The organism is Rhodococcoides kyotonense, assembly GCF_001645385.1.
In the GTDB taxonomy this organism is placed as follows: Bacteria; Actinomycetota; Actinomycetes; order Mycobacteriales; family Mycobacteriaceae; genus Rhodococcoides; species Rhodococcoides kyotonensis_B.
Window position 1 is genome coordinate 57,672 of the sequence record NZ_LVHI01000002.1, and the last position, 56,841, is coordinate 114,512.

The 56,841-nt window shown below is 64.0% G+C and carries 57 protein-coding genes (2 of these 57 running past the window's edge); 29 read left to right on the top strand and 28 right to left on the bottom strand.

What is annotated here, in order from left to right:
* The 5 genes from A3K89_RS01940 to A3K89_RS01960 all read left to right on the top strand — a co-directional run.
* Positions 1–661, top strand: partial view of an SDR family oxidoreductase gene (locus A3K89_RS01940; RefSeq protein ID WP_068421061.1) — the 3' portion only. The gene continues 170 nt to the left of window position 1, outside the view; only the last 661 of its 831 coding nucleotides appear in the window; the start codon falls outside the window, past its left edge; it ends in the stop codon at positions 659–661.
* A gap of 106 nt (positions 662–767) precedes the next feature.
* Positions 768–1,529, top strand: a complete 762-nt coding sequence (locus A3K89_RS01945) for a 3-hydroxyacyl-CoA dehydrogenase (RefSeq protein ID WP_068421063.1) — start codon at positions 768–770, stop codon at positions 1,527–1,529.
* The gene (locus tag A3K89_RS01950; RefSeq protein ID WP_068421065.1) at positions 1,526–2,296 is read left to right on the top strand and encodes an enoyl-CoA hydratase/isomerase family protein; all 771 of its coding nucleotides are present in this window, start codon (positions 1,526–1,528) and stop codon (positions 2,294–2,296) included. The genes A3K89_RS01945 and A3K89_RS01950 overlap by 4 nt, the downstream gene beginning before the upstream one ends.
* A 23-nt stretch (positions 2,297–2,319) precedes the next feature.
* A complete protein-coding gene (locus A3K89_RS01955; protein ID WP_068421067.1) occupies positions 2,320–3,117 on the top strand; it encodes a crotonase/enoyl-CoA hydratase family protein in 798 nt (265 codons plus the stop codon).
* A gap of 330 nt (positions 3,118–3,447) precedes the next feature.
* Positions 3,448–4,113: a GAF and ANTAR domain-containing protein gene (locus tag A3K89_RS01960; RefSeq protein WP_068421069.1), complete on the top strand. Its 666-nt coding sequence runs from the start codon at positions 3,448–3,450 to the stop codon at positions 4,111–4,113.
* A gap of 85 nt (positions 4,114–4,198) precedes the next feature.
* On the opposite strand, the gene A3K89_RS01965 is transcribed toward A3K89_RS01960, so the two are convergent.
* From A3K89_RS01965 to A3K89_RS01975, 3 genes are all read right to left on the bottom strand, one after another.
* Positions 4,199–4,378 carry a hypothetical protein gene (locus tag A3K89_RS01965; protein WP_068421073.1) on the bottom strand — a complete coding sequence of 60 codons (180 nt, stop codon included), beginning with the start codon at positions 4,376–4,378 and terminating at the stop codon, positions 4,199–4,201.
* 51 nt (positions 4,379–4,429) lie between these two features.
* Positions 4,430–4,873 (bottom strand): Hsp20/alpha crystallin family protein, encoded by a 444-nt coding sequence (locus A3K89_RS01970; RefSeq protein ID WP_068421075.1) that lies wholly within the window; start codon positions 4,871–4,873, stop codon positions 4,430–4,432.
* 197 nt (positions 4,874–5,070) lie between these two features.
* Entirely contained in the window at positions 5,071–6,591 is a 1,521-nt protein-coding gene (locus tag A3K89_RS01975; protein ID WP_084423524.1) for a Mur ligase family protein, read from the bottom strand.
* Positions 6,592–6,812: 221 nt separating this feature from the next.
* Here A3K89_RS01975 and A3K89_RS01980 point away from each other — a divergent pair, with 221 nt between their 5' ends.
* Both A3K89_RS01980 and A3K89_RS01985 read left to right on the top strand, forming a co-directional pair.
* Positions 6,813–7,724: a manganese catalase family protein gene (locus tag A3K89_RS01980; protein ID WP_068421079.1), complete on the top strand. Its 912-nt coding sequence runs from the start codon at positions 6,813–6,815 to the stop codon at positions 7,722–7,724.
* An 88-nt stretch (positions 7,725–7,812) separates the two neighbouring features.
* Complete coding sequence (locus A3K89_RS01985) at positions 7,813–8,529, top strand: hemerythrin domain-containing protein (protein WP_068421081.1); 717 nt, start codon at positions 7,813–7,815, stop codon at positions 8,527–8,529.
* 14 nt (positions 8,530–8,543) lie between these two features.
* Here the strand turns inward: A3K89_RS01985 and A3K89_RS01990 are convergent, their stop codons facing one another.
* Positions 8,544–9,935 (bottom strand): serine/threonine-protein kinase, encoded by a 1,392-nt coding sequence (locus tag A3K89_RS01990; protein WP_068421083.1) that lies wholly within the window; start codon positions 9,933–9,935, stop codon positions 8,544–8,546.
* 161 nt (positions 9,936–10,096) lie between these two features.
* Here A3K89_RS01990 and A3K89_RS01995 point away from each other — a divergent pair, with 161 nt between their 5' ends.
* Complete coding sequence (locus A3K89_RS01995; RefSeq protein WP_254303377.1) at positions 10,097–11,356, top strand: EAL domain-containing protein; 1,260 nt, start codon at positions 10,097–10,099, stop codon at positions 11,354–11,356.
* Positions 11,357–11,370: 14 nt separating this feature from the next.
* Here the strand turns inward: A3K89_RS01995 and A3K89_RS02000 are convergent, their stop codons facing one another.
* The 5 genes from A3K89_RS02000 to A3K89_RS02020 form a co-directional block, all read right to left on the bottom strand.
* Positions 11,371–12,381 (bottom strand): NAD-dependent epimerase/dehydratase family protein, encoded by a 1,011-nt coding sequence (locus tag A3K89_RS02000; RefSeq protein WP_068421085.1) that lies wholly within the window; start codon positions 12,379–12,381, stop codon positions 11,371–11,373.
* Between the two features lie 149 nt (positions 12,382–12,530).
* Positions 12,531–13,151 (bottom strand): TetR/AcrR family transcriptional regulator, encoded by a 621-nt coding sequence (locus tag A3K89_RS02005; RefSeq protein ID WP_068421088.1) that lies wholly within the window; start codon positions 13,149–13,151, stop codon positions 12,531–12,533.
* A gap of 137 nt (positions 13,152–13,288) precedes the next feature.
* Positions 13,289–13,534, bottom strand: a complete 246-nt coding sequence (locus tag A3K89_RS25655; RefSeq protein ID WP_157105202.1) for a hypothetical protein — start codon at positions 13,532–13,534, stop codon at positions 13,289–13,291.
* Positions 13,535–13,597: 63 nt separating this feature from the next.
* Positions 13,598–14,809: an acetyl-CoA C-acetyltransferase gene (locus A3K89_RS02015; RefSeq protein WP_068421092.1), complete on the bottom strand. Its 1,212-nt coding sequence runs from the start codon at positions 14,807–14,809 to the stop codon at positions 13,598–13,600.
* A complete protein-coding gene (locus tag A3K89_RS02020; protein WP_068421253.1) occupies positions 14,802–15,617 on the bottom strand; it encodes an IclR family transcriptional regulator domain-containing protein in 816 nt (271 codons plus the stop codon). The genes A3K89_RS02015 and A3K89_RS02020 overlap by 8 nt, the downstream gene beginning before the upstream one ends.
* A gap of 93 nt (positions 15,618–15,710) precedes the next feature.
* On the opposite strand from A3K89_RS02020, the gene A3K89_RS02025 reads away from it, so the two are divergent.
* Both A3K89_RS02025 and A3K89_RS02030 read left to right on the top strand, forming a co-directional pair.
* The gene (locus A3K89_RS02025; RefSeq protein ID WP_068421255.1) at positions 15,711–16,457 is read left to right on the top strand and encodes a CoA transferase subunit A; all 747 of its coding nucleotides are present in this window, start codon (positions 15,711–15,713) and stop codon (positions 16,455–16,457) included.
* Complete coding sequence (locus A3K89_RS02030; RefSeq protein ID WP_068421093.1) at positions 16,454–17,098, top strand: CoA transferase subunit B; 645 nt, start codon at positions 16,454–16,456, stop codon at positions 17,096–17,098. Before A3K89_RS02025 ends, A3K89_RS02030 begins: the two co-directional genes overlap by 4 nt.
* Positions 17,099–17,118: 20 nt before the next feature.
* Here the strand turns inward: A3K89_RS02030 and A3K89_RS02035 are convergent, their stop codons facing one another.
* Together A3K89_RS02035 and A3K89_RS02040 are read right to left on the bottom strand one after the other, a co-directional pair.
* Positions 17,119–18,537, bottom strand: a complete 1,419-nt coding sequence (locus A3K89_RS02035) for a fatty acid desaturase family protein (RefSeq protein ID WP_157105205.1) — start codon at positions 18,535–18,537, stop codon at positions 17,119–17,121.
* A 34-nt stretch (positions 18,538–18,571) separates the two neighbouring features.
* Positions 18,572–19,669: a ferredoxin reductase gene (locus tag A3K89_RS02040; RefSeq protein WP_068421095.1), complete on the bottom strand. Its 1,098-nt coding sequence runs from the start codon at positions 19,667–19,669 to the stop codon at positions 18,572–18,574.
* A 168-nt stretch (positions 19,670–19,837) separates the two neighbouring features.
* On the opposite strand from A3K89_RS02040, the gene A3K89_RS02045 reads away from it, so the two are divergent.
* The 3 genes from A3K89_RS02045 (at position 19,838) to A3K89_RS02055 (ending at position 23,065) form a co-directional block, all read left to right on the top strand.
* On the top strand, positions 19,838–20,953 hold the full coding sequence (locus A3K89_RS02045; RefSeq protein WP_068421099.1) for an Rv2629 family ribosome hibernation factor: 1,116 nt from the start codon (positions 19,838–19,840) through the stop codon (positions 20,951–20,953).
* 360 nt (positions 20,954–21,313) lie between these two features.
* On the top strand, positions 21,314–21,454 hold the full coding sequence (locus tag A3K89_RS25925) for a hypothetical protein (RefSeq protein WP_167674217.1): 141 nt from the start codon (positions 21,314–21,316) through the stop codon (positions 21,452–21,454).
* A 582-nt stretch (positions 21,455–22,036) separates the two neighbouring features.
* Positions 22,037–23,065 carry a DMT family transporter gene (locus A3K89_RS02055; protein WP_068421101.1) on the top strand — a complete coding sequence of 343 codons (1,029 nt, stop codon included), beginning with the start codon at positions 22,037–22,039 and terminating at the stop codon, positions 23,063–23,065.
* A gap of 92 nt (positions 23,066–23,157) precedes the next feature.
* Here A3K89_RS02055 and A3K89_RS02060 read toward each other — a convergent pair whose 3' ends face one another.
* Positions 23,158–24,183, bottom strand: a complete 1,026-nt coding sequence (locus A3K89_RS02060) for an NADP-dependent oxidoreductase (protein ID WP_068421258.1) — start codon at positions 24,181–24,183, stop codon at positions 23,158–23,160.
* Between the two features lie 134 nt (positions 24,184–24,317).
* On the opposite strand from A3K89_RS02060, the gene A3K89_RS02065 reads away from it, so the two are divergent.
* From A3K89_RS02065 to A3K89_RS02095, 7 genes are all read left to right on the top strand, one after another.
* The gene (locus tag A3K89_RS02065) at positions 24,318–25,898 is read left to right on the top strand and encodes an MFS transporter (RefSeq protein WP_167674219.1); all 1,581 of its coding nucleotides are present in this window, start codon (positions 24,318–24,320) and stop codon (positions 25,896–25,898) included.
* A gap of 34 nt (positions 25,899–25,932) precedes the next feature.
* Positions 25,933–27,279: an FAD-binding protein gene (locus A3K89_RS02070; RefSeq protein ID WP_084423527.1), complete on the top strand. Its 1,347-nt coding sequence runs from the start codon at positions 25,933–25,935 to the stop codon at positions 27,277–27,279.
* A gap of 219 nt (positions 27,280–27,498) precedes the next feature.
* Positions 27,499–28,536: an ABC transporter substrate-binding protein gene (locus A3K89_RS02075; RefSeq protein WP_084423534.1), complete on the top strand. Its 1,038-nt coding sequence runs from the start codon at positions 27,499–27,501 to the stop codon at positions 28,534–28,536.
* 34 nt (positions 28,537–28,570) lie between these two features.
* A complete protein-coding gene (locus A3K89_RS02080) occupies positions 28,571–29,353 on the top strand; it encodes an SDR family NAD(P)-dependent oxidoreductase (protein WP_068421104.1) in 783 nt (260 codons plus the stop codon).
* On the top strand, positions 29,354–30,517 hold the full coding sequence (locus A3K89_RS02085) for an ABC transporter ATP-binding protein (RefSeq protein ID WP_068421107.1): 1,164 nt from the start codon (positions 29,354–29,356) through the stop codon (positions 30,515–30,517).
* Positions 30,517–32,244 carry an ABC transporter permease gene (locus tag A3K89_RS02090; protein ID WP_068421110.1) on the top strand — a complete coding sequence of 576 codons (1,728 nt, stop codon included), beginning with the start codon at positions 30,517–30,519 and terminating at the stop codon, positions 32,242–32,244. The genes A3K89_RS02085 and A3K89_RS02090 overlap by 1 nt, the downstream gene beginning before the upstream one ends.
* Positions 32,245–32,261: 17 nt before the next feature.
* Positions 32,262–33,017, top strand: coding sequence for an SDR family NAD(P)-dependent oxidoreductase (locus A3K89_RS02095; protein ID WP_068421115.1), 756 nt, complete (start codon positions 32,262–32,264; stop codon positions 33,015–33,017).
* A 62-nt stretch (positions 33,018–33,079) separates the two neighbouring features.
* Here A3K89_RS02095 and A3K89_RS02100 read toward each other — a convergent pair whose 3' ends face one another.
* The 14 genes from A3K89_RS02100 to A3K89_RS02165 all read right to left on the bottom strand — a co-directional run bounded on the left by A3K89_RS02100 (position 33,080) and on the right by A3K89_RS02165 (position 46,313).
* Positions 33,080–34,093, bottom strand: coding sequence for an MBL fold metallo-hydrolase (locus A3K89_RS02100; RefSeq protein ID WP_254303378.1), 1,014 nt, complete (start codon positions 34,091–34,093; stop codon positions 33,080–33,082).
* Positions 34,090–34,431 carry an EthD domain-containing protein gene (locus tag A3K89_RS02105; protein ID WP_068421118.1) on the bottom strand — a complete coding sequence of 114 codons (342 nt, stop codon included), beginning with the start codon at positions 34,429–34,431 and terminating at the stop codon, positions 34,090–34,092. The genes A3K89_RS02100 and A3K89_RS02105 overlap by 4 nt, the downstream gene beginning before the upstream one ends.
* Before the next feature lie 70 nt (positions 34,432–34,501).
* Positions 34,502–35,125 (bottom strand): TetR/AcrR family transcriptional regulator, encoded by a 624-nt coding sequence (locus A3K89_RS02110; protein ID WP_068421119.1) that lies wholly within the window; start codon positions 35,123–35,125, stop codon positions 34,502–34,504.
* A gap of 41 nt (positions 35,126–35,166) precedes the next feature.
* A complete protein-coding gene (locus tag A3K89_RS02115; protein ID WP_068421270.1) occupies positions 35,167–36,663 on the bottom strand; it encodes a class I adenylate-forming enzyme family protein in 1,497 nt (498 codons plus the stop codon).
* 17 nt (positions 36,664–36,680) lie between these two features.
* Complete coding sequence (locus A3K89_RS02120) at positions 36,681–37,757, bottom strand: alcohol dehydrogenase catalytic domain-containing protein (protein ID WP_068421120.1); 1,077 nt, start codon at positions 37,755–37,757, stop codon at positions 36,681–36,683.
* A complete protein-coding gene (locus A3K89_RS02125) occupies positions 37,757–38,512 on the bottom strand; it encodes an SDR family NAD(P)-dependent oxidoreductase (protein ID WP_068421123.1) in 756 nt (251 codons plus the stop codon). Before A3K89_RS02125 ends, A3K89_RS02120 begins: the two co-directional genes overlap by 1 nt.
* Positions 38,513–38,538: 26 nt before the next feature.
* Positions 38,539–39,297, bottom strand: coding sequence for an SDR family NAD(P)-dependent oxidoreductase (locus A3K89_RS02130; protein WP_068421126.1), 759 nt, complete (start codon positions 39,295–39,297; stop codon positions 38,539–38,541).
* A complete protein-coding gene (locus A3K89_RS02135; RefSeq protein ID WP_068421129.1) occupies positions 39,294–40,496 on the bottom strand; it encodes an acyl-CoA dehydrogenase family protein in 1,203 nt (400 codons plus the stop codon). The genes A3K89_RS02130 and A3K89_RS02135 overlap by 4 nt, the downstream gene beginning before the upstream one ends.
* A gap of 30 nt (positions 40,497–40,526) precedes the next feature.
* The gene (locus A3K89_RS02140) at positions 40,527–41,483 is read right to left on the bottom strand and encodes a phosphotransferase family protein (RefSeq protein ID WP_068421132.1); all 957 of its coding nucleotides are present in this window, start codon (positions 41,481–41,483) and stop codon (positions 40,527–40,529) included.
* Positions 41,480–42,688, bottom strand: a complete 1,209-nt coding sequence (locus tag A3K89_RS02145; RefSeq protein WP_068421135.1) for an acyl-CoA dehydrogenase family protein — start codon at positions 42,686–42,688, stop codon at positions 41,480–41,482. Before A3K89_RS02145 ends, A3K89_RS02140 begins: the two co-directional genes overlap by 4 nt.
* Positions 42,689–42,720: 32 nt before the next feature.
* A complete protein-coding gene (locus A3K89_RS02150) occupies positions 42,721–43,872 on the bottom strand; it encodes a thiolase family protein (RefSeq protein ID WP_068421137.1) in 1,152 nt (383 codons plus the stop codon).
* Positions 43,869–44,246: a Zn-ribbon domain-containing OB-fold protein gene (locus tag A3K89_RS02155; protein WP_068421273.1), complete on the bottom strand. Its 378-nt coding sequence runs from the start codon at positions 44,244–44,246 to the stop codon at positions 43,869–43,871. The genes A3K89_RS02150 and A3K89_RS02155 overlap by 4 nt, the downstream gene beginning before the upstream one ends.
* A 36-nt stretch (positions 44,247–44,282) precedes the next feature.
* The gene (locus tag A3K89_RS02160) at positions 44,283–45,071 is read right to left on the bottom strand and encodes an enoyl-CoA hydratase/isomerase family protein (protein ID WP_068421139.1); all 789 of its coding nucleotides are present in this window, start codon (positions 45,069–45,071) and stop codon (positions 44,283–44,285) included.
* A 99-nt stretch (positions 45,072–45,170) separates the two neighbouring features.
* On the bottom strand, positions 45,171–46,313 hold the full coding sequence (locus A3K89_RS02165; protein ID WP_167674221.1) for an acyl-CoA dehydrogenase family protein: 1,143 nt from the start codon (positions 46,311–46,313) through the stop codon (positions 45,171–45,173).
* A gap of 89 nt (positions 46,314–46,402) precedes the next feature.
* Between A3K89_RS02165 and A3K89_RS02170 the strand changes: the two genes are divergently transcribed.
* Genes A3K89_RS02170 through A3K89_RS02205 form a run of 8 tightly spaced genes read left to right on the top strand, consistent with a single transcriptional unit; the run spans position 46,403 to position 54,547 of the window.
* The gene (locus A3K89_RS02170; RefSeq protein WP_068421141.1) at positions 46,403–46,777 is read left to right on the top strand and encodes a nuclear transport factor 2 family protein; all 375 of its coding nucleotides are present in this window, start codon (positions 46,403–46,405) and stop codon (positions 46,775–46,777) included.
* Between the two features lie 51 nt (positions 46,778–46,828).
* Positions 46,829–47,155: a hypothetical protein gene (locus tag A3K89_RS02175; RefSeq protein ID WP_206031051.1), complete on the top strand. Its 327-nt coding sequence runs from the start codon at positions 46,829–46,831 to the stop codon at positions 47,153–47,155.
* Between the two features lie 37 nt (positions 47,156–47,192).
* Positions 47,193–48,404, top strand: coding sequence for an acetyl-CoA C-acetyltransferase (locus A3K89_RS02180; protein WP_068421143.1), 1,212 nt, complete (start codon positions 47,193–47,195; stop codon positions 48,402–48,404).
* A gap of 10 nt (positions 48,405–48,414) precedes the next feature.
* The gene (locus A3K89_RS02185; RefSeq protein ID WP_068421144.1) at positions 48,415–50,616 is read left to right on the top strand and encodes a 3-hydroxyacyl-CoA dehydrogenase NAD-binding domain-containing protein; all 2,202 of its coding nucleotides are present in this window, start codon (positions 48,415–48,417) and stop codon (positions 50,614–50,616) included.
* 6 nt (positions 50,617–50,622) lie between these two features.
* Entirely contained in the window at positions 50,623–52,554 is a 1,932-nt protein-coding gene (locus A3K89_RS02190; RefSeq protein ID WP_068421146.1) for an oxidoreductase, read from the top strand.
* A gap of 49 nt (positions 52,555–52,603) precedes the next feature.
* Positions 52,604–53,641 (top strand): ABC transporter substrate-binding protein, encoded by a 1,038-nt coding sequence (locus A3K89_RS02195; RefSeq protein ID WP_068421147.1) that lies wholly within the window; start codon positions 52,604–52,606, stop codon positions 53,639–53,641.
* Between the two features lie 40 nt (positions 53,642–53,681).
* Entirely contained in the window at positions 53,682–54,155 is a 474-nt protein-coding gene (locus A3K89_RS02200; RefSeq protein WP_068421148.1) for a MarR family winged helix-turn-helix transcriptional regulator, read from the top strand.
* Positions 54,152–54,547 carry a DUF5313 family protein gene (locus A3K89_RS02205; protein ID WP_068421149.1) on the top strand — a complete coding sequence of 132 codons (396 nt, stop codon included), beginning with the start codon at positions 54,152–54,154 and terminating at the stop codon, positions 54,545–54,547. The genes A3K89_RS02200 and A3K89_RS02205 overlap by 4 nt, the downstream gene beginning before the upstream one ends.
* A gap of 67 nt (positions 54,548–54,614) precedes the next feature.
* On the opposite strand, the gene A3K89_RS02210 is transcribed toward A3K89_RS02205, so the two are convergent.
* The gene (locus A3K89_RS02210) at positions 54,615–55,634 is read right to left on the bottom strand and encodes an LLM class flavin-dependent oxidoreductase (protein ID WP_068421279.1); all 1,020 of its coding nucleotides are present in this window, start codon (positions 55,632–55,634) and stop codon (positions 54,615–54,617) included.
* A 43-nt stretch (positions 55,635–55,677) separates the two neighbouring features.
* Positions 55,678–55,887: a hypothetical protein gene (locus tag A3K89_RS02215; RefSeq protein ID WP_068421151.1), complete on the bottom strand. Its 210-nt coding sequence runs from the start codon at positions 55,885–55,887 to the stop codon at positions 55,678–55,680.
* 357 nt (positions 55,888–56,244) lie between these two features.
* Between A3K89_RS02215 and A3K89_RS02220 the strand changes: the two genes are divergently transcribed.
* Positions 56,245–56,841, top strand: partial view of an alpha/beta fold hydrolase gene (locus A3K89_RS02220; protein WP_068421152.1) — the 5' portion only. It continues 204 nt past the right edge of the window; the window shows 597 of its 801 coding nt (coding positions 1–597); its start codon is at positions 56,245–56,247; its stop codon lies off the right edge, out of view.

Genomic DNA, 56,841 nt, shown 5'->3' on the forward strand with positions numbered 1-56,841 from the left:
GCAGATCGAAGCTGCCGGTGGCAAGGCTGTCGGAGTCGTCGGCGACGTGCGAAACGACGACGACGTCCAGCGCGCGGCGTCGACCGCAGCGGACACCTTCGGGGGCGTGGACATCTGCATCAACAATGCAAGCGTCCTCAATCTGGCCGGGACCGAGGACCTACCGCTCAAGCGTTTCGATCTCATTCAACAGGTCAACGTGCGCGGAACGTTCGCTCTCACGCAGGCGTGCCTGCCATTCCTGAAGAAGTCGGAATCGGCGAGCGTGTTGACGCTGTCACCGCCGCTGAACATGTCCGACGAGTGGCTGGGAAAGCACCCGGGCTATATGCTCGGCAAGTACGGAATGACGTTGCTGGCCAAAGGCTTTGCCGCAGAATTCGCGGACGACGGTATCGCCAGCAACTGCCTGTGGCCGGAGACCACCATCGCAACTGCTGCGGTGAAGAACCTCCTCGGCGGCGAGGAGGGGACGTCGCACGCACGTGACCCACAGGTGATGGCCGACGCGGCCGCCCTGCTGCTGTCGCACACCCCGCGTCACCGAACGGGTGAGACGCTGATCGATGTCGATGTGTTGGCCGAAGCCGGCATCACCGATCTCGCGGTGTACGGAGGGCAGGAACCGCTCGACTACGACATCTTCGTCGACCCGCGCTGAGGCTTCGGTTCGCACTGCCGGCCGTGACGACAGCGGGCACCGCCCGCGACACATCACTTTCACCAGCGGCACATGAGGTGTCGCTCGGACAGACAAGGAATTCGAGATGAAGACGACTGATATCACCGCTCTGGTGACCGGTGGGGCATCCGGTCTCGGCCTGGCGACCACCGAAGCGCTCGTGCGGGCAGGCGCGCACGTCGGCATCCTGGATCTGCCGGGCTCACCGGGTAAGTCCGTCGCCGAGCAGCATGCAGGATCGGTGACCTTCCTGCCCGGTGACGTCACGTCCTCCGACGACGTCTCGCAGGCGCTGGACGTGCTGTCCGAGCAGGGCCCGCTTCGCGTCGTGGTCAACTGCGCAGGCGTCGGTCCTCCGGGGAAGGTGCTCGGAAAGAACGGACCCCTTCCGATGGAGGACTTCGAGCGCATCGTCCGCATCAATCTGTTCGGTACGTTCAACGTGATTCGACTCGCTGCCGAGCGCATCGCGTCGACCGAGAGCGTGGATGGAGAACGCGGCGTCATCGTGAACACGGCATCGGTTGCTGCGTTCGACGGCCAGATCGGTCAGCCCGCGTACGCCGCGTCCAAGGGCGCAATCGTGTCCATGGCTCTGCCGATCGCTCGCGAGCTGGCTCGCCACCAGATTCGCGTCGCGACCATCGCACCAGGGATCTTCGACACCCCGTTGCTCAAGACGTTGCCCGACGACGCGCGCGCATCGCTCGGCGCCCAGGTGCCTCACCCCTCGCGGCTCGGTGACCCCGACGAATTCGGAGCTCTGGTACGCCACATCGTCGAGAATCCGATGCTGAACGGCGAGGTCATTCGCCTCGACGGTGCGATCCGCATGGCCCCCCGATGAACGGTATCGAAAACGCGAGCGTGCGATTCTCGATCGAGCAGGGGATCGCTCGCATCGTGCTTACTCGTGGCGCGTCGTCGAACGCGTTGAACACCGATCTGGCCGCCGGCTTCAAGGCTGCGATCGAGGCAGTGGCAGCCGATCCCGGCGTCCGCGTGCTCGTGCTGACCGGCGAGGGCAAGAACTTCTGTGCCGGTGGTGATGTGCGCGAAATGGCCTCTGCCGCCGAGATTCCCGCGTTCCTCACCGATCTGGCCGGTACGGTCCACGATGCGTTGAAGATTCTCGACACGCTCCCCGTCGTGGTCATCGCTGGAGTTCAGGGCTCGGCGGCAGGCGCGGGCTTGGGATTCGTGCTTGGCGCGGATTTCGTCGTGGCAGGACGGTCCAGCAAATTCGCCGCAGCCTATTCGGCGGTCGGATTGTCGCCGGATTGTGGCGTGTCGACGCTATTGCCCAGAGTCGTAGGTCCGCGCGCGGCGGCGCGGATGTTGTTGGCTGCAGAGGTCATCGGTGGTCAGGAAGCGCTCGACAACGGACTGGTCACCGACCTGGTCGACGACGCCGAGATTTCCTCTCGTGTGGAGGAGTTGGCACGCAAGGTCTGTGCGAGTGCCTTCCCTGCCGTGGGGCAGACGCGGAGGCTCATGCGGGTGGCGTCGAACGGTTCGCTGTCCGACCGTCTCGATGACGAGGCCCGCACGATTGCCGACGTCGGCGCCTGCGGAAGTGCACGTGAGCGGATCGACCGATTCGCAGGTAGATAGACAACACCGAGAGAGAGATTTCGATGAGTTCGACGACGATCGACGAACCGGCGGCGCTGGTCGAGCGACGCGGGAACGTCGCAGTGGTGTCGCTCAACCGCCCGAGGGCGCTGAATGCGGTCGATTCGACATTGTCCACGGCGGTGGGAAATGCGGTGCACGCAGCCAACGTCGATCCCGACGTGCGAGCGATCGTTCTCACCGGTTCCGGTCGTGCCTTCTGCGCAGGCGCAGATCTGAAGGAGATCGCAGCGGGCAGATCTCTCGACGCCGACGGGCATCCGGAGTGGGGCTTTGCGGGCTTCGTTCGCCAGTGGGTCGACAAGCCGACCATCGCGGCGGTCAACGGTTTCGCCCTCGGTGGTGGAACGGAGCTGTTGCTCGCATGTGATCTGGCCGTCGTGGACGAGACCGCAGCTCTGGGTTTGCCGGAAGTCAAACGCGGCCTCTTCGCCGGTGCAGGCGGCGTTCTGCGCATGAGTCAACAGATTCCGCGCAAGATCGCTTTGGAGATCGCGCTGACCGGTGAGCCGATCACGGCAGCGCGAGCGTACGAGCTCGGCTTGATCAACAGGGTTGCGCCGCAAGGCGCGTCGCTCGACGTGGCACTCGAACTCGCGGAATCGATCGCGGTCAACGCACCGCTGTCGGTGGTGACGAGCAAACAACTCGTCCACGAGAGTGCCAACGGTGACACGTGGGGCGACGGCCTGTGGGCGCGCAATCAGGAAGCCATGAACGTGGTCTTCTCGAGCGCCGACGCGCACGAGGGTGCAACGGCGTTCGGCGAGAAGAGGCAACCGGTGTGGACCGGGAAGTAACGCGTCGAACCGCTCCACGTGGAGGTTGATTCCCGCCCCCTCGTCGGGAATCAACCTGACCACTGCGATCGACCCGACCGCAGGAGTAATAGCACCACATCGGATGAGCAACTGCACCGTTAATCGAGAACGATTTCGTGCGACGAGTGTAAAGCCCAGGGCGCCCGGGTAACGCACCCGAATGGATGTTCGTTGCCTCTGTCAGCTCACCCTCGGCGCCATGGCGGCCGACCAGCATCGTGCCCTGTCGCCCGAGGACGTGCCGATCGGAGGTCGGGAAAATTGACCGCCGACTCGCGACGTAGCGACCTCAGTCGACAAATTGCCGACATGACGAGGTCCTTCTTCGCTCCCAGAAGTCTGGAGGACACCCTCCGCGGGGTGACCGAGAGCGCGACGGAGCTGATCGACGCGGTCGACTGCGCTGACATTCTCGTTGCGGAGGGTCCGAGAAAGTATCGATCGCACGCCGCAACGAGCGAGCTGCCCGTTCGGCTGGACGCCCTTCAAGAGCAGCTCGACGAAGGACCGTGCGTCGATGCAGCCCGTAGCGAATTCTTCGTCCGATGCGACGACTTCCGCACCGATCCGCGGTGGCCCGAGTTTGCTCCGAAAGCCGTGGAAGCCGGTGTTCTCGGCAGCATGTCGTTTCGGTTGTACACGAAAGAAGACACGATCGGCGCCTTGAACCTGTTCGCCTTGACTGCGAACGCGTTCGACGACGCCGACGAGGAACTCGGCGCGGTCCTCGCGACTCACGCTGCCGTAGCGCTGTACACGGCGAACAAGACGGAACAATTCGCCTCTGGCTTGGCGTCCCGAGATGTGATCGGCCAAGCAAAGGGCATGCTGATGGAGCGTTACGGTATCGACGCGGTCCAGGCGTTCGAATTGATCCGCCAGCTCTCACAGAACGAGAACATCCCTGTCGCTACGCTCGCCGCGGACCTCGTCCGGCTGGGATCGGAGTCTGCGTCGCCACCCGCGGCGAGGTGAAGCGCACCCCGGAACGCTCCTGGAGCGGAGGGAGCGTGGGCTCGGCACGCGTGTGTCGAGCCCACGACAGACGGTCCTCCGGCAGTTACACCATCACGGAATCGCGCGGGGTGGGCGGAAACGGATCCTCCTCGAACGGGACAGCCAAAGCCTGTTCGAGTGCGTCGGTTTCGGGGCATTCACGTACCTCGCCGCCGAGCCCGAGGACCTGCCGCCACCAGGAATCGCGATCCGATTCCTCCCGCCAGATCACTTCGTCGTCCATGCGCGACACTCCTTTCCGATTCGACCGTGAAACATGTTGTCTGACAGCGTTTCAGGTCGCGTGCGGTTCGATCGAACGTTGCTCGGCACCCGATCGCGAAATGTCGATCTTCCGAGGCTTCGCTCTTTCTGCAAGCGGAATCGTCACCGACAACACGCCGTTGTCGTACGAGGCCGTGATGCGTTCGGTATCGATACCGTCGCCCAGTGCGATCTGACGGCGGTAGGTTCCGGCGAACCGCTCGGATGAAATCCACTGCACGCCACCATCGCTCGGCGCAGTCCGATGGGCGGTGAGGGTGAGGGTGCCCCGGTCCACGTCGACGTCGATCGAGCCTGGGTCGACGCCGGGGAGGTCGGCGGAGAGCACGTAGTGGTCGTCGACCTTGTACAGGTCCATGGGCATGAAGCGAGGGACACGGTCCGAACCACTCGACGAGCCGAACATGCCGGCGGCGATGGAATCCAACTCACGGAACGGATCGAATCGAAGCACAGCAATCACCTCCTGATGCAGACGATGCGCCCGCCCCTGTAGCGGGCTGCCGTTTCACTGTGCTGAGGAAGAATTTAGCACTCTCGATCGGAGAGTGCCAAGAGGGTGGAGAAATTTTTTCGGATCGATCGGTACCTCAATGGTGTTGCGGGACAGCAGCGCCGAGCATTGTCGGCCTGGACCGCGCGTGTTCGCGGTCAGCTTGTCGACGCACTGTTCTCCAGGACTGCACGTAGTTCCACCCTGTCGTCGAATGGCGCAGACCTGTTGCCGTGGACCACGTGGTCGTCGCATCCCCGTCCGGCGACCACGAGCACGTCACCGTGCCGTGCGTGCTCGACCGCGAGTTCGAAGGCATCGCGCCGGTCCGGTTCGACGAGTACCGTCGCCGAACCGGCTGCAACAGCGCCATCGACGACCGCATCTCGGATGGTGTCGGCGTCTTCGGAGAAGGGGCTCTCGTCGGTGACGATGACGATGTCGGCGTACTCGGCTGCAGTGGCTCCGAGCGGGAAGCGCTTCCCGATGTCACGGTCGCCGGTCGCGCCGATGACCACGATCAATTTCCCGGTACTCAGCGACCGTAGATAGGGGAGCAGCCGGTGCTGGCCGTCGGTGTTGTGCATGTAGTCGACGAGCGCCACGACGCCGCTCCGGCCGTCGTCGACGCGTTCCAAACGGCCGGGTACATGGGTCAACTGCTCGAATCCGGCGACAGCCGCGTCGAGCTCGACTCCCGTCGCGGCGAGCATGGCGAGCGCGGTCAACGCGTTGTCGACCTGATGAGGACCCAGCAGCCGGAGGCGGACGTCCAGGGGGCCGTCGGGTGTGTGTGCGGTGAAGGATGTGCCCGTGGGGCCCGAGCGGATTCGATCTGCGTGGATGTCTGCCCCGGGATCCGACGCCGACCACGTCCAACACGGCACACCGACCGACGACGCGAGCCGACGACCGTAGTCCCCGTCGATTCCGATCGCCGCCACCTCGGTTCGGTGTGATTCGAACAGGCGTGACTTGACGGCGAAGTACTCGTCCATCGATCGGTGGTAGTCGAGGTGGTCGCGGGTGAGATTCGTGAACCCGACGGCGGCGAAGTGCGTCGCGTCGACTCGGCCCTGGTCCAGCCCGTGCGAGGACACTTCGAGAGCAACCGACGTGGCGCCTTCGTCACGCATCGCCGCGAGGGATTGCTGCAGTACGGCGGCTTCCGGGGTGGTCCGGGCAGCCGGTCGGGTGGTTCTCGGTCCTGCGATGGAGATGCCGGTGATGGTGCCGACGGTCTCGCCCGCGGCGGACAGTGCGGCCCCGAGCAGGTAGGTCGTACTTGTCTTTCCGTTGGTACCCGTCGTTCCGTATACCCTCAAACCCTTCGAGGGGTGACGGTGGACGAGTGCGCTGGCCGGACCCGCACAGCTGCGGGGGTTGGTCACGACGACCGAAGGCAGTGACACCGCGGGACGGTCCGACAGGATCGCGACTGCTCCGCGGGCGAGCGCTTCGAGTTCGAAGTCGAGGCCGTGCGCATGGCGTCCGGGAAACGCGAGGTAGAGGTCGCCTGGTTCGACCGTGCGCGAATCGTCGCTGACGCCCGTTACCACCGCGTCCCCGTATACGGCGGATGCCGAGGGCACCGCGTCGGCGATGTCGGCGAGGTCGTGACCACCGATCTCGGTCGACGCGTCAGCGGTCGGAGGAATGGACGCGCTGTTGCAGGTCATCGCTTCTCCTACCCATACGAAGAGACGATCGAACGGGCAGCGGCGGTTCTCGCGAACCTGTTGTCGCTGCCGTCTGGAGATACGTTGTCCGGGATCGCAAAAGTAGGCGAGTGTCAGCGGGGATTTCGCCAAAACTTGTGCAGCAGAGGAGGTTTGACCGATTCGGTCTTCCGGTATCCGAAGGGCGAACGGTTGTCTTCCACTGCCAGAATGGAGTTTACATGTTTCGCCATACCGATTACCTGCAGTTCGACGTCAAGCCCGAGAAGGCGGACCCCGTGTACGCCCGCAAGCTCCAGGAGTTGATCGGCGGCGCGTACGGCGAGATGACCGTGACCATGCAGTACCTGTTCCAGGGCTGGAACTGTCGCATGGAAGGTAAGTACAAGGACCTGATCATGGACATCGCCACCGAGGAGATCGGGCACGTGGAGATGCTGGCGACGATGGTCGCACGCCTTCTCGAAGGCGCGCCTGCGACGGAGTCGACCAAAGCGGCGGCGGCTGATCCGGTGGTCGCGGCGGTGATGGGCGGGATGGATCCGCAGCAGGCCATCGTCGCCGGGGGAGGTGCGATGCCTCAGGATTCGAACGGTGTCCCGTGGAACGGCCGCTACATCGTTGCGTCCGGAAACCTGTTGGCCGACTTCCGTGCGAACGTCGCCGCGGAAGCTCAGGGACGGTTGCAGACCGCGCGGCTGTACAACATGACCGACGACCCGGGAGTGAAAGCGATGTTGAAGTTCAACCTCGCCCGCGACACCCACCATCAAAATTTGTGGCTCGCTGCGATCGAAGAGTTGCAAGCCGACGGACTCGAAGGCGTCGTCGCGCCCAACGCTCTGCTGGACGAAGAAGCCACCGAGCATGCCACCGACCTGTGGCATCTGTCCGACGGGGAATTCTCGTCCTCCGGCGGGTGGGCGAATCGTCTCGCGCCCGACGGCGCCCGCCAGATGGGCTTCCTCGCGGACCCGCAACCGTTGGGCAACAAGGCATCCGCCCCCGCACCGGATCCGAAACTGTACGCGACCTACGACGGCGCCAAGGGCGATCCAGCGTCGGCGGCCCTCGGCACCGAGAAGGGGATGATGGGCAAGATCAAGGACGCCCTCGACCCCGACGAGACGTAACGGGCGTCGACACAATCCATCTGGCGAGGCGCGGTTCGGGGGCTGTGTCCGGACCGCGCCGCCGGACAATCAGTTCTGTGGGGTAAGCATGCCGAAATCCATTTCCGATCTTTCGGTCGACGAGTTGGGTGGGCCGGGAAGCGTTCTGGTCCGTCAGCGGGACGACCATGTCGAACTCGATCGTCTTCTTCGGGGAATCGAGGCCGCGGAAGGCGTCGAGCAGAACGATCTTCTGCGCGCGCTGTGCCGGCTCGTCTTTCCGCACGCGTTTGCCGAAGAGGCAGTCTTGTGGCCGATCATTCGCAAACATGTGCCCGAGGGCGAGAAGTTGACGCTCGACATCGAGCAGGAACACCAGCAGATAAACGAGTTGTTCTCGGATCTCGAGGCCATGCCACCGCAGGATCCGGATCGTGAGCCCCTGCTGCAGAGAATATTCCAGCTTCTGAGGCAGGACGTGCGCGACGAAGAGGACCAATTGCTGCCGATGTTGCGGGCTGCGATGACGGATCGGCAGTTGCACCGCACAGGCATGATGTGGTCGATCGTTCGACGGGCCGCACCCACCAGGCCTCACCCTGTTGTTGCACGTCGGCCACCAGGCAACGTGGTGGCTGCTGCACCGTTGACCGTGGTCGACCGTGCTCGCGACCGCCTCGACCGCCTGTCCGACCACGCGTCACCCATTGTCGCGCGGCCCAGCCACATCGGTAGTCGCGGACTCGCCGCCGTGGCCGGTGTTATCGAACATATCCCGCCGCTGACACGCGGTGAGCATCCCTCGACCAGGACGACCCGGCGCTAGGCGCGGGCGAACCGTCAGTTGCCTCTGCCGTTCCCGTTCCCGTTCCCGTTCCCGTTAGCGTTTCCGTTGCCGTTGTTGCCGCCACTTTTGTTGTTGCCGTTGCCGTTGTTCCCGCTGCCGTTGCCGTTGTTCCCGTTGCTATTGCCGTTGTTGCCCGACTCTGCCGGCGGAGTGTCCGCAGGCAGTCGAGGAGCCGGAATCGCGGCTGTCTCGGGCAGGTACGTCTCCGGTGCCACCGGTTCGACGATGACGGAATCGGTGGTCGGCGACGAGATGGGTTCTGCTGCTTCGGGTGTCGAGGTGATCGGTGTCGACGGGACTGGACTCGACGTTTCGGCTCGGGGGTCGCTTGTCGGGGGTTGTGGTGAAGTCTGGGAACTCCACGCCACCGCGACGGCGACCAGTCCGGCGACCGCCGTTGCGACGCCCGCGGTCATCCGACCGACTCGTCGTCGAGGCGGAGGTTCCATCTGATTCAACTCGTGCACAGGGACTTCGGTGATCGCAGGGTAGACCCAGGTGCCCAGGTCGCCTGTCGGAACCGATGGGCGATCCAGTGTGTCCACCGTGGCAAGTCGTTCGGCTACCTCGTCTGCCGTGGGACGATCCTCGGGTCGGCGAGCAGTCATCTCGGACAACAGCCTCGCCCACTCCGGGGGCAGCCCGGCAGGCACCTCGGGATCACGATGCAGACGTGCGACGGCCGCGGCGATGGCGCTACCCTCGAAAACCACGCGGCCACCGATACATTCGATCAAGACGAGACCGAGTGAATACACGTCGGTGGGTGGGCCCGTCGTACTTCCGAGAGCTTGTTCGGGACTCAGATAGTGTGCGGTTCCCACGGCAGTGCCGTGTTCGGTCAATCTGGCCGCATCGACGACGCGTGCAATGCCGAAATCGGTGAGCTTGAACGATCGGTGGGCGTGCACGGTCGGCGGTGTGACGAGAATGTTCGCCGGCTTCACGTCGCGATGAACCACGCCTGCGGAGTGGATGTAAGCGAGCGCAGTGGCCACGTCGCGGCCGAGGCCGGCGACATCGGGAAGAGGCAGACATGCTCCGGCCCGTAGCTGATTCAGGGTGGGACCGTCGACGAACTCCATGACGAGGTAAGGCGTCTCGAAGCCCTGATCGTCCAGAGCGGTCCCGCCGTCGAACAGAGTCACCAGGCCGGGATGAGACAGGGCAGCGAGTGTCTGCATCTCGGCTTCGATGCGTCGGCGATCCGGCAGGTCGCCCCGGTCGCGACGAAAAATCTTGAGTGCAACCGTCCGGCCCAGTCGTACATCCTCGGCTCGGACGACATCTGCTGCTCCGCCCCTGCCGATGACCTCTCGAACCACGTACCTGTCGGCGAACAACGCGTGGTGCGGGTTCGACAGGTTATGTCCTCGGCCTGCCATGTGATCGTGCCCCAGTTCGGTCGGTTCATCGGTCTCGACCGACTGTATATCTTGTCCGCCTCGTATCCGGTCTTCTGTGTGCCCGAGGTGAAGAATGCAGAAGTGAAGGCACAATGGATTCCGGTCGAGGGACGCTGGGACGATGTCAGGAGAGACGCACAGTGCAGAGCCCGCAGGACGACCGTTCGACCGGTGGCGCCCCGTTGCCGGACATTCGTCCGGTCTATCAGCCAGTGGTCGCGCTCGACACCCGCACGGTGGTCGGGTTCGAAGCGCTGGTGCGTCCGTCGGCGAACAGTCCCTCCACGTCCCCCGAGCAGTTGTTCACAGACGCCGAGGACCGAAATTGCATGGTCGAGTTCGACTGGCACTGCCGGCTCACCGCAGTACAGGGGGCTCTTGCGGCCCGCTTTCCCCGTCATCTTCAGCTGTTCGTGAATACCGAGCCCGCTGCGCTCGGCGCGCCGCCACCGCCGGAGTCGCGCCGAGTGCTCGCCGAGGCCCGATCGTTGTCGGTGATCGTGGAGATAACGGAACGCCAATTGATGTCGGACGTCGCCGGGCTTCTGGGCGCCGTGGCACAGGCTCGTGACAACGGCTGGCGTGTGGCTGTCGACGACGTCGGCGCGGACGCATCCAGTTTGGCGCTGCTGGCGCTGGTGCGACCCGACGTCATCAAGCTCGACATGCGATTGACTCATGGTCGCTCGACTCGGGAGACCGCCGCGATCCTCACCGCGGTCGGCGCGGAAGCAGACCGCACAGGCGCCGTCGTTCTGGCCGAGGGAATCGAGTCCGAGGCCCACGAGCGGTGGGCACACGACATCGGTGCGGTGTGGGGCCAAGGCTGGTTGTACGGTCCGCCCGACGCACTGCCCGTGTTCGACGCCCATGCCCGCGTCGTCGATCGATGGACGACGCAACCAGCGGTGACGGTGCGAGCGCCGGTTGCGGTGACGCCGGGCGGTCTCGCTCGGCAACACTCTCGCCTCCGGCACGGCGGTGAAGAACTCGTCGAGTACTGCGAGTACGAGCTTCTGCGCCGTGCCGAATCGGCGGGATCCACGGGGATCGTGCTGGTCACCGCGTCGACCTCGACCGAAATGTCCGACGCGTACCGCTCGCGGCTCGATGACCTGGCGTCACGAACGGCGTTGACCGCGGTGTTCGATTCTCGCCCCGCGCCTGCGGGTCACCGCTACCGTGCCGTCGGCATCGGCTCCGACGAACCACTGGCGCTCGAACGGTCGATGATCGTCGTCGATCCGTTGTTCAACGGCGCGTTGATCGCCGTGCACGACGGGCGCGCGCACGACGGAAGTCCCCGTTACAAGTATCTGTTCACGCTCGACAGAGAATTCGTTCTCGACGCGGCCACCGTGCTGATGCATCGAATTCCAGGTCCGGGCACTGTCGACTGAATATCGACCAGCGTTCATTCGGACAGCGGGGGAGTAGGCGCGTCTCGCACTTCGTGGACACCTCGAACGAACTCCGACAACGCTTCCGCCGAGGTGTGACGCGGTTGCCACCCGAGTTCGGTGCGGGCGCGTGAAGTGTCCATCAGTGGCAACCGCAGAACCGCGTCGAGCAGGTCGGGGCTGGTGGGCACGATTCGGAGCTTCCACAGAAGAAGTACCAATGCGCGAACCGGCATGACCGGAACCGGTACGACCCGGGCGCCGAGTACGTCCGCCAGCACCGCGGCAGTCACGGGTGGTTCAGCGGCGATGTTGAAGGCTCCGTGCGCGTGGTTGGTGGCAGCGCGCGAAAATGCGTCACCGACGTCGGCGGAATGCACTGCCTGGAACACGAGGCCCGGTAGTTTCGGGACGAACGGGATCAGCTCGGGTCGGACCAACTGCGGCGGCAGGAACGGACCCGCGAACAAACGACGTTGTTCGGTCGAGGCTTCGGGTTTGAACACGAACGCGGGACGAATGCGGACGATGCGCATCGAGGGATGTTCGAGTTCGAACGCGTCGAGTGCGCGTTCGAGGTACGACTTCTCGCGCGTGTAGGCGGCGCCCGGCCACCCGTGCGTGGGCCAATCTTCCTTCACTGCAGTATCTTTGGGTCCGGGTGCGTAAGCGCCGACCGACGACGAGTAGATCAGCGACGGCACGTGCGCGCGTGCGGCCGCGTCGAACACTGCAAGTGCGCCCAATACATTTGCGCTCCAGGTGTGCGCAGGATCGCGGGTGGGCTGAAATTGCCACGCCAGATGAACGACCACATCGACGTTCGAGAAGAACGGCAGCAGATCGTCTTTCGCAATGTCGGCCTCGACGAACGTCGTCCTGTCCGGCTGCGACGTCGGCGCCCGTCGCGCCAGTCCGATGATTCTGCCGACGCGGGGATTACGGGTCAGGGCGTCGACGACGCTGGTGCCGAGGTTGCCGGTCGCCCCGGTGACCAGCACGGTGAGCTGTGATGCGTCGTTCACGGTGGGTCTTCTCCAAGTCTGCTCGCGGGTAAGGTGGAACGTGCTGCTACACGCACGGCGGAGGCGCGCGTTCTGTGCCTACCCGCTCGAAAACGGCGTAAACCGCAAGGGCGACAACGGGTTCGGATCCACGACGCGGTCCGTTCCGTTCATCTCGCTCTGCGCGAATCATCTCCTCGACCGCGTTCCACGGCTGCGGTGGTCGCCGCGGAGACCGTCATGACGATGAAGTCGCGTCTGCGGTCGTTTCGGTCATCGGCCGTCACTTCGGTGTCCGCGAACTGGCGATCGGTGGTTTGCAGAGCCACCCATCCGTCTACCAGGGTGATGACGGTCAGTATCAGTTCGGAAGCGTCGGCTGCCGACAGTGTCGGCAGGGCTCTCGTGGCGCTGCCGATCAACCTGCGTGCGTGTTCGCGACGCGGATCTTCGATTGCCGCGCTGCGTATTTCGAGTCCCTCCCAGAACAGCAGTCTGGTGAGTCGGGGATGCTCGATCGCGAAGTCGAACCGTCTGCCTGCGTAGTCGGCGATCGCAGACGGGCCGTGCCCGATCAGTGGAACTGCTGTCGAGAAAAGAGCCACTTGCTGCGCGAGAACTGTCGAGAAGAACGAACCCTTGTTGCCGAAGTATTGGTAGATGCGTTCTTTGTTGACCCCGGCTTTGGTCGCGATGCGTTCGACCCGGGCGCCCGCGAACCCGAACTCACTGAACTCGTCGACACCCGCTTCGAGGAGGAGCGCCTTCGTACGTTCGGTGTCCCACGCCATGCGTCGACTCTACCCAACTCCAACCATCTGGTTGGAGATGGAGATTCTCGACGGGTAGAGTCCATCTCCAACTGTTCGGTTGGAAATGGAAGGGTGCGCTCGATGGAAACGCTGGCGGTGGCGTCGACCGTGTTGGATCATGTCGCACTCGATCGCCACGGCGCCTCGAGTGAACGGCGGCGTCGACGACCGATGCCGTCCGGGCCCCCGACTCCGTCGACCCATCTCAGGGTTCTGATCACCTGGATGTCGATCTTCCCGTTGGTTGCGGTGGGGATGACCCTGATGGCGTCGGTCGTACCGACGACTGCAACGTGGCCGACGTGGTGTCGAGCGCTGCTGCTCACCGCAATCGTCGTGCCGACGTCGGCGTATCTCGTCATGCCTCGATTGCTCGCGATGACAGTCCGCTGCATGCACTGGCGTCACCGACGGTCGAACCGGACTCAGCTCGTCTGCTCGAACACTGCTGCGAGGCCTTGTCCGCCGCCGATGCACATGGTTTCGAGGCCGTAGCGGGTGTCGCGGCGCTGCATTTCGCGTAGGAGGGTGGCGAGGATGCGTGCTCCGGTGGCGCCGACGGGGTGGCCGAGGGAGATGCCGGAGCCGTGGGGGTTCAGTCGTGGGTCGTTGGGTTCGATGTTCCAGGTGCGCAGGACGGCGAGGGTTTGTGCGGCGAACGCTTCGTTGAGTTCGATGACGCCCAAGTCGTTCATCGTGAGTCCGGCCCGCCCGAGGGCTTTCTCGGTGGCGGGGACTGGTCCGATGCCCATGGTCCGCGGCGGCACTCCCGCGACGGCCCAGGAGACGAGTTTCGCGATGGGCCTCAGGCCGAGTTGGGTTGCTTTCTCGGGGGTGGTGACGATGGCGAGGGCGGCGCCGTCGTTCTGGCCGCTGGCGTTGCCGGCGGTGACGGTGGAGTCGGGGTCGATCTTCGAACGGATGGCGCGCAGCTTGCCGAGGGATTCGATGGTGGTGTCGGCGCGGGGGTGTTCGTCGGTGTCGACGACGACGGAATCTCCCTTGCGCTGCGGGACGCGGACTCCCACGATCTCTTCGGCGAAGACACCGTTGTTCTGGGCGGCGACGGCTTTGTGGTGGGAGGCGGCGGCGAGGGCGTCCTGGTCTTCGCGGCTGATGGAGAATTCCGCCCGTAGGCTTTCGGCGGTTTCGATCATGCCACCGGGGACGGGGAAGTTCCTGCCGCCTGCGGTGACGCGGGCGCGGGCGAGGCGGTCCGACAGTGCGACGGCGTCGGCTTTGACGCCCCAGCGCATTCCGGTGGTGTAGAACTCGGCCTGGCTCATGCTTTCTGCGCCGCCGGCGAGGACGAGGTCGCTGGCGCCGGTCTGTACTTGCATGCACGCCTGTAAGACGGCTTGGAGGCCGGATCCGCAGCGGCGGTCGATCTGTTGGCCGGGGACGTCGATGCCGAGGCCTGCGTCGAGGGCGGCGACGCGGCCGAGTGCGGGTGCTTCTCCGTTCGGTGATGCTTGGCCGAGGATGACGTCGTCGATGTCGGATCCGGATATGCCGGTGCGCGAGGCGAGTTCGGTGATCACGGCGGCAGCGAGAGCTTCCGGAGCAACGTCTTTCAAGACCCCACCGAAGCGCCCGACGGGGGTGCGGAGGGGTTCACAGATGACGGCATCAGGCATGTCGATGTCCTTGCTTGTCGGTGGCGTTCGTGTCCAGGCGGCGTAGGTCGGTGTCGATTGCTTGGGCGGCGGCCAGGAGGGCGGGGAGGAGGTGTTCGCGGGCGGCGTCGGCGGAGTGCCGGGCGGCGGGGGTTGACACGTTGGCTGCGGCGATGACGGTGCCGGCGGTGTCGTGGATCGGTGCGGCGATCGAGCGCAGACCTGCTTCGAGTTCTTGGTCGACCAGGCAATAGCCCTGGGTGCGAACGGATTCGAGTTCGGCGCGAAGGGATGCGATGTCGGTGATGGTCTTACCGGTCAGCGGCGTCGGGTCCAGTCGTGACAGGTAGGCGTCGAGTTCGTCGGATGAGAGTCCTGCCAACAGGACTCGGCCCATCGAGGTGGCGTAGGCGGGAAAGCGGGTGCCGATGGTGATCGCGACGGTCATGATGCGTGAGACCTGGACGCGGGCGACGTAGACGACGTCGTCGCCGTCGAGGATGGATACCGACGACGATTCGTGCACCCGCTGGGAGAGTGCTTCGAGGTGGGGCCCGGCGACGTCGGGCAGTGTCAGCGACGACAGGTAGCTGTAGCCGAGTTCGAGCACTCTCGGGGTGAGCCAGAAGAGGGTTCCGTCGGTACGCACGTAACCGAGTTCGACCAGAGTGAGGAGGAAGCGTCGCGCAGTCGCCCGGGTCAGATCGGTGGTCTTGGCGACGTCGGTCAACGTGCGACGCGGGTTCACCCCGTCGAACGCCCTGATCACCGCCAGCCCTCGGCCGAGCGATTGCACGTAGTCCGACGACGGCGCCGTCTCGTCTGCCATGAACTCTCCTTCGTTCCCGAACACCGTAGCAAATGTTCGCATAGTGGCGATACGTTCACAGAACGTACAAAGCGATGTATGGTCGACCGCATGATGGACAAAGTCGTAGCGAGCGCCGCCGACGCGGTGGCGGATCTGCCGGATGGAGCGTCGATCGCCGTGGGTGGTTTCGGGCTGGTCGGGGTTCCCGAGGTGTTGATCGGTGCCGTGCTCGATCAGGGCGCATCGGATCTGGAGATCGTGAGCAACAATTGCGGCACAGATAGTTTCGGGCTCGGTGTGCTGCTGGAGAAGCGTCGTATCCGTCGCACGATTTCCTCCTACGTCGGGTCGAACAAAGAGTTCGCGCGCCAGTATCTCGCTGGTGAACTCGAGGTCGAGCTGACGCCGCAGGGCACACTCGCCGAGCGACTGCGGGCGGGCGGGGCGGGGATCCCGGCGTTCTTCACCCCGGCGGGCGTCGGAACACAGGTTGCCGACGGCGGTCTGCCGCTCCGCTACGACGGCAGCGGCGGCATCGCGGTGGCGAGCCCTCCGAAAGAGACCCGCGAATTCGACGGCGTCACCTACGTGATGGAACGCGGCATCGTCGCCGACTACGCCCTCGTCCACGCCTGGAAAGGTGACCGGCACGGCAACCTGGTGTTTCATGCCAGCGCCCGGAACTTCAACCCGCCCGCAGCTGCGTCGGGACGCATCACGATTGCGCAGGTCGAGGAACTCGTCGAGCCCGGTGAGATCGGCCCGGACGATATTCACACCCCGGGCATCCATGTGCAGCGTGTGGTGCACGTCGGCAAGGTGACAGTAGGAATCGAGCAGCGGACGGTGCGGGCATGAGCGAGACGATCATCAAATTGACCCGTGAACAGATGGCGGCCCGGGTCGCGCAGGAATTGCACGACGGTGAATACGTGAACCTCGGCATCGGGATGCCGACGCTCGTGCCGAACTATCTACCGACCGACATCACCGTCGTATTGCATTCGGAGAACGGCGTTCTCGGTGTGGGGCCGTACCCGACCGAGGACGAACTCGACCCCGAGGTCATCAACGCGGGCAAGGAGACGATCACCGTCCTGCCGGGTGCGTCCTACTTCGATTCGGCGGCCTCGTTCGGCATGATCCGCGGCGGTCAGGTCGACGTCGCCGTGCTCGGTGCCATGCAAGTAAGCCAGACCGGTGATCTCGCGAACTGGATGATCCCCGGGCACATGGTCAAGGGCATGGGCGGGGCCATGGATCTCGTCCACGGCGCCCGCCGCGTCATCGTCATGATGGAACACGTCTCCAGAAAGGGCGAGCCGAAAATCCTCGAAGAGTGCTCACTTCCGCTGACCGGCAAGGGATGCGTACAGCGCATCATCACCGACATGGCCGTCCTCGACGTCACCGAGGGCGGACTCCGGCTCGTCGAAACCGCACCCGGAATCACCGAGGAACAGGTCCGAGCCGCTACCGGAGCCCCGTTGGTGGCATGACGTGAACGCCTGTGTCGCCGTCAGTCGTCGCCCCGCGGCGGCGGCTCGACGTCGACGCCCCCGGACGAATGTTCGGGGCCTGCATCCGGATGGCCGGCCGGGACGCGGCTGCGGGACCGGGCGGCCTCGCTTTCGCCCGGCTCCTCACTGAACTTGCGTCGCCACGCTTCCTCGGGGCGGTACGGACCCGGCTTCGGACGGGCTTTCCCACCGGGGAACGCGAGTCGCGCGATGGTGCGATGCACCATGCCCCACTGCTGCATCAGCGGTCCGGTGTTGTAGGGCAACTGGTATCGCTCGCAGATGTCCTTCACCTTCGGCGCCACTTCCGAGTAACGGGTGCTCGGCATGTCGGGGTAGAGGTGGTGCTCGACCTGATAGCTCAAGTTTCCGCTCATCAAGTGGAACAGGGGACCGCCGTCGATGTTGGCCGCGCCGACGAGTTGACGCACGTACCAGCCACCACGCGTCTCGTTCTCCACCTCTTTCTGACTGAAGGTGTACGCCTGATCGGGGAAGTGGCCGCAGAAGATGATGCCGTGCGCCCACACGTTCCGAATGATGTTCGCGGTGAAGTCGGCCGTAAGTGTGGACAGGAACGTGCTCTCGACGCCACTGAACCGTTTGTCCAACAGCGATGCCAGTTTCGACACGCCTGATGATGTCGACGAATTCCGCAGTCGGGCAGCGAGTCTCGACTTCTTGCTCTCGCGCAGTCGGCCGCCGCTGGCAAGCTGGGCGAGGGCGAAAGCTCCCGCGCTGATGACCGGCCAGCCCACGTAGTCCTTGACGAATTGACGTCGTGCCTTGCCCGCAATGCCTTTCAGGTCGTGGAGAACGTCTTTCGCCGGTTTCTCACCGCGTCGAATGGCCTCGATGTCCAAATCGTGCAGAGCGACACCCCATTCGAAGAATGCCATCAGCAGCACGTTGTAGAACGGCTGAAAAAGATAGACCGGATGCCATTTCTGGTTGGGGTCGATCCGCATGATTTCGTAACCGAGGTCTTTGTCCTTGCCTCGGATGTTCGTGTACGTGTGATGCACGAAATTGTGGGAGTGTTTCCACGACTCGGAAGTGGACGCGGTGTCCCAATCCCACACGGACGAGTGGATTTCCGGATCGTTCATCCAGTCCCACTGTCCGTGCATGACGTTGTGGCCGATCTCCATGTTCTCGAGAATCTTCGCGACGCCCAGGCATGCGGTTCCCGCGACCCACGCAGGTTTGCTCGTCGATCCGAGTAACAGCACACGGCCGGCAGCGACGAGTTGCCTCTGCGCCGCGATGACCGACGTGATGTACTTGCGGTCCTTCGCGCCGAGGCTGGCATACACCTCGTCGTGGATCGCGTCGAATTCCTTGGCCAGTTCGGCGATGGTCTCGTCGCTCAGATGCGCGAGAGGATTGACCGGTTCGGTTCGGGGGGCATGGTCGATGCTCACAAGTGTTCCCTTCGGTGTCGTGCAAAGTTCAGAGTTCGATGGCGATATCGCCTTCTGCCGTGTTCACACAGATGCGAACCGCTTGTCCTGTCGGCTCCGAGACTTCCCCGTTGCGCAGGTCTCGTAACCGTCCGGATTTCAAAGTTCCTACACACGTGTGACAGATGCCGATCCTGCAGCCGAAGGTCAAATCCAGGCCTGCGTTCTCTCCCGCGGCGAGGATGGTCGTGCCGCCATCGCATTCGACCTCCTTGTCGCTGTTGAGGAACCGGACCGTTCCGCCTTCACCGTCGCCGGCGTCACCGCCGATGACGGGCTGGAAGCTTTCGTGATGGAACCGGTCGGGATCACCTTGCTCTTTCCAGTAGGACCGCAGATCCTCCAGGTGTTCGCCCGGTCCGGAGCAAAATGCTTCGCGCTCCCTCCAATCCGGAACCAGCTGGTCCAGTTCCGACGCCTTCATTCGTCCCTCGTCGCTGGTGATGCGGAGTTCGAGGCGCAGTCCGTCGTGTCGAGCGTCCAATTCTTCGAGGGTGTCCGCGAACATGAGCTGTTCGCGACTGTGCACCGAATGAACGACGACGACGTCGGAGATCCGGTCCTGATGATCCAAACTGCGCAGCATGCTGATGATGGGCGTGATTCCACTGCCCGCACTGATGAAGACCATCTTGTCCGGAAGCGGATCCGGGAGGGTGAACTCGCCTTCCACTTCGCTGAGGCGAACGATGTCCCCGGTCCTGATGGTTCCCACCAGGTACGGCGACACGGTGCCGTCGGGAACCAGCTTCGGGCTGACGCTGACGAGGCCGTCCACGGGATCGGGATCGGACGTCAACGAGTACGCACGCCAGTGGTAGCGCCCGTCGATCAGTACCCCGAGACGAACGTATTGGCCGGGAATGTGACCGGTCCACTCGAACCCGGGCCTGATGTACACCGACACCGCGTCGGAACCCTCAGGAGCAATGCGCACGACCTGCCCACGCAGCTCCCGCGTCGTCCACAGCGGGTTGATGAGGGATAGATAGTCGTCCGGCCGTAGGGGATTGAACAGCAGCCGGACCGCGCGCAGCGCCGTCCGGCGCAACAGTGAGACCTTCGGTTCTGCCCCGCGCTCAGCCACACTTGCAACCTAACCGCCCGTCGGCATCGGGGTGGGAGAAATCGCGATCTGATTCGAAAGATCGATGAGAAACATTCACGACGTCCGGCCTGACACCCAGGGTTTGCCTGGGCGCGAGTCGGGCACCCGAGAGGGAGCACTGCATACGTTCGTGAAGGAGTGACACCCATGCAGACACATCGATTTCGGGCGCTTGTGGACGAGCCGGGACCGTTCGCCACCGTGTACTACGACGACACGCACACCTCCGAGGACGCGTCTGCCGTTGCCGAGTTGACCGCCCGTGCGGTGGTCGAAGAACTCGAAGAGCGTGGCGCCGACGCCTCCCTGACCGGCGCGATCGAGACCGCCATGACCGTCGCCACCCCACCGTCCGGGCCCAGCGGCCGCGTTGTCATCGCCGGTCGGAACGGAGTGCTCGTGGACGAGCATCTCGTACGTCCCGCCGTGAAAACCGAAGTACGCGTGTCGGACCTGCCCTATCTCGTTCCCATCGTCGAACACGGCGTCGAATCCGTCGCGTACGCGGTTGCCCTCGTCGACCACGAAGGCGCGGATCTGACTCTGCACTCGGAGGACGGGGAAACGTGGACGACGTCCGTCGACGGCGACGGCTATCCGGTGCACAAGGCGTCGAGTGCAGAAACGGCAGGCTACGGCGACCCACAACCACGGGCGGAAGAGGCTGCTCGCAAGAATCTCCGTGCTGTCGCCGCCGAGTTGGACACAGCGGTCGACAGGTACGACGTCGGAGCCGTGTTTGTCGGTGGCGACGCTCGAGCACGAGCAGAGTTGCTCGAACACGTGGCCGACCGAGTCCGGGAGCGTGCGGTGACCATCGACGGCGCCTCTCGTTCCGCAGGCGCCGGTACGCAGGCGACCCGGGACAAGATCGACGAGGAATTCGCACGACGTCGCCTGGCGGCGGTGGATGCAGCTGTCCAGCGGTTTCATCAGTACGAGGGCACCGGTCGAGCGGCGCAGGGCGTCGAAGGTGTGTCCTCCGCTCTGCGATCGGGCAACGTGGACACGCTCATCGTGGGCGATCTCGGCCAACGGACTGTGGTCTCGGCGGACGGGATGGTCGCGGCCGACGTCGACGCCTTGTCCGAGTACGGCGCCTCCGACGCACAGACCGTTCCGGCCGACGAGGCAGTGGTCGCGGCTGCTGTTCGAGTGGGTGCGTCGATCGTGCGCACGGACGAACGGTTCACGCCCGAAGACGGCGTCGCGGCCGTTCTGCGGTACGACGAATTCAGCTCGGCGGACGCAGGCGTCCGTTAGGTCGGGTTCTCGTCCGTGTGTGCCCGAGGGAACTCTGGCCGAACGGTGAAGGTGTGAAGTGTGCGGGGGCGGGGTACAGGTCTGCAATGCACGTTGGCGACCGCTGTACCTTCACACCCGGCTCGATTCCCGTCGACGTCATCGTTCGAGACGTACGGGACGACGGACTTGTGCTGGTGCAGAACGAAACCTCGGGAGTAGGTGCATACTCCTTCCTGGTCAGAAGTGACTTTCTGGTCCCGCTCGGCGGTGAGCTTCGCACGATCGTGGAACCGGCGCTCTCGTGTATGGAAGCGGCCTGACCGACGCGAAGGCGATAGGCCGAGGATTCGATCGGGGTCGTCCGGGTATCGCCGCAGTATGAGCACAGACGCGACACAACCCGACCGGCCCGAAGGCTACGACCCCGACCAGGATCCCGACTCGGATCCGCACATGCTCGCCGACAAGGCGAAACTGCAAACCAGTCAGGCGGAGGGCGAAGACGAGTCCGAGGAGTGATCGGGCCGGCTGGACCGGGGACGCATTCAAGCCATCGAACGACACCGAGGAGATCGAGCCCGCTGCGTTCCGCGTTCACAGGTCGTGCTGAGCCCACTGGAGTGTGATCTGCACAACATTGATGCCAGTGTCAAGTAACTCATGGGTGCACGGCCTCGAACTGTGTTCGAATGATGTCCTCCGAAACCGGTTGTGCCGCAGTAGGAATCGTGTAATCCACCACCGATCGATCGCCGAATCGGCGTGACGCTCGCCCGAGTTCGGGGGCGTCTTCTGTCCGCTTGACCGCAGGTCACGCGCGTGTCAACATTCTCCCAGCGAGCCGAGCCACTTGTTCGTTCCATGAACGCGCGATCGTAGGGCATAGGTCGTCATCCCGCTCTACCACTCGTATATCCCCCTCCAGGCGTAGGCACATCTCCGTGTCTACGTCCTCTTGTCGCGAAAGTTGTGGCCCTTCCATGCTCTCCCTCCGTCGTGACGTGGCGGTCGATGCCGGTCTCCGTCCAGTGTCGGTTCCAGTACGCGCAGTCGGCACGAAGAATCCGATCGCGAAGGCGTGGCTCATCGGTTTGGTTTCCATTGTGGCCTTTTCGCTTTCGCCTGTGGCCGCCGCAGTGGGCCTCCAGGGGGGGCGTTCCCAGCACGGTCCAAGTCACGCTGCGCTGCCTCATCGGTGCCGCTGTCCTGCTGACCTTCGCGCTCGTCACCGGCAGGCTACGCACGACGAAGCCTTCGCACGCACTCGGTGTGGCCTTCTTCTGCGGCCCGATCTTCGGGTTGCAGTTGCTCGCCTTCTTCGTCGCGGTGAGGGATTCGGGCGCCCAGTTGTCGACCATCGTCGTGCACTGCTACCCGATGATCGTGCTGGCACTTCTGTGGCTCGGGTTCGGGCAGCGCGTGCCCCGCGGACAAATCGTGCTGGGGGTTCTCATGATCGGCGGGCTCGCTCTCGTGCTCGGGAGCGACCCCGGCGAGGTGGCGTTCTCCGGCGTGGTCTACGCGTTGGCCAGTGCGTTCGGCTACGCGCTGTACTTCGTGATAGCCGAACGGTGGATTCGCCGGACGAGTGCCGTCACCGCTGCCGGTCTGACTGCATTGGGTGCCGGTGTCACTGTAGGCATCTTCGTCGTGATCGACGGCGTGACTTGGTCTTTCGCGCCCATCGGGTGGGCGTCGGTCCTGATGCAAGGATTGGTACTGCTGCCTCTCGCGATCGGATGCTCGCTGATCGCAATCCGAACCCTGGGCTCCGGACGGGTGAGTCTTCTCGGACTGCTCGATCCCGTCCTGGGTGTGTTGGCGGCCCAGGTCGTTCTCGGTGAGACACTGAATGTCCTGCAGTGGACAGGCCTTGCGGTCGCGGTCGGTGCGTGCAGCGCTCTGCCGTGGATTCGTGGCGGACAGGGAACGCTGACGGAAGACGAGGCCGCCATCGCAGCCGCGCCCGCCGAGGCGGTGATCGTCGACGTCACTCCGATCGCCGACCCTGCGGCTGCGACCGAAGACGTCCTTTTCGACGAGATCGTGCTGAGTCGGACCGTGGATCTGCCGCCGTTGCTGGACAAGATCGCGCCGAATGCTTCGTCGGAACCTGCTGACGCCAGGTAGGCGATGTCGTCAGCCAGCTCTTCCGCGGTGGCGTTGCGGCGAAACCGTTGTGTGTCAATGCCGTTCGCGGTCCGTCGAATAGGTGTCGGGGTTCATTGGCCGACCCTGACCAGCGTCTTCCCTGTGGTGTCGCCGTTCAACATTCCGACGAGCGCTGCCGGGGCCTGCTCCAGCCCGTCGTAAACGGATTCCTGGTAGATCAACGTTCCGTTCTGCAGGTATCCGCCCACGAGAGCGCGCATGTCGTCGTAGAGATGGTTGTAGGCGCCGGCTCTGAAACCCTGCAGTCGCAGGCTCTTTGCCGTGATCTGGAACAGGTTCGACGGCATCGACCCACTCGCGCCGTAGGTCGAAACGGCCCCGCACATCGCGACACGGCCGCCTGTATTCAGGTGATCGAGAGCGGCAGCGAAATGCCCGCCGCCGACGTTGTCGAAATACGCGTCGATGCCGTCAGGAGCGGCGTGAGCGAGCAGCGCTCCTACGTCGCCGTCGTGGTAGTCGAAAGCGCGTGTCACGCCCAATGACTCGCGGAGGAACGCCACCTTGTCTGCGCTGCCCGCCGATGCGACGACGGTGCACCCGTGTAATTTCGCGAGCTGCGCTGCGATGCTGCCGACGGCTCCGGCCGCCGCGGACACCCATAACGTGTCGGTCGATTCGATGCCGAGTACGTCGAAGAGTCCCACGTACGCAGTCAGGCCCGAACTGCCCAGCGGTCCTAGAAACCACTGAATAGGGAAGCTTTTCGAATCGATTTTGGTCGAAGTTCCGGCTCCGCCGAGCCCTCCGGCGACACTGTCGATAACCGCGTAGTCGCGGTAGCCCATCATGTGGGACACGACGTCGCCGGGGGAGAAGCCATCGCTACGAGAGTCGAGAACTTCGCCGAGCGCGAGCCCTGACAGTGCGTCGCCGGGTTGGATCGGTGGTAGATAGCCGGCGGGCCTGTCCGGGCCGAGACGAAGGCGGATCGATGGGTCGATCGACAGCCATATGTTCCGTACCAGGACTTCGCCGTCCCTCGGGGCGTCCAGTTCGGTGTCGCACACGTCGAAGTGGGACAGGTTCAGTTTTCCGGTCGGTGGGGATGCGAGGCAGATCGTTCTGCTCTTCACGCGGGTGAAACCTCCCATGCGCGGCGAAAATCAAAAGTCGGCCCGACTTCGGGGCGACGACGAAGGCGAAACTAACACAGAATCGAGTCGACTGAACTAAATTCATGTCAAGCAAGCTGGAGAGGAGCTCCCAGGTGGAACAATCCCAGACCGTTGGATTCCTGACACCGTTCCGTGTCCGTCGACTACGGATGATGCTGGGGTTCGAGCTCAGTGCCGCGGTCGGGATTTGGATCCTGGTTCTCGCAGTCCAATGGACGTTGACGCAAGCCGGCGCCTCCGCGTTCACGGTGTCGTCGGTGCAGTTCGCAGCGAGTCTGCCGTTTTTTCTCTTCTCCCTTCCGATCGGCGCGATCGCCGAGCATGCCGGCCATCGGAAGCTCTTGACGGGAACTGCAATGGGCCTGCTGGTCACGTCGGTCCTGCTGACGACACTGCAATTCTTCGGGTTCGCTGTGACGCCGATCTTGATGGCTGCCGTTTTCATGTCCGGATGCGGTCTGGCCTCGGTGGCGATCGTCTGGCAATCGCTTCTGCCGACGCTGGCAACCCGAGAGATGATGGCCGTCGTGCCTGCGATCGACGGCGCCATCTTCAATGGTGCGCGAGCGATCGGTCCGGTACTCGGCGGCGCACTGCTGGCTGCGTGGGGTGCCACCTCGACATTCGGTCTGGTCACCGTCTTGTTCCTGCTGTGCACAGGGTTGGCGGCCAGTCAGATTCCGCGTGCGTCCGGGCGAGGCCCGAAGATTGGGTCGGTCCTGGAATCAGTGACGACGAGCCTTCGATTCATACGGCATTCACGCTGGACTTGTCGGCTGCTGTTCCGAGTGTTGATGTTCGGACTGCCCGCGAGCTGCCTGTGGGCGCTGCTGCCGGTCGTCGCCTACGAGGTGTTGCACGTGACGACGTTCGAGTTCGGTGTTCTGTCCGGCGCGATCGGGATCGGTGCAGTGGCAGGCACTGTCGCTCTGATGCCCCTGCGGACTCGACTGAGCTGGAATGCGTTCGCAGCGGTCGGATCTGCCGCGTACGCGGTGGTGCTGGCCGGTCTCGCGTTCGTGCCCTTGACGTCGGTCGTGTTCGTTCTGCTGGTGATCGTCGGCGCGGCATGGGTGGGTGTGCAGAGCACATGGATGATCGCGACGCATGCCGTGATGCCGCCGTGGATCAAATCAAGGGTGATCGCGTTCATCATGCTGACGTTCCAGGGCAGCCAGGCAGTCGGTGCCCTGCTGTGGGGGCTTCTCGCCGACATGATCGGTCTCGCCATCGCCGTCGTGCTTTCCGCGATGGCGATGGCGGTGTCGGCGATAGGGTTGCTGCGCCGTGGGATTCTGCCCAGCGACGAGATCGCGCCCGACCCGTCCGGCGTGTCAGGACCGCCGGACCTCGAACCGGACTTCCACGGGCGAAAAGTCGTCGTCGAAACGACGTACACGGTCCATCCTCAGCGGACTGGCCACTTCGTCGAAGGTGCCCCGCGCTTGAGGTCGTCGCGGCTACGCCTAGGGGCGTTGCGCTGGTCGATGGCTCAGGCGACCGATTCGGCCACCACGTACGTCGAATTCTGCACGTTCAAGAACTGGGCCGAGTACCGCGCCCAGGAGACGGTCCGTCTCACCGTTCCGGAACAACTCATCCGTACCGCGCTCGCAGCCGACCTGATGGAGGAGCCTCGCGTTCGAGTGCTCGTCCATCCGACCACCGTGTGAACAGAGCACACTGACAAGAAAGTGGAGTATCGACGTGAACGATCCGGAATACGACCTGTTGGTCATCGGCGGCGGCATGGCGGGCCTGACTGCCGCTGCCAGCGCAGCCAGAGCATGTAAGTCGGTCTGCGTTGTCGAGGTCGGGCCCGACGTCGGCGGCTCGGCCCGGTTCGCTGGATATGTGTGGACAGCACCGAATTACGAGGTGCTGCACGAGCAGAATCCGAAGGGCGACCTTGCGCTGAAACACCGCCTGATCGATGGGTTCGACGACGGCGTCGAATGGATTCGATCCGTCGGAGTCGACGTCGGTGAGGCACAGAGGATTCTGAGCTTCGGTCGCGGGCACGCGTTCGACACGAATCACTACGTCGACATCTGTAAGCGGATCGTCGTCCAATCGGGCGGAACGGTGCTGCTGAACTCCACCACCGACGATCTTCTCCGGGGTGGATCTGCGGTTCGTGGAGCGCGCGTCCGGACCGGTTCCGAACCTGCACGGGAAGTCCATGCCGCACATACGCTTCTGGCGACCGGGGGATTCCAGGGTGACAAGGAACTGATCGCACGCCACGTCCACGCCGCCGCGGTCGACATGGAGCTTCGGTCGAATCCGCACAGCCGCGGCGACGGGTACCGATTGGCCAACGCGATCGGTGCCGCGACGCGCAACGAGAACGCAGGCTTCTACGGACACCTCATCCCTAGTGGCGTGCGGCTCGCCGACCCCGCCGACTTCGTCGACATGTCCCTCTACTACAGCGAGCACGCGCTGCTGTTCAACCTGAGCAACGAACGATTCGTCGACGAGACGCTCGGCGACCATCTGACGACGATGGAACTGCTCGCGCAGCCGGAGGCGCGTGGTCTCTTGATCGCCGACGCTCGGGTGCACCGGGACTGGATGCTGGCCTCCTACGTGGAGGGCGCCGTCGCCATCGACAAGTTCGAGCTTGCAGGCAAGCGTGGAGGACGCGTCGGTCGGGCGGACTCGCTCGACGAACTCGAGTACCTGCCCGAGGAGTGGGGTTACGACGGGTCGGCGATCGCCTCGGAGATCCAGCGATTCAACGATTCGGCGCTGCGGGACGACGACCTGGTGCCCGGCCGCGCCCACGATGCGGAACCCCTCGCCGAACCGCCGTACTACGTCATCGAAACGGTGCCGGCCATCACGTTCCCATTCCACGGCGTGTCCGTCGACGACCGTGCTCGTGTGCTCGGTGTCGACGGGGCCCCGATTCCCGGCCTGTTGGCTGCGGGATCGGACACCGGGGGTCTGTGGCATCGCGCCTACGCGGGTGGACTGGCCAGCGCTCTCGTCTTCGGACGCACCGCGGCAACGACCGTCGTCGACGGTGTCTCCGTACCTGCGGTCTAGTAGCGCGCGATGCGGGTCACGTCAAGACTTTCTGGTGATTGACATCACAAGTAACGACCACTATCTTTCAAACTGAGATCAGTTCAGTTCGCAAGTGACTGCTCGACCGGGCGTTCTGCCCGGACGTGAAGTGCGTTTCGAACGTCGAACCTCACCACATTCGAAGAGGACCGTGCGAGTCGGCTCGGGGCTCACTTGCGTGCCCGAAAGGACGCAGACATGAAGATTTTCAGGAAGGCGACGATCGCCCTTGCTGCCGCGGCGGCACTGGTCGGCGTCACTGCGTGCGGTGGATCCTCCAGCGCGTCCGGTCCGGTCGAGGGAAGCTGGGACGAGGTGGTAGCGGCGGCCAACGAGGAAGGCAGCGTCATGCTGTACTCGAGCCAGAAGCCCGCCAACTTGGACGCACTGGTCGCCGCGTTCCAGGCGAAGTATCCGGAGATCAAGATGGAATACGTGCGCGGCACGGACTCCGAGATCAATCCGCGGGTCGAGACCGAGAACAGAACGGGCACCGGTATCGCGGACGTGCACATGCTTACCGACGCGTCGTGGATTCAGAATGCTGCAGAGTCCGGCGCCTATTCGACGGACCTCGTCGGTCCTGATCTCGAGGCGCCTGCATTCGACCCCGAAGCGAGCGTCATCGGTGACAAGTTCTTTCTCGCCAGCGCAGCGGTCTTCGGTCTCGGATGGAACACCGACGCCGTCCCGGAGGGGCTGACGACGCCGGGTGATCTTCTCGACCCGAAATTCCAGGGCAAGATCGGCATCGTCAATCCCACTGGGATCGCGTCCTACGTGGACATGTATCGGTACTACAGCCAGACGTACGGCGAGGATTACTGGGATCGATTGGCCGAGTTGAAGCCTCGTGTATACCCCAGTGCCCTCGGTGTCGCGCAGGCACTCACGTCCGGTGAGGTCGTCGTGAGCCCGTCGGTCCAGCCGCTTGTCACCGAGGTCGCGGCCGGCGCTCCGGTCGATTGGGCGCTTCCGGAGCGGCCGTGGGGAACCCCCTGGTACACCGAAGTTCTGAGTGCTTCACAGCATCCGAATGCGGCGCAGGTGCTGGCGAACTTCATGGTGACGATCGAGGGTCAAACGGCTCTGAACGGTGGATACGCGGCTGCCCTGCCTGATATCCCGGGCGCGGTGGCTCGTGCGCAGGACATCGTGTCGCCCGACGTCGCGGACCTGACGCCCGAGAAGGTCGAACAGTACTCCCAGGAATGGCAGACCCTGTTCCAGAGCTGACCACGTTCGAACGAGAAAGCCAGAGGGGCGCAACATGACTGGAGTCGACGAGTCGATGAAGGGCCGGGGCGTGCTCGTCACCGGAGCGTCGGGAGGGATCGGCGGGGCATGCGCCGAGTTGTTCGCGGCGCAGGGAGCGACGGTGTACCTGACCGATGTCGACGACACGGCCGGGATCGAACTCGCCGAACGGCTCGGGCCGAACGCACACTATCGACATCTCGACGTCACCGATGAAGAACACTGGGCTGCAGTCACTTCCGACATGACACGGCAAGGTCATGGGCTCGACGTTCTCGTCAACAGTGCGGGTGCGGCCATGAAAGCCACGTTGCAGCAGACGTCGTTGAAGCAGTTCCGCACGCTGCTGGATCTCAACCTCGTCGGCACCTTCCTCGGTCTGAAAGCTGCGGCCGATGTCATGCGTCCCGGTGGATCGGTCGTCAACATCTCGTCGCTACGGGGCGTGCTGGCGACGGCCGAACTCGGTGCATACGGTGCGTCGAAGTTCGGAGTGCGGGCTCTGACGAAGGTTGCAGCTCTGGAGTTGGCCGACAGGGACATTCGCGTCAACGCCGTCTGCCCGGGAAGCATCGACACCGCGATCACCGCGACGCCCGATTTCGCGGCAGACGACATGGAGTCCTACGTGCGCAGCATTCCGATGCAGCGCCGTGGGACGCCCCAGGAGGTCGCAGGCGTCGTCCGCTTCCTCGCCGGGCGTGGAAGCAGTTACGTGACAGGGTCGGACATCATGGTCGACGGCGGCACCGGAGCCGGCGTACGTACACCGAAAGTTTCGAAAGTGAGTGTTTAGATGACGTCGCAATTTGCTGTTTCCGGTCTCGTGAAGACCTATGGATCGAACGTGGTCGTCGACCAGCTCGACCTGGAGATCGAGCACGGGGAGTTTCTCGTGTTGCTCGGTCCGAGCGGATGCGGAAAGACCACGACACTGCGATGCCTTGCCGGGCTGGAAACGCCTCAGGGGGGATCCATTTCGTTCCGAGGTGCACCCGTGTTCGACGCGGCATCCAAGATCCACGTCCCCGCGCACAAGCGCAGCATCGGCATGGTGTTCCAGTCGTACGCCTTGTGGCCGCACATGACCGTCGCGGAGAACATCCGTTATCCCTTGAAGGTGCGCAAACTGAAGAAGGCGATCGCCGACGGTGCCGTCGAGGCTGCGGCCGAGATGGTCGACTGCGGAAAATTACTCGATCGCTATCCATCTCAGTTGAGCGGTGGACAGCAGCAGCGCGTGGCGGTGGCTCGCGGGCTCGTCGCCGAACCGGATCTGGTGCTGTTCGACGAACCGCTGAGCAACCTCGACGCTCGACTCCGCGACCAGGTCCGCTCGCAAATTCACCAACTCCACCAAACGCTCGGTTTCACAGCGGTGTTCGTGACCCACGATCAGTCCGAGGCGTTCGCCCTCGGTGACCGGCTGGCCATCATGAAGTCAGGCAAGATCGAGCAGTACGACGCACCCGAGGACGTCTTCGAGAACCCGGTGTCCGAATACGTCGCCGCGTTCATCGGGATGGGCAACCGTCTCGAACTTCGCAACGGACACAACGGGTGGGTCACCAGCGCCGGTGACGTCATCGATCTGTCGGCTGCGGTCGTACGTGACCGAGCCGACCAAGGGTCGGTCGCCGTGGCGCGCTTCCGTCCGGACGATGTGCTGCTTCACGCGTCCACGAGTGACGTTCCGGTCGGCAACGTGCCGTTGCATGCGCAAATGGTGGCCCACGAGTACGGCGGTCGCTACTTCGACGTGACGGTCAGGACTGGGACGGAACAGCTCATGCTGCGCGCTTCGGCGGCCGAACACGGCCGATGGCTCCGCGGCAGTAACCCGGGCGACGACGTCGTCGTGAGCTTCTCGCCGTCGAGCCTGCGGGTGTACCCGATGGCAGGCAGCGAGCACGCAACGACCCCGGACTTGGTCGGCACGGCTGCGGGAGATCGTTCCTGATGGCGACACTGACTGCACCTGAGAGCACCGACGTCACACCGGCGGAACCTCCGAAGTCGTCGTTCTCTGTTCCTCCGCATTGGCGCGCTCGTATCGGGTACGTGGCGCTGCTGGCGATCCTCGGCTATCTCGTCGTGCTGCCGATGATTCGGCTGCAGATGCTGGCACTGGAGGACGGTGCCGCAGGTTACTCGAGCCAATACGGCCGGTTCGACGTCGGTGTGACGCTGCGGACGACGATCGCGCTCGCGCTCGGTTCTCTCGTGATCGCGATGGTTCTCGGCACTCTGCTGGCATTCGCTGCAAGTAGGTTGCCGGCGAAACTCGGCTGGCTCCGGATCATTCCGATTCTGCCGATCGTCATGCCTGCCGTGGCGAGCGTCGTCGGCTGGGCATTCCTGTTGTCGCCGGGGCCCGGCTATCTCAACGTTCTGCTGCGAAAGCTGCCGTGGTGGAGTGGATCGGACACCGGCCCGATCGATGTGTACACCGTTCCGTGGATCATCGTCCTCACCGGATTCGGTCTGACGTCCTTCGTCTACCTGTTCGTCAGCTCCGGGATGCAGAACATCAGCTCCGAGCATCTCGAAGCGGCTCAGGTCAGCGGATCGTCCACGCTCGGAATCTTTTTCAAGATCGTTCTGCCGTTGCTGCGGCCCTCGCTCATCTACGGCGGTGGTATCGCCTTACTGCTCGGCCTCGGTCAGTTCACCGGTCCGTTGCTGCTCGGGCAGAACAGCGGCGTCAAGGTGCTGACGACGGAGATGTACCGGCGTGTGTCGGAATCGCCGTCGGACTTCGCTGCGGCTGCGGCCGCCGGTTCGCCCCTCGTGATCTTCGGAATCGTCCTCGTTCTCACGCAGAAGGTCCTGTTGGGCAACCAGACTCGGTTCGTCACGCACGGCGGCAAGGCGTTCTCGACGCCCAGCGGGCGAGGCACCTGGGCCGCGGTGACCATCGGAATCTTCGCTTTGTTCGCGCTCGTGATCCCACTGCTCGGCCTGATCATCGTGTCCCTGACGCCGTACTGGTCCGGGTCGTTGTCATGGAGTCTGTTGACACTGGACAACTTCCGTGAGCTTCTCGGGAACAATGCAGTCGTGCAATCGGTACTCACCAGCATACTGACGTCCCTGGGGGCGGTGGCGATCTGTATTCCGCTCGGTTACTTGATGGCCAACCTCCTCGTCCGCGGCAGACGGTTCAAGATCCTCGCGCTCATCGCAGACCTGATCACGGCGCTGCCGCTCGGTATCCCGGCAGTGATCTTCGGTGTCGGATTCCTGCTCACCTACACCGAACCGCCGCTCATCCTGTACGGCACTCGGACGGTGATCATTCTCGTCTATGTCGTGCTGATGTTGCCGTTCGCGACGAGGATGCAGATGACGGCGATGCTGTCGCTGGGAAATACGTACACCGAGGCGTCGGCGACTAGTGGTGCATCGCCGTTCGTGACGACGCTGCGCATCATGCTGCCGCTCATGCGTCCGACGATTCTCAGTGCGGTCGCGTTGATGTTCATCCTGCTGACGCACGAGTTCGCGGCGTCGCTGCTCGTTCGCGCATCCACGACACAGGTCATGGGCACATTGCTGTTCGACATGTGGCAGAACGGTTCCTATCCGCTCGTCGCGGCGATGGCGCTGCTGATGACGGCCGTGACGACGGTCGGTGTCGCGTTCGCGATGCTCGTCGGCGGCCGAAACGTATTGAGCAAGCTGTGATCGAGAGAAGGACGGATATGTCTTCGCGATTGAGCGACAAGATCGTGCTGGTAACGGGGGCGACTGGCGGACTCGGCGCGTCCATCGTCGGACGACTCGCGTCCGAGGGCGCTTCGGTCGTCGTCACCGATGTCGATCAGGTGCCCTGTGAGAAACTCGTGGCCGAGCAGGACAATCCAGAAGCTCACCTTGCGCTGTCGCTCGACATCACGCAGGAAGGTCAGTGGCGGGACGTCGTCGCCGCTGTGACGGAACGGTATTCGCGGCTCGACGCGCTCGTCAACAATGGCGCCATCGGCAGTCTCGGAACGGTCGTGGACGAGACCGTCGAGACGTTCAACCGGGTCGTCGAAGTCGGCCAGACGGGCACGTGGCTCGGCATGAAGCACGCGGGCGCGTTCGTCGAGCAGTCCGGTGGTGGATCGATCGTCAACATCTGCTCGATCCTCGGCAGCGTCGGTGGACTGGGCAACAGCGTCGCCTACGCGGCTGCGAAAGGTGCAGTCCGCACGATGACGAAGAATGCCGCGCTGCACTGGGCGACGAAGGGCGTGCGCGTCAACTCGCTGCACCCTGGGTTCATCGGTACGGAGCAATTGCTCGAGCGGTACGAGGGATCCGAGCGGCACCAGGCCATGGTCGCCAACACGCCGATGGGTCGATTGGGCACTGCGTCGGAAGTTGCTGCGGCAGTGGCATTTCTGGCCGGAGACGACTCGACGTTCGTTACCGGGTCCGAACTCTATGTCGATGGCGGCTGGACCTGCGCCTGACCCCCTCGAGCGTGGTTATGTACAGCCCCCGCTGTACATAACCACGCACGAGGGGCAAAGCCCTAGCCGAAGATGTCCACCCCGTTTCGGTTTCGGACACAGAGTTTTCCGCGCATGACCAGAACGTCCAGATGCGCGAGAGTTTCACACGTCGCGACCATCTGGTTGAAATCGTCGAGCTCGTCGAACGACCGATCACGACGGGTCCATGTGAGACCGGCAGCGACCGCGGCGCCCGTGCTGGGGCCACGACCGTCGACGACGGCGAGTGTGTCGGACAGCCTGCGCTCGTGATGCGCGAGAAGCTGGCGGCACCGTTCGTGGACACTGCCACCGGGAAACCCGTGCGACGGCAACATCGTTCGATCGGCGTCGTCGAGCATCATCTCGAGGGACGCGATGTACTTCGCCAACGGCAGATCCCAGTCACCGAGCTCGAATCCGATGGACGGAGTGATGGTTGGTAGCACGTGATCGCCGGTGAATGTCATGCCGCGATCGAGGTCGTGAAACACCATGTGGCCCTTGGTATGACCAGGTGTATGCAGCGCCTCGATCCGAAGGCCCGGAACGTCGACGGGGCCGGCTGTCGACCATGCGTCCGGAGGCTCCCAATCCGACAGGGCGAAAGGTTCCGTCAGAGCGCTCTTTCGAGCGATTCGGGCTGTACGGTCTGCCCCTGCTCGGTGCAGTTCACGAATCGAACGCTCGGGGACGTTGTTTCTCAATTCGTTGATGGCGGCGATGCCGGGCGCCTCCGCCGCGCCCAGATGAACCCGACATTCGTACCGACGCCGCAATTCCACCGCGAACGTGTAATGGTCGCGGTGCACGTGTGTGACGTAGATGTCGTGAATTTCCGACGGCCGACGACCTATGTGAGACAACGCTTTCGACAGTTCGTCGTGCGTCGTCTCGCGATGCCAGCCGCCGTCGATCAAGGCCAGTCCGCTATCGGTCGCGAGGACATAGACGTTGATCGCACGCAGACCGTCCTGCGGCATCTGCAGCGGGATGCGGTGGACGCCGTCCGTTACGGGAAAGCACCCGGCTTCGGTCCAGGACGACGCCGTCACGAGTCGCTCGCGACTGCCTTCAGCGGAACCATAGTCTTCTCGTCGCCGTACCACATCATGCGACGGCCGCCCAGGTTCCCGACGTGTTCGACGGCGGCCTTCCATTCCGGGCTTGCCAGTGCGGCTTCGAGTGTATCGCGGGATTCGAAACTGAGGACCGACAGTCCGTCCCAGCCCTCGGATCGTCCGCCGAACGCCTCGAGCAGTTCTGTGTGCTGCCATCGAAGGAGGCCCGGCAGGGGATAGGTGACATCGGCGTGTTCGCCTCGCCACCAGGTGATGAATTGGTCGTGCGTCCACTCGGGTGGCCGCGCCGCGACCAGTACCAGGTTGTACATGATTCTCCCAACTGAATTCTGTTCGTTTTGGCTGGGCGGGAAGGGCCCGTGAGCCCAACTCCGACGAGATCTACTCTCGGACGACTCGCATCACGGCATCGGTGACGAATTCGGCGATCTCGTCGATCGAGAGCTTGCCGTCCGGTCGGTACCAACGCCACACGCTGATGATCAACGCCAGCACGAGGCGTGCCTGCATCGTCGGGTCCGACTTGGTGAATTCGCGCGATTCGATGCCGCGCGCGATCAGTGACGTCCAGTTGATTTCGATCTGGTGCACCAGATCACGGCACTGCAGTCGCTCGGCTTCTTCTTTCGCCGACTGACGCTCGGTGGCGAGCAAATCCATGTGGCTCTGCAGGATTCGCCGTTGCAACGCATCGGTCGGAGTGGCTGCGAGCGACGCGGTGACCGCTGCGCGCAACGCCTCCTCCGGATCGGAGATGTCCTCCGTCGCTGAGCTGAATCGTTCGACGGAGTCGGCCAGTTCGAGCCGCATGATGGTGAGCAGGCAATGGCCCTTGGACTCGAAGTAGTGGTACAGCGCGGTCTGTCCTATGCCGACCTCGTCGGCGATGGACGCCCACTTGGTGTGCTCGTAACCCACTTTGCCGAAATGGTCGATGGCTGCGGACAAGATGCGGGTTCGCTTGGATCGTGGACTCTCGCGACGAACGCCGGTTCCTACGGTCATTGGTGTCCCCACTGTCGATGCGTGTACAGATTCAGTCGAGTCTACAGTTTTCGATCTGAATTCGAGTCAGTTAGTGTCGCCAACTTGCGGGCGAGCTCGGTCGCGTCGGGCCGAGACAACTTTCCGACGCGATTCTGCGGCAGGTCGTCGACCGTGAACACGTATTCCGGCCACTTGAACTTCGGGAAGTCGGTGGCAGCGAGACGAGAAGTGACATCGCTCAATGTCATTGCGTCGCCGCCCGTGACGATGAGCGCTGCTGCTCGTTCGCCGAGCAGGTCGTCGGGAACAGGCACGACACAGACCTGGACGACGGAATCGAGTGCCGCGAGTGCAGACTCCATCTCGTTGATGTCGATGTTCCGTCCACCACGAATGATGATCTGCTTCTGCCTGCCCATGACGCGAATCGAGCCGTCGTCGAAGACCTCGACCAGATCGCCGGTGGGCAGGTATCCGTCGGGTGTTAGTTGCGGTGGAACCGGTTTGCCCTCACGCGCGTAGCCGACGTAGAGCGACGGGCCCGTGACCTGAGCTTCACCGATCTCGCCGGGAGGAAGGGGAGCGCCGGCCGAGTCGACGGCGCGGACGGTCGTGCCAGGGAACGGACGGCCGTCGCGACCGAGACGGATCGACGGCGGATCGTCCAGCGCAGGCGTCGTGTGACCGAGGCATTCCGACATACCGAACACGCGGAGGAACGTCGTGTTCAGCCACTGCTCGGCCTCGCCGAGAGCACGTTCGTTCATCGGGCCGCCGCCGACGGTCATGGCGCGCATCGGCGTCAACGCGCCCTTCGAGTCGGGTGCGACGGACAGTTGCAGCGCCATCGTCGGCACCAACATCGTCCACGCCACCTGGTGATCGTTCACTGCTTCGAGCGCTCCGGCGGGGGACCATCGGCCGATCGAAACCATCCGTCCACCCAGCAGGGCGGGGAGGTACATGCCGAAACAGTACGCGGCGACGGACGACAGAGGGACGAACGCGCCGATCGCCTCACCCGGCTTCAGCCCTACTGCATCGATGGTGCTGGTGCAGGCATAGCGAATGGCATCCTCGGACTGGACGACACACTTGGGTCGTCCGGTCGACCCGGATGTCATGGCGATCGCCGCGCCACCGTTCCACCGTTCGACGCCTCTGAACGGACGCCCCGTCGACCTCAGCGAATGCGCAGCGAACGCGGTGTTCGACACGGGGAACAGCTCGTCGGTAACGCCCCAGTGCGACAACGAATCCGGGTCCCCGACGACGATATCCGGGGCGATGTCCTCCAGCGCCAGGTGGAATTCGGATTCGGTCGCGTGCGGGCTGAACACTGCGACGACGCCGCCGCGCAATCCGACGGCCAGTGCGGTGGCGACGGTGCGCCACGTGTTGTCCGCTTGAATCAACGCAGTCGGTGCGCCGACGTCGATGGCGGAGATGGCGTCGGCCAAGACTTGCGCGGCCGCGACGACCTTTCCGATCGTGTGACTACCCGACTCGTCGACCACGGCGACGTCGTCGGGTGAGTGCTGAGCACGGGACACCATCTGTTCTGCAAGCCATTTCACGGTCGTGTCTCTTCTCTCCGTCGCGATACGTTCATGTCGATCACCGCGCGGCCGGTGATGGACCCCGCGCGTAGTTGCTGGTAGGCGTCGAGGGTGTCGGTGAACGGGAAGGTGGTGACCTCAGCGTGCAGGGCCCCGTCCTGTGCGAGTGCTACGACGGCACGTAGATCGTCGCGATTTCCCCAGAACGGCGCGCTCACATGCCATCCCGCAGCCATACCGAGATCCTTTCCGACGGTCAGCCGGCCGCCCGCGCTGCCCACGACGACGAGTCGTCCACCGGGCGTGAGTACTTCCGCACCTGCGTCGACCGTGCCGGGAGCGCCGACGAAATCGAGCACGAGATCGACCCCGCCGAGATCGGTAATGCTTCGCTTGGCGTCGGCAAAGCTTTCGTGACATTCGTGCGCGCCGGAATAGACAGCGAGAGAATGCGTTTCGACGCGCGTCTCGATCGCCAGTATCCGGCCCGCTCCGAACGATCGCAGAATCTGAACCGCCAAGTGCCCGAGCCCGCCGACCCCCACGACCACGACGACGCTGCGGCTGTCGATCACGTCGGCGTTGGTCCGGATGGCGTGATAGGCGGTGAGTGCCGCGTCGGCAAGCGGTGCTGCCGTGATCGGGTCGAGTGAGCCGGTGGGGACGAGAACATCGGCCGACGGAACGACCATCAGTTCTGCCAGCCCGCCACCGTGGCCGAGTCCGTTGCCGATCGGCACGAGCCGCCCGTCCGACGACGGCGTCAGTGTCAGGCAGTAGTTCTGCTTGCCGCGCAGACACTGTCGACACGTGCCGCATCCCCACAGACCGTGCACGACGACCGACTGCCCGATCCACGAACTGTCTGCCATCGGACCTGCTGCGACGACGGTTCCCGCCACCTCGTGTCCCAGTGTGAGTGGCAGCGGGTACGCGAACCGAGCGGCGGACGAATCCATGACGTGCAGATCGGACCGGCACAGTCCGGCCGCGTCCACACGCAGGACGAGCTGTTCGTCGGTCGGTTCGGGGTCGGGGATGTCGCGGAACTCGGGCGGCGCACCCCACTCGGTGAGCTGGACGGCCAGCATCAGCGGGCCGTCCAGCCGCCGTCGACGATCAGGGTCTGTCCCGTCATGTAGGACGACGCGTCGGAGGCCAGGAACAGCACGGCGCCGTCGATCTCTCCGTCGGCGCCGCCGCGTCCGAGCATCGTGTTGCGTCGAACCCAGCCGGCCGACTTGTCGTTGGTGAACAACCCGTCGGTCATCTCCGTATCGAACCATCCCGGCACCACGGCGTTCACCCGGATCCCACGTCGACCCCACTGACCGGCGAGTTCGCGGGTCAAACCGAGCGTCCCCGCCTTGGATGCGGCATAGCTCGCTCCTCCGATCGGGGCTGTCGACACCAGACCGATGACCGAGGAGATGTTGACGAACGACGCTGTCGCGCCCGGCGGGATCTTGCCTGCTGCGTAGGTTGCGAGGTGGAAACCGGCGACCAGGTTGACGTCGAGAATCGACTGGAACCCATCGAGCGTTTCGTCCTCGGCGTTGGGCAGACCGGGCTTGCCTGCATTGTTGACCAGGACGTCGAGACGCCCCGACTGTTCGAAGCAGCGATCGACGAGCGCGCGCCGGTCCGAGTCGACGGTGACGTCGCACTGCACCGGGACGATGCTCGGCACCTCGGCGGCGAGGGCTTCGAGGCGATCGAGGCGTCGGGCCGCCGCATACACGGTTGCGCCCGCAGTAGCGAGGGTGCGAGCGAACCCGAGACCCAGGCCCGACGACGCGCCCGTGACGATGGCGACGCGGTTCGAGAGCCCGAACATGGTGTCCATCAGAACAGTTCCTTCGTTTCGCAGAATCAGTACACCGCAGTGCGGCCGCCGTCGACCGGGATGAGCGCGCCGGTGGTGTATCCGGCGGCGTCGGACGCGAGATGGGTGACGAGCCCGGCGATCTCGTAGGGTCTGCCGAGCCTGCCTGCGGGCAGACGATCGACGATCTTGCCGATGAACTCGTCGTCCCAGTTCTCCGACATGTCGGTGGCGAACCCGCCGGGCATGATGCAGTTGACGCGCACGGTCGGCGCGTACTCTTGCGCGAACGCCCTTGTCAGCGCGTTGAGTCCGTTCTTCGCCGCGGCATACATCGCCTCCGGTGGGCTCGGTCGCTCGGCGCCGATGCTCGAGATGTTCACGATGGAACCGCCACCCGCGGTCGCCATACGTTCTCCGGCCACGGCCATCAGCCTGAACGGGCCCTTGAGGTTGACCTCGATCGTTTTGTCCCACAGGCTTTCCGTCACCGACGCGAGATTCTCGGCGAGGGGAGCGATCCCGGCGTTGTTGACGACGATGTCGAGGCTGCCGAATCGCGTGATGATGTCGTCGACGGCAGGTTCGATTGTCTCCCAGTGCCCTATGTGCAGCGCGTAGGGGTGTGCGGTGCCGGGGCCCGTGTCGCCCAGCGCCGCCACCGCCGCCTCACAGGCGTCGAGCTTGCGGCTCGAGACGACGACGGTTGCGCCCGCGTCACGCAGACCTCGCGCGATGGCGAGTCCCAGTCCACGGCTCGCGCCGGTCACGAGTGCTACCTTGCCTGCCAATGTCGATGTGCTCATGCGTATTTCTTCACTTCGAGTCGGGCGATGGTTCGCAAGTGGACTTCGTTCGGGCCGTCGGCGATCTGCAGCGCACGTGTGATGGCATAGAGTCGCGCGAGGATCGTGTCGTTGCTGACGCCGGCAGCGCCGTGCACCTGCACCGCACGATCGACGACGGTGTGCGCGACCTCCATAGCCGCGACCTTGATGGCTGCGACTTCCGAACGCGCCGAGGCATTTCCACGCGTGTCCATCAGCCAGGCGGATTTCAGGACCAGCAAACGGATCTGATCGATCTCGACGCGGCTGCGCGCGATCCACTCGCGCACGACGCCGCGATCCGTAAGGGGCCCACCGAACGCGTGACGTTCGGTGGCGCGACGGCACATCATTTCCAGTGCGCGCTCGGCCATTCCGATCGCACGCATCGCGTAGTGCATGCGACCGGGGCCTAATCGTCCCTGTGCGATCGCGAATCCGTCGCCCTCGGCACCGAGCATGTTCGACGCGGGCACCCGCACGTCGGTGAACTGCACCTCGCCGTGGCCGAGGCGATCCTGGAATCCGAACATCGGAAGATCGCGCAGCACCTCGATGCCGGGGGTGTCCGTCGGTACCAGGATCATGCTCTGCTGGCGATAGGTCGGCCCTTCGGGATCGGACTTGCCCATGAAGATCATCAGTTTGCAGTCCGGGTCGAGAACACCCGAGGTGTACCACTTGCGTCCGTTGATCACGTAGTCGTCGCCGTCGCGCCGAATCGTCGACGTGATGTTGGTGGCGTCGGAACTTGCGACGTCCGGCTCGGTCATCGCAAATGCCGACCGAATACTGCAGCCCAGCAACGGCTTCAGCCACTGTTGCTTCTGCTCGTCGGTGCCGTACATGGCGAGGATCTCCATGTTGCCGGTGTCCGGGGCCGAACAGTTGATCGCTTCGTTGCCGATGATCGAGCGTCCGACGATCTCGGCGAGTGGCGCGTACTCGAGGTTCGTCAGCCCTGCGCCGAGCCCGTCGTGCGTCATGAACAAGTTCCAGAGCCCGAGTTCGCGTGCGCGAGACTGCAGATCGCGCATGATCTGCGGTTGCTCATGCGGGTTGTCGTTCGCGGCGATCTGCTCGTCGTACACCTTCTCGGCCGGGTAGACGTAATCGTTCATGAAGGATTCGAGCGTGCCGATCAGTTCCTCGGTGCGCGCGGAGTAGGAGAAGTCCACTTGTCTTCGCTCCTGTCGTAGGTGGGGTCGTCAGCGTCGGAGGAGCGCAGTGCCGGTCTCGATCAACCGGTCGATGGTGGCGGGCAGCTTCTCCTGGTCGGGGTCGATATGACGGCCTTCGCGGTGCCGGCGCAGGTTGTGTCCCATGATCGCTGCCATCTTGAGCCGTCCGAGTGCGTCGAACCACGTCATGTCCGGCAGTTGTCGTCCGTGGCCGATGTACGCGGAGATCAGTTCGTCGGTGCTCGGCAGGCCGGGAACCTCGCGTCCGACGCCTGGAAAGTTCGTACCGTCGGCGAACACGAGGAACCAGCCGAGTTCGACACGTGGGTCGCCGACGCTCCAGATCTCCCAGTCGATCAACGCCGCAGGATCGTCACCGTCGGACAGGATGTTCCCGAGGCGGTAGTCGCCGTGCACGAGAACGGGATCGATGGGATCCGGGATGTCGGTCCGTAGTAAGTTCAGCAAGTTGTCGCCGCCGGCCACCAGTTCGGGTGGTACTGCACCCAGCGTGCGAGCCCAGCGATCGAGTTCGTCGGATGGGGACAGCGGGTCTTCTGCTCCAGGAACCGTGCCGATGTCGACGGCGTGCAAGCGGGGAAGTACCTCTGCAGCGCGGAGCATCCGGCGCGCTGCGACAGCGGGATCCACGGCAGGATCGTCGAGGACCGGTTCCAGAGATTCGCCTTGCACCAATTCCATTGCGAACCACGCCGGTTCGGTCCTGTCGATCGCCACGATCCGTGGAACGGGAACGTCGGTGTCCGCCAGCGCGGTCAGTATCGCCGCTTGTCTGAGCATGTCGTGACGGCCGATCGAACGTTGGCCGTCCGGAACGGCCTTGACGACGATGTCGCCGTCCGACGTGTGTGCTCGATACGTCAGCCCCGAATGGCCACCGGGCAACGTCTCGAAGTCGGCGACGGTGACACCACGTTCGGCCAAAGTCGCGGCGACGCGGGATTCTAGCGTGGATTCCGTCATGGCCTGGGCTCCCGGGGTAGGCCGAGGACGCGCTCGGCGATGATGTTGTGCTGAATCTCGTCCGTACCGCCGGCAATCCGGTAACCCGGAGCTCCCAGGAGATGCTCTGCCCACGCGAACGTTCCCCACCTCGCTGAATCGGACGTCACGTCCGAGCCGAGGAGCAATCGAACGACGTCGGACGTCCTGGCCATCGTGTCGGTGGCCAGCAGTTTTCCGAGCGATGCCTCCGGCCCGGGATCGTTCCCTGCGACCACCGCTCCCGCGACGCGCATGTTCGCTATCCGTTGCACATAGCTGCGCGTGATCAGGTCGGCGACGGCGTCGCGTTCGATCTCCGTCGGTGGGCGTCCGAGATTCCTGGCCAACTCCACTGCCTGGTCGGCGTTCGCGAGTCCGAGGTTGCCGCCGTCGAGTCGTTCGGCGGCCAACACCGTGAGCGCCACCTGCCAGCCCTTGCCGACGGGCCCGAGTCGGTACGAGTCGTCGAGCTCGACGCCCTCGAGGTACACCTCGTTGAACGAGGATCCGCCGGTCATCTGCCGGATCGGTGTCACCGTGACGCCGGGTGCATCCATAGGAACCAGGAACATGGTCAGACCGGCATGCTTCGCGACGCTGGTGTCGGTGCGGCACAACGCGACCCCGAAGTCCGCGACGCGCGCCCCCGATGTCCACACCTTGTGGCCGTCGATCGTCCAGCCACCGTCGTCGGCTTGCGTGGCCCTGGTACGCACCGCGGCCAGGTCCGAACCGGCCTCGGTCTCGGAGAACAGCTGGCAGGCAATGAGATCGGTACGCAGCATCGCCCGGACGAACGTGGCTTTCTGCTCGTCCGTTCCCCATTGTTGAACAGTCGGAGCGACCAATTGTTGTGTCACCGAGAACATCTCGGTTCGGCGAGGCACATCGAACGATTCCTCCGCGCGGCGGAAGGCGAGAACGTAGGACATCGGAAGAGCGCGTCCACCGTATTCGACGGGGGAGTTCAGTGCACCCCAGCCGGCGTCGAATTTCTTTCTCTCGTATCGAGAGATCACGTCGGTATGCTCGCGCTCTTGTTCTGCGGTCCAATTCTCGAACACCGCCACCGAATCCGTGCCCTCACCCCACACCGACTCCGTGCGTTGCTGTGCGACCGTGCCCAGCCATCGGACGGCGTCGGCGGTGAACTCGGCGATGTCCGGAAGCGTCTGTCGTGTCACTGTTCTGGTCCCTCGTGGTCGAAAGGCATGGCCTACACCGTCAACACGGTGCAGGCACTGATGCCGGGTGCGCCGTAAACGTGGGTGAAGCCGACGCGTGGTGTGTTCGGGACCTGGCGTTCGCCCGCTTCACCGCGGAGTTGAGTGACGATCTCGTGCACCTGACGCAGTCCCGACGCGCCGATCGGCTCTCCGTTCGCGATACATCCGCCGTCGGTGTTGATCGGAAGCCTTCCGCCGATCTCGGTCTCGCCTGCGGCGATCATCGCTTCCTGCTCGCCGGGTGTGCAGAACCCGCACTCGGCCATGTGCATGATCTCGGCGCCGCTCTCGGTGTCCTGCAGCTGCGCGACTTCGACGTCCTCGGGCCCGATTCCGGCGAGATCGAACGCAGCGGCTGCCGCGTCGGCGCTGACGCTGGTGGGTTCTCCCGTTCCCTGGACGGACGGACTGAACACCTCGAACGACCCGAATTGCCTTGTCCGGTGCGCGATTGCGCGAAGTTGGACTGGGCGACCGCCCAACCTCTTGGCGGCGTCGGCGCCGGCAACGACGATGGCTGCCGCGCCCTCTCCGGGGGAGCAGAACATGTACCGGGTGAGTGGATCGTTCACCATGTCGGCGCCGGCAATGGTGTCGACGTCGATGGCCTCGCGTCGCCACGCATTGGGGTTGAGTGCACCGTTTCGATACGCCTTCGCGGCGACGCGCGCGAGTGTTTCGTGCGAGATGCCGTTGCGGCGCATGTAGCGCGAGATCTTCGCGCCGAAGAACTGGGTGGTGACCATCAGGCCTGCGTCGCCGTAACCGTCGGGGAGGCCCCACTCGGCGGGCTTCGGATCGAAGGCGCCTCGTGGATGCTTGTCGAATCCCACGGCCAATGCGATCTCCGCGGATCCGGACCGGACCGCGTTGACCGCGGAGAAGAGCGCACTGCCACCCGTCGCGCATCCGTTCTTGACGTTCGTGAACGGAATCCCTGTGAAGCCGAGTTCGGCGACGAGCGTGTCGGCGAGCCCGGACCCGTCGCTGCCTCCGAACGCGACCTGGACGTCCGGCCATGTCAGTCCTGCGTCCTGCAACGCGGCACCGATCGCGGTGACGGCCATCTGTCGGCCGCTGACACCGGGCTGCCTGCCGAACTTGGACAGTCCTGCTCCGATGATCGAAACGCCCTGTGTCACTGCGGTACTCCTACGTTCGAGTCGGCGATGACCGTGAACCGGGGCGCCGGCGAGGTGGAGACCAGCCTCACCGGTGCCTCGTCCAGTTCGTCGAAGCTCTCGCACTCGAGGATCGCCTCGACCTTGATTCCGTCGGGAAGTTCGACATAGCCGACGGCGAACGGCCGAAAGCCTTCTGGAGGATGGACATACGGCGGCGACTTCGGTGCGAAACGTTGCACGGTGTACGCCCACACTCGTCCGGTGGTGCTCAGTGTCACCGGGGCTGCTGTGGGGGTCGCACATCTGCTGCACATCGAGCTGGCAGGAAAGGCGACAGTGTCGCATTTCGTGCACTTGCTGCCTGCGAGTGCAAGGCCCGCCGTCGTGTCCATCTCCATCCCTTCAGGTAGTCGTCGAACAGCGGAACGTCAGCGACCGACCCACTTGGGCTCGCGCTTCTCGAGGAATGCGGTGACGCCTTCCCGTCCGTCCTCGGACTGAAGGGCGTTGCCGACGGCAAGATGCTCCATGACCATGAGGGACTGGATGTCCGCGTCCAGACCGCGATCGATGCACATCTTGGTGAGCTTCATCATGAACGGGCTCTTGTCGACGAGAGGTGCGATGAAGTCGGCCACCAACTGGTCGAGGCCTTCGGCAGGCGCGGACGCATTGATGAGGTCGAAGTCGACTGCTTCCTTGCCGCTCAGCAGCTTGCCGGTCAGCATCAGTTCCTTGGTCTTGCGGACACCGATCATGCGAGGCAGGCGGTAGATGGGACCCGCACCGCCGAACAGTGCCCGGCGGATGTGGAAGTCGCCGATCTTGGCGTCGTCGGCTGCGACGGCGAAGTCGCACGAGATCATGAGTTCGAATCCACCTGCGGTGACGTATCCCTCGAGAACGGCGACGGACGGGGTGTTCATCGAGTAGAGGCGGTCGCAGACCTTCGCGGACAGAACTGCGACATCCATGGCGTTGGTGGACCCGACGAAATCCGACAGCAGCTCGTCGAGATCGAAACCGGAGCAGAACTGGTTCTGGACACCGCGCAGGACGAGAACTTTCAGGTTCGGGTCGTTGTCCACCTCGACGATGATCTCGTCGAGACGATGAAGAAGCTCGACCGTGACGGCGTTCTTCTTGTGCGGGCGGTTCAGCCAGACGCGAGCGACCTCGCCGTCCTTCTCCAACAAGATGTGATCGGTCTCGATCATGGTGGTGCCTTTCGTTCGAACTTGAACTGGATTCACTTCAGTATTAGCTACCGTGTCTGTCAGCGTCAATAGCTGAATCGAAGGTGGCGGAAAAAACGTCTAGATCCCGACGAGGTCTGCGATGCGAGCGCGGTGGGAGCGTGAATCGCCCTGTAACGCTTCGTTTCCCATGGCCCGTCGAAAGTACGAGTGCGCCGGGTGTTCCCAGGTGAACCCGATACCGCCGTGGAGTTGAATCGCTTCGTGTGCCACATGGACGACGGCGTCTGTGCACACGGCACCGGCAACGGCGATCGCGAGCCGCGCGTCCGCTGGGTTCTCGTCGTACACCGCGGCCGCGTATCTCGCCGCGGAGCGGGCGCGTTCGAGCGCGGTCAGTACGTCTGCGAGGCGGTGTTTGATCGCTTGGAACGATCCGATCGGGCGGCCGAACTGATGCCGCGTGGTCACGTACTGCACGGTCATGTCGAGTAGTGCGTCGATGATGCCGGTGTTCTCGTTGGCGAGTCCGAGTGTCGCGAGATCTCGCAGACGGTCCAGGAACGCGGCGCTGTCGCCGTCGGATGCGAGCATGCGCGCGGGAGATCTCGTGAACGCGAGGTCGGCCTGGCGTCGGGTCGGGTCGAGCACGGTGCGTGGGCGCGCATTCATGTGTGTGCCGGCTTCGACTGCGAAGACGCCCACTCCGCCGGCGTAGCGAGCAGAGACGACGACGATGTCGGCCTCGGCGCCGCAGACGACAGCTGCTGCGTCTCCGTCCAGCGTCCATCCCGACCCGGTGTCGTGGGCGTGGATACGCTCCGATCCGCGAGGTGACGTGCTCACCGTCGCGACCGCCGAGCCGTCGAACACTCGTGTCAGCAGGTCCTCAGCGGGCTCCGGAGCAAGTAGAAGCGCGTGGACGCCCAGAACTGCGGAGGTGTAGACGGGCTCAGGGGAGAGTCCGCGTCCGCACTCCTCGAGGATGATGCCTATCTCGACCATGCCGTACCCGAGTCCGCCACGGTCTTCGGGTGCGGCGAGAGTCGTCACCGACATCTCCTCGACGAGTCGTGTCCAGTGCTCGCGCGAGTATCCCGCTTTGGATTCGGACAGTGCTCGCACCTGGTCGATCGTGGAGTGTTTGCCGATAAGTCCCCGGATGGCGTCCCGGATTCCCTCTTGCTCGACACCCGGCGTCAGGGCGGCAGGTTCGGACCGCGGCCAGGGTGCCTCGGCGGCGGTGGACGGAGAAGTTGCCATGTCACTCCACTCGAATCGAATTCAATTTGTGTATGCACCGTAGCGTAAGGGTCTCGACAAACCGAGGTAATTCGAACTAAGTTCACTTCATGAAGCTGAGGATTTTGGACTACTACGCGACTCTGGACGCGGGCGACCTCGACGCCGCTGTCGCCATGCTTGCCGACGATGTCGAATACGCGATGGTGCTGCCGACAGGTGTGAGCAGGAAGTCCGGCCGCGCGGCGATGCTCGAGTATCTGAACGGCCGCCCACCGGTCGACCGGAAGCATCGACTTCTTCGCTCGGCCGCCGATGGAGACCTCCAATTCGCGCACGGTGCAGTGACCGAAGGTGACCGCGTCACCGGCTATTTCGTCGGCTCGATGCATCTCGATGCGAACGGCCTCGTCGACCGCTATCAGGTCTCGTTCGACGCCGAATTCGCGCTTCTGCCAGATGATTCAACGCAGAAAGGAACATAAGTGGACGCGACTACACATGCGACGCCGACGCTCGCCCGATGGTTCGGATGCATGGATTCGGACGATCCGGATCGAGTGCTCGACATGATCACCGCAGACTTCCGGATGTCGGTGCAGTTCTCGAAGGGCGAGGGTGCGTCGGCCGAATTCGTCGGCGACCGTGGCGGATTGGTCGGATATCTCGCGCAGCGTGAGAAGAGCACGCTGATCCACGTGATCGACAGGGGGGTGACGGTCGACGGAGTCGAACTCGTTCTCGGGCGCACGACCCGCGACGGCGCCTTCGAAGCATCGTTCAACGCAAGCGCGCAGATCACCGGCGATGGCAAGGTTCGACGTCTGCTGATCGGCAGAACCCCCGAAATTGCGTTCGACTGACTCCAGCTTGACGTTTCGGCCGCGCGAAAGGGCAACAGTGACAGAGCAAGCCATGATCTTCGAGGCCATACGCACCCCTCGAGGCAAACAACGACACGGTGCTCTGCACGGTGTCAAACCGGTCGACCTCGTCGCCGGGTTGATTCGCGAACTGCGAATTCGGTTCCCGGACATGGACCCAGCCGACATCGACGACGTCGTGCTCGGTGTCGTGTCTCCAGTCGGTGAGCAGGGTGCGGTGATCTCGCGTGCAGCCGCGCTGGTCTCCGGCCTTCCGGAGTCGGTGCCGGGAACCCAGATCAACCGCTTCTGCGCGTCGGGACTGGAAGCAGTCAATCTTGCCGCGCAGAAAGTGGCCTCCGGCTGGGACGATCTCGTCGTCGCCGGTGGCGTCGAGTCGATGTCACGGGTGCCGATGGGGAGCGACGGCGGGGCGTTGTTCACGGACCCGACCACCACGTACGACCTGCATGTCGTTCCGCAGGGCATCGGCGCCGATCTGATCGCGACCGTCGAGGGCTTCACTCGTGACGACGTCGACAACTACGCTGCGGAGTCTCAGGCGCGCGCCGAAGCAGCCTGGAGCGCAGGGTATTTCGCAAAATCGGTCGTGCCGGTCAAGGATTTGAACGGAATCACGCTGCTCGATCATGACGAGCACCGTAGGCCAGGCAGCACGGCCGAGAGTCTCGGTCGGTTGCAGCCCGCGTTCGCCGCAATGGCAGCGGCAACCGGATTCGACGACGTCGCACTGCAGAAGTACACCGACATCGAACGAATCGACCACGTACACACCGGTGGGAACTCGTCGGGCATCGTCGACGGGGCAGCCGTCGTGCTCGTCGGAAGTGCTGCGGCCGGGGAGAGGGCGGGTCTCGTCCCACGGGCGCGGATCGTTGCGACGGCCCAAGTGGGTAGCGAGCCGACGATCATGCTGACCGGTCCGACGCCGGCGACCGAGAAAGTATTGGAGAAGGCGGGACTGACCGTCGCCGACATCGACGTGTTCGAGCTGAACGAAGCGTTCGCGTCCGTGGTTCTGAAGTGGATGAAGGATCTGCACATCCCGCACGAGAAGACCAACGTCAACGGTGGCGCGATCGCGATGGGCCATCCACTGGGTGCGACCGGCGCGATGCTCGTCGGCACCGTGCTCGACGAACTCGAACGAATCGACGGACGCTACGGGCTGATCACTCTTTGCATCGGCGGCGGCATGGGCGTTGCCACCGTCATCGAGCGGATCTGAGGGCTGAGACATGACCAACACAGGAAGTGCCGGAAACATGATCACGTGGGAACAGGACTCCGACGGCGTCGTCGTTCTCACGATGGACGACCCGAACAAGGGCGCCAACACGATGAACGACCTGTACATCGCGTCGATGGCATCGACCGTCGACCGGCTGGAGGCAGAGAAGGAGTCGATCACCGGCGTCGTGCTCACCTCGGCGAAGAAGTCCTTCTTCGCCGGAGGCGACCTGGACGACATGACGGCAGACCACGCGGACAAGGACAAAGGCGAGGTCGCGGCCGAGCTGACGCGTCGCATCGACGGAATCAAGAATGTTCTCCGACGGCTCGAAACCTTCGGCAGGCCAGTGGTGTCCGCGATAGCGGGTGCGGCGTTGGGCGGCGGATTCGAGATCGCGTTGCACACTCACCACCGCATCGCCGTCGACACCGATCGAGTACAGATCGGTCTGCCGGAGATCACCCTGGGACTTCTACCCGGTGGTGGCGGTATCACCCGGACGGTTCGGCTGATGGGACTCCACGCGGCACTTCCCGAGGTGCTGCTGAAGGGCGCACGTAAGTCGGCCGCCGAGGCAGTCGAGCTCGGATTGATCGACGAGACAGTCGATTCCGCGTCGGCGCTGATTCCGGCGGCCAAGACATGGATCGCACACAATCCAGATGCGACCCAACCCTGGGACCGACGCGGTTTCTCGATTCCCGGTGGCGCCCCGACCGATTCTGCCGTCGCGCAGAACCTGCTCGTGCTGACGAGCATGCTGCGTAAGCGGACCAAGGGCGCGCCTGCACCGGCGCACCGGGCTGTACTCGCCGCCGCGGTAGAGGGCGCTTACGTCGACGTCGACACCGCCGACCGGATCGAAACGCGGTATTTCGTGTCTCTCATGACCGATCGCGTCGCCCAGAACATGATCAACGCGTTCTTCTTCGATCGTGAGGCCATCGACCGGGGTCGATCCCGACCCGAGGGCTACCCGACGCTCGCGGCGACGAGGGTCGGAGTCATCGGAGCGGGAATGATGGGTTCGGCCATCGCGTACGTGTGCGCGAAGGCGGGAATCGACGTGGTGCTGAAGGACGTCGACGTCGCAACGGCCCAACGGGGCAAGAACTATGCGGACAAACTGGAGAGCAAAGCGCTCGAGCGCGGGTCGACCAACGCTGCGAAGTCCGAAGCTTTGCTGGCACGAATCACGCCCACCGCCGACGCCGCGGACTTCGCGGGCGTCGACCTCGTCGTCGAGGCGGCATTCGAGTCCGTCGACGTCAAACACGCTGTGTTTCAGGAGATCGAGAACGTCGTCGAACCCGATGCGGTGCTCGGTACCAACACCTCTCAGCTGCCCATCGGCGTACTCGCGGAGGGCGTGCAACGGGCCGAGGACTTCATCGGGATCCATTTCTTCTCACCGGTCGACAAGATGCCGCTCGTCGAGATCGTGCGTGGGGCGAAGACGTCGGATGCGACGCTGGCCAAGGTCATCGATTTCGCGCGACAGATTCGCAAGACGCCGATCGTGGTCAACGACTGCCGTGGCTTCTTCACGTCGCGCGTGATCGGGGCGTTCCTCGACGAGGCGATGGCAGCCGTGGGTGAGGGCATCAATCCGATTTTCGTGGAACAAGCAGGTGCACAGGCGGGTTATCCCGCTCCGCCGCTGCAACTGATGGACGAGTTGACGTTGACGCTGTCGCAGAAGATCCGCAAGGAGAACGAGCGTGTGCTCGTCGCATCGGGAAAGACAGTGCGACAGCATGGTTCCGACGCTGTCATGGACACGATGGTCGACCAGCTGTCGAGAACAGGTCGCGCCGGCGGTGGAGGCTTCTACTCATACGACGACGCGGGCAAGCGGGCAGGCATCTGGCCGGGCGTTCGTGAGGCGTTCGCGTCCGGAACAACGTCGATCTCGATGGCCGACATGCAGGAACGCATGCTGTTCGCGGAAGCGATCGAAGCCGTCAAATGTTTCGACGAAGGCGTTCTGACATCGACGCCGGACGCGAACATCGGTTCGTTGCTCGGCATCGGATTCCCAGCCTGGACAGGCGGAGTCATCAGATACATCGAGCAATACGACGGTGGCATAGCAGGTTTCGTCGAGCGTGCGCGTGAGTTGGCTGCGCGGTATGGGCGCCATCTCGAGCCGCCGAAGTCGTTGGTGGACATGGCAACCGCGGGCGCCCAGTTGTTCAGGGTCTGAGCTGACGTGAGCGCCCCGTTCCCGCACCTGTTCTCGCCGATCCAGCTCGGTGGCATCACGCTGAAGAACCGGCTGGTTGCACTTCCCGCAGGCACGTCGATGGCAGTCGACGGCGTTCCCACACACGGAGACACCGAGCATGTCGAGCGATTGGCGGCGGGGGGAGTCGGAATGATCATCGGCGGCGCGACCGTCGTGCATCCCACGACGACGTTACGGTCCAGGAAACTGATCGAGGCCTACCGCGACGAGTTCGTCCCGGCTGCTGCGGCGAAAGTGGAGGCAGTGCATCGGCACGGCGCTAAATTCGTCGGGCAACTCTGCCACCTCGGACGCGAGTTCATCGGGGGTGAGTCGGATGCACCACCGTCGGCGCCGTCTGCTATCAAAACGGTGCGCGACGCGTACCCACCCCACGAGCTGTCGGCAGCGGAAATCGACGACATCGTGGAGGGATGGCGTGTGTCGGCGCGCAATCTGGTGGCAGCAGGTGCAGACGGGGTGGAACTCCATGCCGCACATGGATACTTGCCTGCTCAGTTCATGTCGCCGCTCACGAATCGACGATCGGACAGTTTCGGAGGGTCGTTCGAGACCCGCATGCGGTTCCCTCGGATGATCATCGACGCGATGCGGTCGGAGATTCCCGCGGGATTCGTGCTCGGAGTCAGATTGAGTGGGGAGGAGGAGATCCCCGGCGGAATGGGGATCGACGATTGCGTGCGGATTGCGGAGAATCTCGCGGAACTCGGGATCGACTACTTCAGCATCACTCACGGAACGCGCGGGAAGTACGTGAAGGATTCGTCGGGCGAGGACGCCGTTGCGATTCCGTCGGCCGCGCGTGTCAAGGCAGCCACCGGACTACCGACTCTCGTCGGGCAGCGGATACGGGACGCGGGCACCGCCGACCACGCCATCAAGTCCGGACACGTCGACATGGTCGGCATGGCACGGGCCCTGATCGCCGACCCGGAGCTACCGAACAAATCCCGCACCGGACGTGTGGCCGAAATCCGTGGTTGCCTCGGCGTCAACCAGGATTGCAGGGCGTTCGACCCGCACCTGCACTGCGCGGTCAACGCCGAGATCGGGCGTGGTCGACACGTCGACGTCGGCAAGCGAGCCCGAAAATCGAAAGAAGTCTTCGTGATCGGCGGTGGCCCCGCTGGTCTCGAAGCCGCTCGGGTGGCGGCGGGGCGAGGGCACCGCGTGACCGTGTTCGAACAGGACAAGGTCTTGGGCGGTTCCGTCCGTGTGGCGGCATCGGCTCCTCGTCGTGCGACGTTGATCGACATCGTCGATTACCTCGAGCGCGAGCTGAGAAGGCTGAAAGTCGAAGTGAATCTGTCGGCGGGGATCGGCTCCGGCGATCTCGACGACATCCGTTCTGCCGCAGATCACGTCGTCGTGGCGATCGGTTCGCGTCCCGCGGGGCTGACCCCAGTACTGCAGCAGCGGACCGCGTTCACGGTCGACGACGTTCTGCTCGGCCGAGTTCCTGCCGCGCCCGGCCGAGTCGTGGTGTTCGACGACGGCGACGGATTCTGGCCTGCGTACAGCGCAGCCGAGGCGTTGGCGCAGCGGGGATGGGACGTCACGTTCGCCACCGCGCTCACAGCGCTTGCCTCTCGTGTTCCGCCCGAGAGTGCAGGCCCGCTGCTCGTTCGATTGGGAAGCGCGGGTGTAGATTTCAAGATCGCCCACGCCCTCGATGTGCCCGACGACTTGACCGCTCCCGTGACGCTGCGTCCGGTGTTCGGAACCGGCGATCTGACGTACGAGGACATCGCGGTCGTTTGGCACGGACCTCGGGTTGCAGTGCCACCGTGGGGATTCGAACGCAGCGACACTGTCAGCATCATCGGAGACTGCGTCACGCCACGACGGATTTCCCATGCGATCGCCGAGGGGTACCGGGCGGGCGCGGAATTGTAGTCGAATCATTCGTTGGGACTCTATGTTCCGAGATCGAAGGGCAGAATCGATGAAAGTGGTTCCACGAGTTCTCTTGTCAGTGACAATGCTGTGTCTCGCAGTTGCGGGCACATCGTGTGGCCAGTCGCAAGCATCCGGTCCCGTCGAGGGTAGTTGGGAGGATATCGTCGCAGCGGCGAAGGAGGAGGGAAGCGTCCAGTTGTATTCGACGCAGCACCCGGAGAACCTGGAGGCGCTGAAAGTCGCTTTCGACGAGGCGTATCCGGGGATACAGCTCGAATTCACCCGTGGCTCCGACGTCGAGATGAACCCACGCGTCGAGACCGAAAATCGAACGGGGCGCGGCACCGCCGACGTGCACATGTCCTCGGATCCGGCGTGGGTCTCGGCGGCAGCGGAGTCGGGTGACTACTCGACTGCCTTCGTCGGGCCTGCGTTCGACGATCCTGCGTACGAGCGCAATCGAAGTGTTCTGGGCGACACCATGTTCCTGACGAGCGCCGCGGTCTTCGCACTCGGGTGGAACTCGAGCGCGCTGCCCGACGGGCTGCGGACTCCGGACGACATCCTCGATCCGGCACTGACCGGCCGCATCGGCGTGACGAATCCCGCAGGATTCGCAGCCGTCGTCGATCAATATCAGTTCTTCGACGAGAACTGGGTCGGAGGAGATTTCGACGCACGTCTGGCCGCGCTGCAACCACGTATCTACCCCGGCGCGTTGGCCATCGCGCAAGCTCTCGCGTCAGGAGAGATCGTCGCATCGCCCATGGTGCAGCCGCTCGTGCGCGAGATGGATGCCGGTGCGCCGGTGGGGTGGGCTCTGCCCGATCCGGCATGGGGAACGCCCTGGTACTCCCATGTTCTGTCGTCGGCGCCACATCCCAACGCGGCTCAGGTGCTCGCGAACTTCATGGTGTCTCGGGAGGGCCAGGTCGCGTTGTCGAAAGGGTACGCAAGTGCCCTCCCCGACATCCCGGGCGCGGTGGCCAGGGCTCAGGACATCCCGATGCCCGACACGGCCGCACTGACATCCGAGGCCATCGCGCAGTTTCAGGAGCGATGGGAGCAAGACTTCGTGAAGTGAGCTTTGTCGCGCTAACAGTTAGTGCACTAACTATTAGCGTATGCTCGAACGCGTGACTTCCACTGCTACCGATCCGCTGGCGCTCGACCGTCAGGTCTGCTTCGCCCTGGCGGTCACCAATCGGACCGTTCTGGCCGTGTACCGGCCGTTGCTCGAACCGATGGGGCTGACGCACCCCCAGTACTTGGTCATGCTCGCACTGTGGGAGCAGTCCCCGCGCTCGGTCAAGAACATCGGTGCCGCTCTTCACCTCGACTCGCCGACGCTGTCGCCGCTGCTGAAGAGGCTGGAGGGCAACGGTCTCGTCGAACGCACCCGGAGCCAGGCCGACGAAAGGCAGCTGGCCGTCGCGCTCACGGAGAAGGGTGTCGCGCTGCGGACCCAGGCCGAGGGCATTCCCGGTGCAGTTGTCGCCAAGCTCGGAGTCGACATGTCCGAACTGGAAGAACTCCACGGAGTCCTCACTCGCATCAACGCTGCAGCACTGGCTGCCGACCGATCGGACCAGGTATGAACAACAAGGCGGCACGCACCAAGCCCACCTTCTTCCAATGGCTCGGTTACGTGATCTTCGGGAGGAAACTTCCGCTTTCGATGCAGGAGTGGGTGCGCAACGACCTGGTCGGTAAAGGAGCGGTTCCTCGCCACCTGTTCCGGTCCTTGCTGCCCTTCACGCCCATCTTCGTCGGGTTTCTCGTGCTGTTCCCCGGCCCGCTGTGGTTGAGGGGTGCGATGGTGCTCTTGAGCGTTCTGCTCGCCCTCTTCTACACCGCGGCGTTCATGGAGCTCAATCGCGCGCGTCGCCTCGAGCTACACGGGTTGCCCCGTGACCTGCAGAGCGACCGCAGGCGACGAGACATCGATTCGCAGCGCGCGCGATACGAAGCTCAGTATCCGCATCACTGAACCAGCACGAAGACAGGTCCCGACGGCGGACGCCGTCGGGACCGGTTTTGTGGCGACCTGGTGAGATCTACCGCCACCCGAGGGCAGGTGCCACGTCGCGGAGCAACGACTCCATGACGTGAGCGCAGTAATCCACACCGAGCTGATTGGGAACCGTCAGCAACAGCGTGTCGGCGGCAGCGATCGCTTCGTCCTCGGCCAGCTGCGCGATCAGCTTGTCGGGTTCGCCCGCGTACGTCTTACCGAAACGTGCCTTGCCGCCGTCGAGGTATCCGACCTGGTCACTGCTGCCGCCTTCACGACCGAAGTATGCCCGGTCGACGTCGTCGACGATCGGAAAAATGCTACGGCTCACCGAGACTCGCGGCTCGAATGTGTGCTGGGTGTCCGCCCAACGCTTACGGAAGCGCTCGATCTGCTCGGCCTGCAGCTGATGGAACGGCACACCCGTGTCCTCGCTCAATAATGTCGAACTCATCAAGTTCATGCCGTTGTCCGCGGCCCACTCGGCGGTCTGACGCGTACCGGCACCCCACCAGATACGCTCCCGGAGGCCGGGGGAGTGTGGCTCGAGGCGCAGAAGGCCCGGCGGGTTGGGGAACATCGGGCGTGGGTTCGGTTTCGCGAACCCTTCACCTCGGAGCAGGTCTAGGAAGACGCGCGTATTCTCTCGTGCCATCTCCGCATGGTCGGCACCATCGGCAGGAACATGTCCGAAATGACGGTAGCCCTCGACGACCTGCTCCGGCGATCCTCGGCTGATGCCGAGCTGCAGCCTGGATCCCGAGATCAGATCGGCTGATCCGGCGTCCTCCACCATGTAGTGGGGGTTCTCGTAGCGCATGTCGATGACGCCGGTACCGATCTCGATCCGGTTCGTCTTCGCGCCTACCGCTGCCAACAGCGGAAACGGGGACGACAACTGGTTGGCGAAGTGGTGCACCCGGTAGTAGGCGCCGTCGGCACCCAACTCCTCGGCAGCGACCGCGAGGTCGATCGACTGCAACAGGACGTCCGACGCCGATCGCGTCTGCGATCCAGGCGCCGACGACCAGTGGCCGAACGACAGGAATCCGATGTTCTTCATGCCCCGTTGAACGTTCAACCGCATACGGTCATTCCCCGCGCTGTCACGGAGGCAGAACGAGCAGAAGAAAACCGGCTCCCGCCACCATTCCCGAGGCACCGATCGCTATCGCGATCGCCACGTCCGCCCGCTCCGGAGCGTCTGCCGCCTCCGGTCCCTGCGTCGACCACACCGCGCCCGCCACGGCGAGCGCGCCCAGGACGATGCCGATCCCGAAAGCCCAGAACGTCACGATGGACATCGCGCCTGCCATGAACGACCAGTCGATCCCCGCCTGGCGGGACCGAGGAGCGCGTGTTCTGACATCGTGTGATCTATTGTTGCGAATTCTCCACCGGCGTAACATCTTTCGTCATTCCTCGTGTGCGAGCACAGGACAGAAGACTCGTCCATCGGATGTCGAACCCCATGGCCACCCCCGTCGCCTCGGCGAGCGTCGAAAGGGAAAGCTCGGTGCGTTCGCGACGCTCGTTCGGTCTTCCCATTGTGGTCCTCGCCCGGGAACGATGTCAGTCGGTTCGGCATACCGGGAAGAATTCTTTCGCCAACTCGCCGACCGCATAGGGCAGGCGTGGGCCGCAGGCTCACGACGGGGTGAGACAATTCTCCGGTGAACCCGCGCGTGAAGAACAATGTGACGACGATCGGTGTCGACGGCGGCCCGACGGTCATGCTCGCGCATGGTTTCGGGTGCGATCAGAACCTGTGGCGTGCCGTCGTCGAACACTTGATCACGCACTGCAAGGTGGTGCTGTTCGACCATGTCGGTTCGGGTAGTTCGGATATTTCCGAATGGACGGAGGAGCGTTATTCCACTCTCGACGCCTACGCGGACGACGTCGTCGACATCGTCCGCGAACTCGACCTGCACGACGTCGTCTTCGTCGGCCACTCGGTGGCGTCGATGATCGGCGTTCTGGCGGCGGCTCGGCATCCGGATCTCTTCGCCAAACTCGTGCTTCTGACACCGTCGCCCCGCTACATCGACGACGACGGGTACTGCGGCGGCTTCTCCGAGGCTGACATCACCGAACTGCTCGAGTCCCTCGACAGCAACTACATGGGGTGGGCGCAGGTCATGGCGCCGCGCATCATGGGCAATCCCGACCGTCCCGAATTGGGTGAGGAATTGACCGAGAGCTTCTGCCGTACCAACCCTGCGTGTGCACGCGCGTTCGCTCGGGCGACGTTCCTGTCGGACAACCGC

Coding starts and splice junctions, on each gene's coding strand:
- A3K89_RS01945 (WP_068421063.1), top strand. CDS start 768: ATGAAGACGACTGATATCACCGCTCTGGTGACCGGTGGGGCATCCGGT.
- A3K89_RS01950 (WP_068421065.1), top strand. CDS start 1,526: ATGAACGGTATCGAAAACGCGAGCGTGCGATTCTCGATCGAGCAGGGG.
- A3K89_RS01955 (WP_068421067.1), top strand. CDS start 2,320: ATGAGTTCGACGACGATCGACGAACCGGCGGCGCTGGTCGAGCGACGC.
- A3K89_RS01960 (WP_068421069.1), top strand. CDS start 3,448: ATGACGAGGTCCTTCTTCGCTCCCAGAAGTCTGGAGGACACCCTCCGC.
- A3K89_RS01965 (WP_068421073.1), bottom strand. CDS start 4,378: ATGGACGACGAAGTGATCTGGCGGGAGGAATCGGATCGCGATTCCTGG.
- A3K89_RS01975 (WP_084423524.1), bottom strand. CDS start 6,591: ATGACCTGCAACAGCGCGTCCATTCCTCCGACCGCTGACGCGTCGACC.
- A3K89_RS01980 (WP_068421079.1), top strand. CDS start 6,813: ATGTTTCGCCATACCGATTACCTGCAGTTCGACGTCAAGCCCGAGAAG.
- A3K89_RS01985 (WP_068421081.1), top strand. CDS start 7,813: ATGCCGAAATCCATTTCCGATCTTTCGGTCGACGAGTTGGGTGGGCCG.
- A3K89_RS01990 (WP_068421083.1), bottom strand. CDS start 9,935: ATGGCAGGCCGAGGACATAACCTGTCGAACCCGCACCACGCGTTGTTC.
- A3K89_RS02005 (WP_068421088.1), bottom strand. CDS start 13,151: ATGGCGTGGGACACCGAACGTACGAAGGCGCTCCTCCTCGAAGCGGGT.
- A3K89_RS25655 (WP_157105202.1), bottom strand. CDS start 13,534: ATGACGAGATACGCCGACGTCGGCACGACGATTGCGGTGAGCAGCAGC.
- A3K89_RS02015 (WP_068421092.1), bottom strand. CDS start 14,809: ATGCCTGATGCCGTCATCTGTGAACCCCTCCGCACCCCCGTCGGGCGC.
- A3K89_RS02020 (WP_068421253.1), bottom strand. CDS start 15,617: ATGGCAGACGAGACGGCGCCGTCGTCGGACTACGTGCAATCGCTCGGC.
- A3K89_RS02025 (WP_068421255.1), top strand. CDS start 15,711: ATGGACAAAGTCGTAGCGAGCGCCGCCGACGCGGTGGCGGATCTGCCG.
- A3K89_RS02030 (WP_068421093.1), top strand. CDS start 16,454: ATGAGCGAGACGATCATCAAATTGACCCGTGAACAGATGGCGGCCCGG.
- A3K89_RS02045 (WP_068421099.1), top strand. CDS start 19,838: ATGCAGACACATCGATTTCGGGCGCTTGTGGACGAGCCGGGACCGTTC.
- A3K89_RS25925 (WP_167674217.1), top strand. CDS start 21,314: ATGAGCACAGACGCGACACAACCCGACCGGCCCGAAGGCTACGACCCC.
- A3K89_RS02075 (WP_084423534.1), top strand. CDS start 27,499: ATGAAGATTTTCAGGAAGGCGACGATCGCCCTTGCTGCCGCGGCGGCA.
- A3K89_RS02080 (WP_068421104.1), top strand. CDS start 28,571: ATGACTGGAGTCGACGAGTCGATGAAGGGCCGGGGCGTGCTCGTCACC.
- A3K89_RS02085 (WP_068421107.1), top strand. CDS start 29,354: ATGACGTCGCAATTTGCTGTTTCCGGTCTCGTGAAGACCTATGGATCG.
- A3K89_RS02090 (WP_068421110.1), top strand. CDS start 30,517: ATGGCGACACTGACTGCACCTGAGAGCACCGACGTCACACCGGCGGAA.
- A3K89_RS02095 (WP_068421115.1), top strand. CDS start 32,262: ATGTCTTCGCGATTGAGCGACAAGATCGTGCTGGTAACGGGGGCGACT.
- A3K89_RS02105 (WP_068421118.1), bottom strand. CDS start 34,431: ATGTACAACCTGGTACTGGTCGCGGCGCGGCCACCCGAGTGGACGCAC.
- A3K89_RS02110 (WP_068421119.1), bottom strand. CDS start 35,125: ATGACCGTAGGAACCGGCGTTCGTCGCGAGAGTCCACGATCCAAGCGA.
- A3K89_RS02115 (WP_068421270.1), bottom strand. CDS start 36,663: ATGGTGTCCCGTGCTCAGCACTCACCCGACGACGTCGCCGTGGTCGAC.
- A3K89_RS02120 (WP_068421120.1), bottom strand. CDS start 37,757: ATGCTGGCCGTCCAGCTCACCGAGTGGGGTGCGCCGCCCGAGTTCCGC.
- A3K89_RS02125 (WP_068421123.1), bottom strand. CDS start 38,512: ATGGACACCATGTTCGGGCTCTCGAACCGCGTCGCCATCGTCACGGGC.
- A3K89_RS02130 (WP_068421126.1), bottom strand. CDS start 39,297: ATGAGCACATCGACATTGGCAGGCAAGGTAGCACTCGTGACCGGCGCG.
- A3K89_RS02140 (WP_068421132.1), bottom strand. CDS start 41,483: ATGACGGAATCCACGCTAGAATCCCGCGTCGCCGCGACTTTGGCCGAA.
- A3K89_RS02155 (WP_068421273.1), bottom strand. CDS start 44,246: ATGGACACGACGGCGGGCCTTGCACTCGCAGGCAGCAAGTGCACGAAA.
- A3K89_RS02160 (WP_068421139.1), bottom strand. CDS start 45,071: ATGATCGAGACCGATCACATCTTGTTGGAGAAGGACGGCGAGGTCGCT.
- A3K89_RS02165 (WP_167674221.1), bottom strand. CDS start 46,313: ATGGCAACTTCTCCGTCCACCGCCGCCGAGGCACCCTGGCCGCGGTCC.
- A3K89_RS02170 (WP_068421141.1), top strand. CDS start 46,403: ATGAAGCTGAGGATTTTGGACTACTACGCGACTCTGGACGCGGGCGAC.
- A3K89_RS02175 (WP_206031051.1), top strand. CDS start 46,829: ATGGATTCGGACGATCCGGATCGAGTGCTCGACATGATCACCGCAGAC.
- A3K89_RS02185 (WP_068421144.1), top strand. CDS start 48,415: ATGACCAACACAGGAAGTGCCGGAAACATGATCACGTGGGAACAGGAC.
- A3K89_RS02195 (WP_068421147.1), top strand. CDS start 52,604: ATGAAAGTGGTTCCACGAGTTCTCTTGTCAGTGACAATGCTGTGTCTC.
- A3K89_RS02200 (WP_068421148.1), top strand. CDS start 53,682: ATGCTCGAACGCGTGACTTCCACTGCTACCGATCCGCTGGCGCTCGAC.
- A3K89_RS02205 (WP_068421149.1), top strand. CDS start 54,152: ATGAACAACAAGGCGGCACGCACCAAGCCCACCTTCTTCCAATGGCTC.
- A3K89_RS02210 (WP_068421279.1), bottom strand. CDS start 55,634: ATGAAGAACATCGGATTCCTGTCGTTCGGCCACTGGTCGTCGGCGCCT.
- A3K89_RS02215 (WP_068421151.1), bottom strand. CDS start 55,887: ATGGCAGGCGCGATGTCCATCGTGACGTTCTGGGCTTTCGGGATCGGC.